Here is a 44,761-nt window from a genome sequence, read left to right as displayed (position 1 = left end):
GGGGCCTTAGCTCAGCTGGGAGAGCGCTTCCATGGCATGGAAGAGGTCATCGGTTCGATCCCGTTAGGCTCCACCAATCTCATTTCTCTACCACGTTATAATTCTACGATGGCCCGCTCGATGCGCTCGCGTCGTGCGGTTCTCCGCGTTTCGTCCTCTCCGTTGCTTCCGGGTCGCAATGGGGACGAAAACGCCGGAAGCGCGAAATAGGGGTTGAGGCGGCCGCCCGATCCCAGTATGCCACCGCCATCGCCGGTGCGGTTCAAGCCGCTCCGTTGCGAAAGACCACCCTGGGATTTCCAGAGACCGGGGTGTTGAAAGTGGGGCCTTAGCTCAGCTGGGAGAGCGCTTCCATGGCATGGAAGAGGTCATCGGTTCGATCCCGTTAGGCTCCACCAAAACTTCCCCGACGCTCCCCGACATCGACATGGACCTTTTCGCGTGTGCTGCGTATGGCGGTGCGGTGAGAGCCCATGCGCCGGCCACGATGGTTCGTGAGGCGGCTGAATTGGACGCGGTTCGGTGTTTCTGGCTTCGGTGTTCATGACGACGTCCCCCCCTGGCGACCCGGTCACGATCCCTGCTGCCGCGATCCTCCTGAAGGACCTCTGTGATCGCCTGCTGGCCGGCCCCAGCGCCACGGCGGTGTTGGAGCATTGGTGTCGCGGCCGCGGCCTCGCACAGGAGTCGGGTCTGCTCGCCCGGGCGATCCCGGCGCCCGAGCATCCCGCGAGCCCGGCACAGCGGGAGCGCCTCGCGGTCGCCCGGGAAGCGCCGCTACGCTACCGCCGGGTCCGCCTCACCTGTGGCGCCCTTGTCCTGTCGGAGGCGGAGAACTGGTACGTTCCGTCACGCCTGACGCCCGCGATGAACGCGCTCCTGGAAACCAGCGAGGTGCCGTTCGGCCGGGTCGTGCATGCGCTTTCGCCCTCGCGGCGGAATCTGTCCCTGCGCCTCCTCCCCGCGGCCGATGCCCCGGACAAGGCCGGCCTGATCGAACCGCTCTTCGCGATCGAGGCGCTGCTTCTTCGGGCGGATGGTCTGCCCCTGTGCGAGGTCGGTGAAGTCTATACCGGGGCCGTCCTGGCGGGCGCCTGAGTCCAATCCCGGCTACCACGGGCGTCGCGCGAGAGGTCTGGCCAGTGTCGGGGTTCCCGCGCTATGCCCCTCGCCCGGCAAGGGCTCGGGGCGAGGGATGAGGACATGGCGATCACCGGACGGGTGCTGCGGAATATGGGAGGCCTGGGAGCGCTCTGGCTCCTGCTCGGGAGCGCGGCGCTCGCCCAGCAGGGACGGGACGCCACGGGCCTGTGGCTGACCGAGACCGGCGCCTCAAAGGTGCGGATCAGCCGCTGCGGCGACGGCTATTGCGGCACGCTGGCGAGCGTCGCCGGCCCGGGCCTCGATGCCAAGAATCCCGATCCCGCACTCCGCTCCCGCAGTCTCGTCGGCGTGCAGATCATGAACACCCGCACCGCCGGCCCGAAGGGCTACGAGGGGACGCTGTACAATCCGAACGATGGCAAGACCTACGCGGGCACCATGACCCTCAAGGGACCCGACGTCGTCGAGGTGTCGGGGTGCGTGATGAGCGTGTTCTGCAAGAGCCAGTCCTGGAAGCGCGTGAACTGAGCGACGGCCGGCCTTTCCTGCTTCGAGCGGGGCAGGCCGGCATGTCGGGATCAGGGCGCGAGTGCAGCCCGGATCGCGTCGATGGCCGCCTGGGCGCCCGTGCCCTCAGGGCCGCCGGCCTGGGCCATGTCACGGCGCCCGCCGCCGCCCTTGCCGCCGAGATGCCCTGCGCCGGCCCGGACCAGGGCCACGGCGTCGTAGCGCTCCGTGAGGTCCGGGGTCACGCCGACGACGAGACCGGCCTTGCCGTCGGGGGCGACTCCCACGATGGCGACGATGCCGGAGCCGAGCCGGGTCTTGCCCTCGTCGGCGAGGCTCTTCAGGTCGCGCATCTCGACGCCTTCGACCACCCGGGCCATGACCTTCACGCCGGCGATCTCGGCGATGCCGTCGTCTCCGCCCGAGCCCGCGCCGCCCATGGCGATCTTCTTGCGCGCATCGGTGAGGTCGCGCTCCAGGCGCCGACGATCCTCGATCAGGGCCGCGAGCCGGTCCGGAACGTCGGCAGTCGGGGCTTTCAGCAGGCCGGCGATCTGTGCCAGCGTCCGGCTCTCCTCCGCGCGATGGCGCCGCGCCGCATCCGCGGTCAGCGCCTCGATGCGCCGCACGCCGGCGCCGACCGCGCTCTCGGCCACGACCGAGACCTGGCCGATCTCGCCGGTGCGCCGAGCATGGGTGCCGCCGCAGAGCTCCACGGAGAAGGCCTTGGTGCGGCCGCCCTCGCCGGCGACCGGCTCGCCCATGGAGACGACGCGGACCTCGTCGCCATACTTCTCGCCGAACAGGGCGCGAGCACCGGATTCGATCGCCTCGTCCACGGCCATCAGCTTGGTGATCACCGGCGTGTTCTGGAGAAGCACCGCATTGGCGATATCCTCGACGGCGCGGATCTCCGCCTCGTCCATCGGCTTCGGATGGCTGAAATCGAAGCGCAGGCGGTCGGGGGAGACCAGGGAGCCCTTCTGAGCGACGTGATCGCCGAGGACCTGGCGCAGGGCTTCGTGCAGCAGGTGGGTCGCCGAGTGATTGGCGCGGATCGCTGAGCGGCGCCCGTGGTCGACGGCGAGTTCCACGGCCTGGTTGAGCGACAGCGTGCCCTCCTCCACCGTGACGTGGTGGACGAAGAGATCGCCGAGCTTCTTCTCCGTGGCGGTGACGCGCGCCTTCAGGCCGGCCGCCGACAGGGTCCCGGTGTCGCCGACCTGTCCGCCGGATTCGCCGTAGAACGGCGTCTGGTTGACGAGGGCCAGACCGGTCTCGCCCGCCTTCAGGCTCTCGGTCTCGGCGCCGTCGTGCAGCAGGGCCGTGACGATGCCTTCGGCCCTCTCGGTCTCGTAGCCGAGGAATTCGGTGGCGCCGACGCGTTCCTTCAGGCCGTACCAGACCGTCTCGGTGGCGGCCTCGCCGGAGCCGGTCCAGGCGGCACGGGCGGCCTTGCGCTGACGCTCCATGGCCTGCCCGAACGCCTCCGTGTCGACGCCAATGCCGCGCGCCTTCAGGGCGTCCTGGGTCAGGTCGAGGGGGAAGCCGTAGGTGTCGTAGAGGGTGAAGGCCGTCTCGCCCGAGAGGTTCTGGCCGGAGCTCAGGTCGCGGCTCTCGGCATCGAGGATCGCGAGGCCGCGCTCCAGGGTGCGGCGGAAGCGGGTCTCCTCGAGGCGCAGGGTCTCGGCGATGAGTCCCTCCGCGCGGGTCAGTTCCGGATAGGCCTGGCCCATCTCGCGCAGGAGCGTCGGGACGAGGCGGTACATCATCGGCTCGCGCGAGCCGAGAAGCTCGGCGTGGCGCATGGCGCGGCGCATGATGCGGCGCAGGACGTAGCCGCGACCCTCGTTGCCCGGCAGCACACCGTCGGCCACGAGAAAGGAGGCGGCGCGCAGGTGATCGGCGATGACCCGATAGGAGGCGACGTTGCCGGGTTCCGGGGGGCGGCCGACTGCGTGGCTGACGGCGTCGATCAGGGCACGGAACAGGTCGGTCTCGTAGTTGCTCTTCACCCCCTGGAGGATCGCCGCCATGCGCTCCAAGCCCATGCCGGTGTCGATGGAGGGACGCGGCAGGGCGAGGCGGTTGCCCGGCTCGATCTGCTCGTACTGCATGAAGACGAGGTTCCAGAACTCCAGGAAGCGGTCGCCGTCCTCGTCCGGCGAGCCGGGCGGGCCACCCTGGAGCGTCGGCCCCTGATCGATGAAGATCTCGGAACAGGGGCCGCAGGGGCCGGTATCGCCCATCTGCCAGAAATTGTCGGAGGTCCCGATGCGGATGATGCGGTCGTCCGAGAAGCCCGCGATCTTGCGCCAGAGGCCGGCCGCCTCGTCGTCATCGGCATAGACCGTCACCAGCAGCCGGTCCTTGGAGAGGCCGAACTCCTTGGTGATCAGGTTCCAGGCCAGCTCGATCGCCCGCGGCTTGAAGTAGTCGCCGAAGGAGAAGTTGCCGAGCATCTCGAAGAAGGTGTGATGCCGGGCGGTGTAGCCGACGTTGTCGAGATCGTTGTGCTTGCCGCCGGCGCGGACGCATTTCTGGGCCGTGGTCGCCCGGTCGTAGGGCCGCTTCTCGACGCCGGTGAAGACGTTCTTGAACTGCACCATGCCGGCATTGGTGAACATCAGCGTCGGGTCGTTGCGGGGCACGAGCGAGGAGGACGGCACCACCTCGTGGCCCGCTGCTGCGAAGTAGTCGAGGAAGGTCGACCGGATCTCGTTGACGCCGCTCATCGCATCACAACTCTGTCGTAGGGTGCCGCCGGATGCGGACGCGCCGGGCTCGTCCGGCGCGCATGCATGCCGCGCGCGGAACGCCCCGCCAGTTTTCGGGTGTTCCGCGCTGGCGCACTCATAAGGAGCGTTCCGGCGCAAGTCACGGTCGTTTCGCTTTTGCTCACCGCCGAGCTAGGAACGCCTCTCCCCTCCTCAACACGGACACACCGCCATGCCGGTCGAAATCCGCCTCCTCGCCTGGTCCTGCCTGCTCGGCCTGGCCCACATCACGGCCGCCTCCGCCAGCGGCGTGCAGCAGCGGGGTGGTCTCGGCTGGGCCTCCAGCAACCGCGAGGGCTCGACGCCCGAGGTGACGGGCGCTGCGAGCCGGCTGGAGAAGGCATCGAAGAATTTCTTCGAGACCTTCCCGATCTTCGCCGCCCTCGTCCTCGCCTGCGTGGCGACAGGCCGGCACAATACGGCGGTGGTCCTCGGCGCCTACCTCTACTTCTTCGCCAGGCTGATCTACCTGCCCGTCTACGGTTTCGGCATTCCGAAGGTGCGGTCCCTGGTCTGGCTGGTCTCGGTCGCCGGCATCCTGTTCGTGCTGTGGGGCCTGTTCATCAAGCTTCTGCCCTACACGCCTTGAGGCACCGGCGGTGTGGCGACCGCGTTCCTCCCCTTGTCGGCGTGACTGGCAGGCGCATATCGTCGGGGCTCAACCGCCCCGATCATGCGGGCGGATTCCGGGAGACATCCATGCGATCGGTCCTCACCGCAACGCTTCTGGCCGGCTGCGCCGCGTTGGCGCTCTCTACAGGCGCCTTCGCGCAGGGTGCCGCCCCCGCCGAGACCAAGGCGAAGGCCGACGCTCTCGAGAAGCTCACGGGAATGCAGAGCACCGGCACCGTCGAGGCACCGGAGATTCCCCAGACCGGCCGGCGCGCCGATGCCCTGCGCAAGACGCTGTCCAAGATCAAGCTGCCCGAGGGCTTCAAGATCGACCTCTACGCCGTGGTGCCGGATGCGCGATCGATCGCGGTGGGGCCCAATGCCGGCGTGCTGTTCGTCGGAACGCGCAAGAGCAAGGTCTACGCCGTCACCGACCGAGACAAGGATCGGGTCGCCGACGAGGTCCGCGCCTTCGCCGCCAGCATCGACTTCAAGATTCCCAACGGCGTCTGCTTCTCGAAAGACGGGGTGCTGACCATCGTCGAGCAGAACCGGGTCCTGTCCTTCCCCGCCGCGGAGTTCTTCTACGAGAGCCCCGACGTCGCCGCCGGCGTCCTGGTGAAGCAGGGCGACCTGATTCCCGCCGCCGAGGAGAGCTACAATCACACCGCCCGGATGTGCCGGGTCGGCCCCGACGGCAAGACCTATATCTCCCTCGGGCAGCCCTACAACGTACCGCCAGCGGCCAAGCGCGATCTCTACGCCAGGACCGGGATCGGCGGCATCATCCGCATGGATGCCGACGGCAAGAACCGGGAGGTCTACGCGACCGGCATCCGCAATTCGGTGGGGATGGACTTCAACCCCGCCGACAAGGCGCTGTGGTTCACCGACAACCAGGTCGACGGCATGGGCGACGACATCCCGCCGGGCGAGCTGAACCGCATTGCGAAGGCCGGTGAGAACTTCGGATTCCCTTGGTTCGGCGGCGGCCATGTCCGCACCGTCGAATACAAGGACGAGGCGCCGCCGAAGGACGTGGTCTTCCCGCAGGCCGAACTGCCTCCGCACGCGGCCGATCTCGGAATGACCTTCTACAACGGGCGCATGTTCCCCGATTCGTATAAGGGCGGAATCTTCACCGCCGAGCACGGCTCCTGGAACCGGACCCAGCCGATCGGAGCGCGGATCATGTTCGTGCCCGTCGACAAGGACGGCAAGGCGGGCACGCCCAAGCCCTTCGCGGAAGGCTGGCTGACGCAGGACGGCGAGTATCTCGGCCGCCCGACCGATGTCGCTGTCCTATTGGACGGCTCGCTCCTCGTGGCCGACGACACGGCCGGTGCGATCTACCGCATCTCGTACGAGGGCAAGTGACGGTGGTGCGCGCTCCACTCGGCACGGCCCTGCTCTGCCTGCTCGCCTCTGTCATGAGTCCGGTGGAGGCGCATGCCGGCGACGCGAAGGCCGGGCGCAAGGTCGCCATCGCGTGCCAGACCTGCCACGGCCTCGACGGGGTCTCGAAACTGCCCGAGGCCCCGAATCTCTCGGGTCAGGTCGAGCCCTACCTGATCAAGGCGTTGACGGAGTATCGGGACGGCGTCCGCCGCAACGAGATCATGAACGTCGTTGCCAAGCCCCTGAGTGACGCGGAGATCGCCGACCTGGCCGCCTATTATTCGGCGATCCAGGTCGATGTCCTCCCGCCGGGATAGACATCAAGGCCTATCGCTGTCCGCGGAAACGAAGAGAGCCGCCGGGTGTGCCCCGGCGGCTCTCTTCGTTTCCGATCGGGCCGACTCCTCCGCCCGTTGGGCGGGGGGTACCGTCCTCAGGCCTCGCCCTCATCGAGCTCGTCCTCGGTCGGCTTGGCGTTCTCAAGAATCTTCTCCGCGACGAGACCGGAATTCTGCCGGATCGATGCTTCGATCTTGCCGGCGATCTCCGGGTTGTCGCGCAGGAAGCCCTTCGAGTTCTCGCGGCCCTGGCCGAGGCGCTGGCTGGCATAGGAGAACCAGGCGCCCGACTTCTCGACGATGCCGGCCTTGACCCCGAGGTCGATGAGCTCGCCCACCTTCGAGACGCCCTCGCCGAACATGATGTCGAACTCGACCTGCTTGAAAGGCGGCGCGACCTTGTTCTTGACGACCTTGACGCGGACCTGGTTGCCGATGGCCTCGTCGCGATCCTTGAGGGTCGAGACGCGGCGGATATCGAGGCGCACCGAGGCGTAGAACTTCAGCGCGTTGCCGCCCGTGGTGGTCTCGGGGCTGCCGTACATCACACCGATCTTCATGCGGATCTGGTTGATGAAGATGACCATGCACTTCGAGCGCGAGATCGAGCCGGTGAGCTTACGCAGGGCCTGACTCATCAGGCGGGCCTGAAGGCCCGGCTGCGAATCGCCCATCTCGCCCTCGATCTCGGCCCGCGGCGTCAGGGCCGCCACCGAATCGACCACCAGCACGTCGATGGCGCCCGAACGCACCAGGGTATCGGTGATCTCCAGAGCCTGCTCGCCGGTATCGGGCTGCGAAATCAGGAGGTCGTCGAGCTGCACGCCGAGCTTGCGCGCATAGACCGGGTCGAGGGCGTGCTCCGCGTCCACGAAGGCGCAGACGCCGCCCTTCTTCTGGGCCTCGGCGATGGTGTGCAGGGCCAGCGTGGTCTTGCCCGAGGATTCCGGGCCGTAGATCTCGATGACGCGGCCGCGGGGCAGGCCTCCGACGCCCAGCGCGATGTCGAGGCCCAACGAGCCGGTGGAGATGACCTCGACCTCCGCGACCTTGTCGTTCTTGCCCAGGCGCATGATCGAGCCTTTGCCGAAGGCCCGTTCGATCTGTGACAGTGCGGCGTCGATCGCCTTCGCCTTGTCCTTGTCCACCATCGGGGATTCCACAACTTTCAGCGCGGGCTGGGCCATTCGTCGGCATCCTTATGCATGGGGGAGAGGTAAGGCTCAATGCGCCTCGGTTGCCGATTGTGTACTTGTTTTGTTCTCGTCGCGCAAGGGCGGCGCGGGAGATTTCGCGCGCTGAACGCCGCGAATCCTCCCAGCTTTCCGCCTAGCGGGCGATGGTCTCCTTCACCGTCTCGACGAGCTGTTTCAGGCTAAACGGCTTGGGCAGGAAATTGAAATCCTCGCCGTCGGGAAGGTTCTTGCGGAACGCATCCTCGGCGTAGCCCGAGACGAAGATGACCTTGAGGTCGGGAGATTGCTTGCGCAGTTCACGCAGCAGGGTCGGCCCGTCCATCTCCGGCATCACAACATCGGAGACGACGAGGTCGATGGTCTCGGTGGTCTCGGCGATGATCCGTAGGGCGTCGAGCCCCGAAGCGGCCTCCAGCACGGTGTAGCCGCGGGCCGAGAGCGCGCGGCTGTTGACGGCGCGCACGGGGTCCTCGTCCTCCACCAGGAGGATGACCCCTTGGCCGGTATGGTCCGGCGCAGGTTTGCGGGGCGCGGGCTTCTCGCCGTCGGGCCGGGGGCGGTCCGACGTTCCCTTGAGCCGACTGGCCGCGATGGAGGCGGTCGTCTGCGGCGACGGGGGCGCGAGGGCGATCTCCGGCTCGTGGGCGGGTTCCGCGGCGGGTTCGTGGCGGGGGAAGTAGATCCGGAACGCGGTACCTTCCCCCACCGTGGAGTGTACGTCGATGGTTCCGCCGCTCTGCTTGACGATGCCGAACACGGTCGAGAGGCCGAGGCCGGTGCCCTTGCCGATCTCCTTAGTGGTAAAGAACGGCTCGAAGATCTTCTCCATGAGATCGGGCGGGATGCCCTGCCCGGTATCGAGAACCTCGATCAGCACATGGTCCCCGACCGGCATGCCGACCCGGCTCTCGCTCGGCACGGCGTCGTGCGCGACGTTGGCGGTGCGGATCAGCAGGCGACCGCCTTCCGGCATCGCGTCGCGCGCGTTGACCGCGAGATTGACGATCACCTGCTCGAATTGGTTCACGTCCGCCTTGATGGGCCAGATGTCGCGCCCGTGCTTGAGGTCGAGGTCGACCCGCTCGCCGAGCAGGCGCTTCAGCAGCAGGGTCAGGTCCGAGAGCGCCTCGCCGACATTCATCACCTCCGGGCGCAGGGTCTGGCGCCGCGAGAAGGCGAGCAGCTGACGCACCAGGCTGGCAGCCCGGTTGGCGTTCTGCTTGATCTGCATGATGTCCTGGAAGGCTGGGTCGGTCGGCCGATGGCTGGCCAGCAGCAGGTCCGAATAGCCGATGATCGCCTGCAGGACGTTGTTGAAGTCGTGTGCGATGCCGCCGGCGAGCTGGCCCACCGTGTCCATCTTCTGCGCCTGCGCCACCTGCTGTTCCAGCTGACGTTGGGCAGTGGTGTCGAGGGCGTAGAGGATGACCAACTCGCGGTCGCTCTGCTGTTCGGTCTCGTCCCGCCCCACTCCGGTCGCCTCGCCCCCCGCCGGGCTCAGCCAGACCCGGGCCGAGCGGTTGCCGGGACCCGAGAGCGCGATCTCGATCGGCTGGACCTCGACGAGGCCGGCAGCGGCCTTGCCCAGGGCCACCTCGAGGCCGGCGCGATCGCGCTCGGCGATCGCGTCCCACATGGTGGGCTCGCCCTGAAGGTCGTTGCGCCCGTCGGGCAACGCTTGGCGCGGAAGGCCGCCGAACAGCCGGGCGAAGGAGGCGTTGGCCCGCGCGATGTGGCCGCTCTGGTCCAGGGTCGCGATGGCGATCGGACTGTTGTTCAGGAAGCGTGCGAGCCGCACCTCGGCGACGCGCTGTGGCTCGTCGCTCTCCGCACCGGCGGAACGGTTGAGCACGAAGGTGCGTGACGGGCCCGGGCGGCCATCCTGACCGAAGGCGACCCGATGGTAGAGCCGCGCCGGCAGCGGATGGCCGTTGCGGCGGCGCAGGTCGAGGTCGAACCGGTCGGTCCGGACCTCGCCGGGCAGTCCCTCGGAAGCGGTGAGGACATCGGCGCCGGGGGCGATCTCGGGCAGGCGCAGGCCGCCGGAGCCGACGGTGGCGAGGTCGTAGCCGAGCCAGGCCGCCAGGGTCGCGTTCATGTAGACGATCGAGCCGGTCGGATCGATCGAGAGGAAGCCGGCGGGGGCGTGGTCGAGGTAGTCGATCGCGTGCTGGAGTTCCTGGAAGACGTTTTCCTGGCGCTCGCGCTCGTGGGTGATATCGCTCACCGTCCACAGGGTCGCGCCGCGCCGCGGCCGCTCGATCGGGCGCACGCTGATGCGGAACCACGCGAAGGCGCGCTCGGCGGTGCTGCCGGGCGGCGGCGCCATCCGGATTTCCTCAGCGTGGCCGAGGCCGTCGCGGGAGGCCTGGGCGAGGCGGTAGACCGCCTCGGAGACCTCCGGCGAACCGACGAAGACCCGTTCCACCGGCCGCAGGCTGGCGAAGGTCTCGCCGCCGGCGATGCGCAGATAGGATTCGTTCGCGTAGATGAGGCGTCCGCCCTCCTCGACCACGATGGCGCCGTCGGGTGCCGCGTCGACGATCGCCTTGGTGATGTCGTCCCGCGTGGTCTGGCCGGCCAGCTGGATGGCCCCGATGGCGAGGGCGAAGAGGCAGAACACGCCCGCCATCGCAAGGAGCGCCAGCAGCCCGAGGATCAGAGGCTGCGCCTGCTCGCTGGCCACGAAGGACAGGCCGACGGCCGCGCCGACGAGGAGGCCCGCCAGCACGAGGAGGAGCCCGACCCGTCCGGGCCGTTCGGAGCGATCGATCGCGTTCGACGCGGGCTTGCCGTGTCCGCTGAACTCAACCATCCGCCGCCGACCCACCCCTGAAGCCCATCCGGTTAGCGCCCCGCTTCCGCTCGCAGCAAGGGTAAACCGGCGTATGTCGCCGAGAATTCTCGCGAAAGAGGGTGCATAAAGCGTGGCGAGCGCAAGCGCGAATCCTCACGGCCGCTTCCTCACGCGGCCCGCCGGCGCAGACGCATGACGTAGCCGATGACCTCGGCCACCGCGCGGTAATGCTCAGCCGGGATTTCCTCGTCGATCTCCACGGTGGCGTGGAGCGCGCGCGCGAGCGGCGGGTTCTCGAGGATCGGCACATCGTGGTCCTTGGCCACCGCACGGATCTTGAGGGCGAGCGAGTCGACGCCCTTGGCGACGCAGACGGGCGCCGTCATGCCGGCCTCGTAGCGCAGGGCGACGGCGTAGTGGGTCGGGTTCGTCACGATGACAGTGGCGGTGGGCACGGCGGCCATCATGCGCTTCTTCACGCGCTGGGCGCGAATCTGCTTCAAGCGGCCCTTCACCTCGGGGCTGCCCTCGCTCTCCTTGTGTTCCTGCTTGATCTCTTCCTTGGACATGCGCAGGCGCTGGTGCCAGCGGAAGCGCTGATAGACGGCGTCGCCGAGCGCGATGGCCACGAACACACCGAGCATGCCCGCCATCAGCTTGAGGGCGAGGGTGAGGATCGCGGCGAGGACGGCGGTGGGGTCGAGGCGCGCGAACACCTCCATCCGATCGCGCTCGCCCCACAGGATGGTACCGGCCACGACGCCGACCATGCCGAGCTTGGCGAGACCTTTCAGGAACTGGAACAGGGCCTCCATCCCGAAGACCCGCTTGACACCGGCCATCGGCGAGATCCGGTCCCATTTGGGGCCGAGCGCCTCGGTGCTGAAGACGAAGGGGTGCTGGATCAGCCCGGCCGCCAGCCCGGCGACCACGACGAGGCCGACGGGAACCGCCAGTGCCTGGGCGCAGATGATGAGCATGCGCATGCCCATCTCGGTGTAGGCCGCCGGGTCCGACGGGACCATGTGGGCATTCATCAGGAAGCCGCGCAGGCTCGCCACGAGGTTCTTGGCGATCATGCCCGAAGCCATGAGCAGGGCCATGGTGAAGGCGGCCAGGATGAAGAAGGTGTTGATCTCGGGGCTGTTGGGGACGTTGCCCTGCTCGATCGCCTTCTCGATCCGCCGCGGGGTCGGGTCTTCGGTCTTGTCTTCCGGATCGGAATCGTCGGCCACCGCTCAGGCCTCCACGCGGGGGCTCAGCGTCCGGCAAGGTCCGCCAGGTAATGCCCGATATCGTCCAGGAAGACGCCCATCATGACGCCGAGGCTGCCGAGGAGCAGCAGCATGCCGATCAGGACCGAGGCCGGGACGGCCACGAAGAACACCTGCATCTGCGGCATCAGGCGGGCCAGCACGCCGAGCCCCACGTTGAACAGGATGCCGAAGGCGATGAACGGGGCCGAGATCTGGACGCCGAGGGAGAATCCCCGCGCGATGGCCTTCAGAGCGAGGCTCGCCGCCTCGCCCATGCCCGGCACGCCGTCCGGCGGAAGCAGGAGGTAGCTTCGCCCGATCGCTCCGAGGGCGACGTGATGAAGGTCGGTCGCCACGATCAGGGTGACGCCGAGCAGCGCCAGGAAGTTGCCGATCGCCGTCTGCTGCCCGCCCTGCGTCGGGTCCACCGTCATGGCATAGGACAGGCCGAGTTGCTGTGAAACGATCATGCCGGCGGTCTGCAGGGCGGCGAGCACCATCCGCACGGTGAGGCCGAGCACCAGGCCGATCAGCAACTCGCCGATGAGCAGTGCGATCAGCCCCGGCCCCGCGATGACGCCGCCCTGCATCGGCAGGAGCGGTCGCACGGTCGGGAACAGGATCAGCGTGAGCAGCAGCGCGAAGGCGAGACGCAGCCGCGGCGACACCAACTGCTCGCCCACGCCCGGCATCAGCATCACCAGGGTGCCGATCCGCGCGAAGGTGAGGAGGAAGGCCGCCGCGATGCCCGGCAGGAGGAGATTCATGCCCTCTCATAGCAGGCTTCAGCCGCCCGACACGATGCGCGCCGCGATGCGGGTCATGTAGCTGCCCAGCGCGTCGCCCATGAAGGGCAGCATGAGCAGCAGGGTCGCGAACACGGCCACGATCTTGGGCACGTAGATCAGGGTCTGTTCCTGGATCTGGGTCAGGGCCTGGAACAGCGAGACCACCAGGCCGACCACGAGGGCGACCAGCATGATCGGGCCCGCCACCTTGAGAAAGACGAAGATTCCGTCGCGGGCGACGTCGATGATGGCGAGACCGGTCATGAAAGGGATGTCAGCTCGCTGAGGGCACAGGTGTCGGGATCGGATATCTTCGGGGCCAGCGGCGCAACGCGGAGGCCGCGGCCTAGATCTGCATCCGCATGATTTCCTCGTAGGCGGAGATCACCCGGTCTCGGACGGCGACGAGCGTCTGGAGCGCGGTCTCGCTCTCGGCCACGGCCGTCACCACGTCGACCACGTTCGCCTTGCCGCCCGCCACGGCCAGCGCCTGGCTGTCGGCCTTGCGCCCGGCCTCGCCGACGCTGTCCAGGGTCGACGTCAGGAGCGAGGTGAAGTTCGAACCCGAGGCACCGGTGGCCGGCGCAATCTTCGGAGCACCCTTGGCGCCGATGTTCTGAATCGCCGCGTAGGCGCCGGCGGCGAAGGCGTTGGTCGTCATGGCGGCGGACTTTCAGGGGTCGGAAGCGAAAGGTCAGGCCTTGAGGATCTCGAGGGTCTTGGCGACCATGCGGCGGGTCGCCGTGACCATGTTGAGGTTGGCCTCGTAGGAGCGCTGGGCCTCGCGCATGTCCATGTTCTCGATCAGGCCGTTGACGTTGGGCATCGCCACCTCGCCCTTGGCGTTGGCGCTCGGATTGCCCGGGTCGTACTTGGTCCGGAACGGCGAGGTATCGCGGCGCACCCGTCCGGCCTCGATCAGCGACGCACCGGTCTCGCGGTCGACCTGTTGGGTGAAGGTCGGGATCTTTCGCCGGTAGGGCTGGCCGCCGACCGTGGTCGGCGCCGAATCCGCGTTGGCGATGTTCTCGGCGATGATCCGCATCCGGCTCGACTGGGCCTTCAGGCCCGAGGCGGCGGTGGTGAGGGATTTGAGGAAGTCCATGGCGCGCTCCGTCAGACGATGGATCGCCGCTCAGCGCTTGCCGATGGCGATTTTGATGGTCTCGAGGCTCTTCTGGTAGAGCGAGGCGGCCATCTGGTAATCCGCCTGATTGTCGCCGGCCTTCATCATCTCCTCTTCGAGATTGACGCCGTTGCCGCTCGGGCGGATCTCGAATCCCTTCACGCGGCGCGGATCGGCGCCCGGACCGTCCGGGCCTCCGCCCGGCGCGATATGGGACACGTTGGTGACCGCAAGGCTGCTGCTCGTGGTGGTGCCCATCGGCTGAGACAGGACCGGGCCGGAACGTCCGAGGTCCGGGCTCGCGAGATCCCGAGGCTTGAAGCCGGGCAGGTCGGCATTGGCCACGTTCTCGGCCAGGAGCTTCTGGCGGGTCTGGTGCCACTGCATCCGCGTGCGCAGCATCCCGAGAATGGGCAGGTCGGTGACGGACATGGGGTGGACCCTCGCCTCGCCCGGAAGAATCTGCCCGGTGGGACCGGCAAAATCTGCCGCCCCCATGGTTAACGCCCGGTTAAGGCTCCGGTGCGGGAGCCGAAACAGGAGCGATCTCAGGGGGACCGCTGGGTTGGGGGCCGAGCCTGGGGGCATTCGGACGGCGGCGGTCCGCTGGGATTGAGTGGCGCACAGGCGGCCGGTGCGCCCGCCGTTCGCGCGTCTTCGCTCGGATGCCGCAGGGCGCCGCGGCTCCAGAGCAGCCCGAGGGTGACGGTCGCCGCAATGAGGAGGGCGGCGGCGAGGAACGGGATCCAGCGCGGCACGGTCATCGCGTCAGCCTTTTCCGTGTGCGTTCTGGCGGTCGCGCCAGAGCGCATAGGGATGCTCGTCGACCTCCACGGGGTGATGCTCCACGTGCATCGGCTGTGCGCCCAGGGGCTGGCACAGTTCGGCGTAGATCCCGGCTCCGAGGAGGCCGTAGCGTTCGCCTTCTTCCGCACTGTAGGCGAAGTAGGCCTGCGTGATGCCGGCGAGGCGCATGGCCGCGTGGCACATCGGGCAAGGGCGCCCGCTGGCGTAGACGATGCAGCCGTCGAGCTTCGGACGGCCGAGGCGACGGCTGACCTCGCGGATCGCCACCATCTCGGCATGGTCGGTCGGATCATGGGTAACCGCGATGGTGTTGACGGCGCGCGACAGGACCTCACCGTCGCGCACGATCACTGCGCCGTAGGGTCGCCCGCCCTGGAGAACGTTGTCGCTGGCCAGCGCGATCGCGTCGCGCAGGTGAGCCTGATGCTGATCTTCCACGGGTTTCACCTCGGTCTCACCGGCTGCGTCATCGATCAAACGCGCCGAGCCCGCCGCCGGGTCCCGTTTCGAGACCCGCTGCGACTTGGGGCTTGAGGCGCTGCTAACCGCGTGTGGGGCACGGTCGCCCCAGGCCGCGTTGCGTATCGGCTCCGCCGTGGACACACGGCACCCCGCCGTCCCGGAATCGGGCGGCGGGGTACCACGCAATCTCCTAAATGTCCTCCAGCGTTGGTGAACCCGCTTCGGGCAAAGGACCTGTTAACGAAGTCTTAACGTTGTTGCCCGCGCCGACGCCGGACATGATACTGGGTTCTCGAGTGTTGCGTCGGGCCACGAGCCCCAAAAGCGAGAGACCCCGGTCTTGTCATCGTTCTTCAGCTCGGATGGCTCCTTTCCCCTCCAGTTCGCCATCATCTTCGTCGTCATCTTTCTCGTGCTCGCGACCGGCGTCTTTCTGGTCCGCCGCCTCGGCGGCAAGGATTCGCCGCTCTCCGGCAAGAATTCTCCCCGCGGCCGCCAGCCACGGCTCGGCATCGTCGATATCTACGAGCTCGACCGTCAGCGGCAGCTGATCCTGCTCCGGCGCGACAATGTCGAGCATCTGCTCCTCGTCGGCGGTCCCAACGACGTGGTGATCGAGCGCAACATCCTTCGCGGCATGAGCGCCCGCCTGGCGACGGAGGAGCCCACCTTCGACGAGGCGCCCGAGCCCGTGCTGAACACGATGCCGGAAGCGCCGGTGCCCCAGCAGGCCCCTGTTCCGAGCCTCGCGCCGATGGCCCAGCCCGTCGCCCCCTACCGCGAGCCATCGTTCGAAATGCCGGCGCCCGTGCCTGCCGCCGATCAGGTGTTTGTCCCTCCCGCGCCCGAGCGTATGCGGGCTCCGGTTCCCGGCGGCCCGCCGGCGGCCGCGCCGCGCCCGCGCGACTCGCAACTCGCCCGCGTCATCCGTCGTACGCCGCCATCACTGACGAACCTCGTCCCGGCTGCGATTGCGGAGCGCGTCGGTCTGCCGGAGCGGGGCGCAGATTCGGAGGCAGATCGCGACCCGCCCGCTCCGGTTCCAGCAGCGCCCATCGTCCCGGCGCCGGCGACCCGGGCCATCGACGCCGCGATCCTGTCCGACATGGCGCGCCAGTTGGAGGAGGCCCTGCGTCGACCCTCGGCGGCGGTCCGTCCGGCGATCCCGGCGCAAGCGGCGGCAAGCGAACCGGCCCCGTCGGACTCTGTCCCGGCTGCAGCCGAACTCTCGGAAGGTTCGGAGCCGGAGGTGCGATCCGAGCCGCCCCGGGCGCCTCTCGGCGCATCCTCGGCCATCGATCCGATCGCTGCGGCGATGGCCGCCACGGCGCAGGCGCCGGCCGTCGAGGACCGGGGGATTTCCGAGCCCGAGCCGGCGGCCGTCGACGATGCTCTGTTCACGGAGCGCGCCGAGGATGAGGAGCCGGTGGCCGTTCCTCCGGAGACGCCGACTCCCGCCGTTGCGGAGTCTCGGTCCGATCCGGTGACCCACGAAGCCGTCGCCGATGCGCCGAAGTCCGAGGGGCATGCGCCTGCAGAGACGTCGCCGGCCGTCATCACGCCGCCGCCCGCGCCCGCTCCAGCTGCGCCCGCGAAGCCTCCAGCCAGTCCGAATCCCTTCTCCGTGGAAGAGATCGAGGCGGAGTTCGCGCGCCTGCTCGGCCGTCCCCTCGACCGCAAACAGTAGGTCGTTCCGGCGGATGCCCTGCATCCGCTCGCGACACGGCGGTCTATGCCGGCGCGCCTCCGGTTCATCCGAGGATGCGTCCCGGTGCGCCGGTGGTATGAGGAGCGCGCGGCCGCGTCGCGCCGCCCCGGCCGGAACCCGTATGCCCGAATCCAGCCCCTCCCTGCTGAGACGCCTGCGCCTGCCGATCTGGGCCGGTCTGGCGTTGGCCTGCACCACGGCGGCGGTACGCGCCCAGAGCCTGTCGGTCGATCTCGGGACTGGCGGCGTCACCGAGCGGGCGCTGCAACTCGTCGCGCTCCTCACTGTCCTGGCTCTCGCTCCGTCGGTGCTGGTGATGGCCACATCCTTCACCCGGATCGTGGTGGTGCTGTCGATCCTGCGCTCGGCGCTGGGGACGCAGAGTGCACCGCCGAACGCCGTGGTCACCAGCCTCGCCCTGTTTCTGACGGCCTTCGTCATGGCACCCGTGGGCCGGGAGGCCTACCGCAACGGCATCGAGCCGCTGATCGCCGGGCAGATCACGCAGAGCGTCGCCTTCGAGCGCGCCTCGGCGCCGTTCAAGACCTTCATGCTGAAGAACGTCCGCGAGAAGGACCTGAAGCTCTTCCTCGACATGGCGAAGGCGCCCGTGCCGGCGGGTCCCGAAGCGGTCGGACTCGAAGTGGTCACGCCCGCCTTCATGATCTCCGAACTGCGCCGCGCCTTCGAGATCGGCTTTCTGCTGTTCATCCCCTTCCTGATCATCGACCTCGTGGTCGCTTCGATTCTCATGGCCGTCGGCATGATGATGGTGCCCCCCGCCACTGTGGCCCTCCCCTTCAAGCTGATCTTCTTCGTCCTGGTCGATGGCTGGACCCTCGTGGCCGGCTCCCTGGTTCAGAGCTACGGCACCTGAGCGGTCGCGACGGGACGGCCGGCGCGCACGAAAAAAGGGCGCCCGAGAGCGCCCTTCACCACCATCCACCCGATCTCGGGCGCGATCAGCGCTCGAGGTAGCTCTTCAGGGTCGAGATGCGGTTGCCGACGAGGCGCACGGCGCGCTTCAGGCGGTCCTCGGACACGCCGAGACGCGTGGCCATCGCGGTGCGCTGCTGGCTGTCGAAGATGTCGAGGTGGCTCTTTTCGGTCTTGGTGTCGAGCGAATCCGTGAGCATGGGGAGGCCTTTGCTGTGCCGGCTGGAGCGTGGGGCGCTCGGATGATAGCGATTGAGGGCAGAACGTGGCCGGCGTCCGTTTGTTGCGCCCGGCCGAGCAGAATTCGCCGAATCGCATCAGGCTTTTACGCCGCATGGCGGAGCCGCGCGCGCAGCCCGCTTTCGGCGTGTTCGACCGTCGTCGGCGCGGCTCAGCCCGGGGGCGTCCCGCCGGCCCGCGCATCGGCCCGTGCATCCGCCTCGCGCTTGACCGGGGCCGGTACGGCACTGTCGGGATAGCGCTTGCGGTATTCCGAGAGGAAGGCCTGGAGCGTCTCGGCGCTGGTGGCCTTCTGGGCGATCTCGCGGAATCCGGCGGTGCGCACGGCATTGGCCTGCGTGAGCAGCGCGAAGGTACGGGCATCGGCGCTCTCGGCCATCGGACCCGCGAACTTCGCGCGCAGGCGTTCCATCCCGAGGGTCTCGCCGGCGAGTCCATAAGCGATGGCTGCACGCAGGATGTCGGTCCGGGCACTGTCGTCGAGGGGCGCGCGCCGGCGCCAGGCATCGCCGACCAGCGCCTCATGGGCCTCGCCGGCCTCGCGCCAGCGGCGGCCGGTCCAGAGGATGTCGGCCCGAAGCCGCTCCGCGTCTGAACCGGGCTCGCCCTCGATGGTCTCCAGGGCGAGGTCCGTGCGGGACAGGTCCGAGAGGGCACGGGCGCGCAGCAGGGCACGCGCACGGCGCAGGTCCTCGGGCAGTTCCGGCAGGTAGGTCGTCTCGAGGGTCTGGAGCGCCTGCAACGGCTTCTCGTCCATCAGGCGGATCGCCGCGAGACGCGCCGCGACGCCCGCGCGGCTGGCGCCGGTCAGGCGGTGATCGACCTGATGCTGAAGCAGCTCTCCCGCCGAATCGAGAAGGTCCAGCTCGACCAGCCGATCGGACAGGCGCCGCACGATCTCGTCGCCCCGGCGCCCCAGCGGCGCGAAGTCCTTGAAGTCGAAGTACAACGCCAGGGCCTCGACGCCCGAAAGCTTGTGGCTGCGCTCGCCCAGATAGAGGTCGTCGAACAGGGCCTGGGCCATGTCGTGCACCTCGCGGATCACGGGCGTATCGGCACCGGTGGCATCGGCGCGGCGGCCGGTCAGCAAGGCCTGGCGCCAGCGCCCCGCCTCGACGTAGAGCTTGGCCAGACCCGCGATCGTTCGCGGTTCGATGTCGCCGCCATGCCAAGCCAGGGCGAGCACCTCGAGGCGCTCGATGGCATCCGCCACCGGGATCTTGCCCGCGGCGTGACCCAGCAGGGTCCCCCGCAGCCGTGCCGAGGCGGCGACCTCCGCTTCGCTGCTCTCGGCGAGGCGCTCATAGGCATCGAGGGCCGCCACGGTCTGGCCCGTCACCTCGTCGATCCGGGCGCGCAGCAGCGCGAGACGCTCCTGGGTCGGCCGGTCGGCGGACCGGGTCGCCGCGGTGATCTGGCGGTTCGCCGCGTCCCAGTCGCCGGTCTCGATCGCGGCCTCGGCGGCAGCGGTGCGCAACAGGGCCTGGAGGTCGTCGGGGTAGCGGTCGAGCACGCTCGCCGTAGCGCGGAAGGACCCGTCCGCAGCACTCCAGCGGCCTTCCAGGGCTTCGAGGTATGCCTGCCAAAGCCGTGCCTCGGGATCGTTCTTGAGGATGTCGACGGCGAGCCGCGCGCGCATGTCGCCGGTCCGTCCCATCAGGGCGGTTCCGATCACCGTCAGAACGGGGATATCGCGTTGTCCGGCCAGGACTGGATCATCGGCGAAAGCCGCCTTCAACACTCCGAGCGCTTCGAGGGACAGGCGGTTCGCGAGCATGGTGCGGGCAAGGACCATCCGAAGGGGCCCACGCGCCGCGCGCGGCGCCTCGGCGACCGCCTGCAACTGGTCGCGCATCAACTCGCGGACGTCGCCGCGCTGGGACGCCTCCCAGGGGCCTCGATCCGCCGCCAGATCGCTCAGGGCCGTCAACGGAAGATCGGCCGCACGCGCCACGCCGGAGACGGCCATGCCGGCCTCGCGGCTGATCGCGACGCCGTCGAGGTCCGGTCGGACTAGGAGATCATCGGCCTGCGCCAGGACCGCGACGCCTTGGCGGCTCGGCAGAAGCTCGAAATCGACGAAGGCCTGTCGCTTGGGGATGCCCGCCGGCTTCGGGCCGCGACCGGTGACGACGGCGATGCGCTCCCCGTCGAGGCTGAGCCAGGATGCCGCTCCGGGGTTCGGCAGGCGTATACCGACGCCGATCCGGCCGGCGGGATCGGTGACCCGGACCGCCGCGAGGGCGTCGCTCGCGGAGAGGTTCTCGCCGGCGACGAGTTCCCACCCCGTCGGCGCCTCCGCCGGGCCGACCGGCACCAGATCGAACAGCCGGTCGCGCGGAACCGGGAAACGCAGGGTGACGATGCGGCCGGTCCGCTGCGGTGGGTCGAGGGGCGTCAGCATCGCGTCGCCCGGCGGCACGGTGACGGTATCCGCCGTCTCGAACACGAGATTGGCGATGCCCGCCCGCTCGAACAAGGCGGCGGGCGGCAGGGTTTTGAAGGGGAAGACGAGGCCCGGTCCGCTCGGGCGCAGGACGACCACCGGCGCGGGCGCCGAAGGCTGCGACCCGGTGGCGTCGGCGGCTTGAACCGGGGGCCGCGGCGCTGTCCTGTCGGGTTTGGTGTCCGCTGTCTTGGTGTCAGCCGCCTTGGTCTCTCCCGTCCTGGTTTGTGCCGGCTTGGCCTCGCCGCCGGTCGTCCCCTCCCCGGCCTTCGTGTCAGTCGCGCCGACGGCCTTCGTCTCGACCGGCTTGCGGACCACGTCGATCGTGGCACCGTCCTCGTCGTGGAAGGTCCTGATCTCGTAGCCGGACGCGGGGGTGACGAGGAGGCGGGCGCCGGTCTCGTCGCCCTCGATCACCAGGGTCTCGATCGCCGGCTTCAGGCGCCCGCGGGTGGCGACATCGTCGATTCGCCAGGCGCCGGGGAGCGAGAGGCGGGTGGCGGGGCCCACCGTGTCGAAGAGTGGCATAGTCGAGTCGGGTGCGCGCAGGCTGAGACGGGTCAGCGTGGGAAGGCGCGCCAGGTCCAGGCGCAGAGTTTTCGGCTCAGCGGGCGGTCTGGCCGCGCGCAGGGCCGCTTCCGCCGCCTGGGTGCGCCGGAACAGCTCGGCCACCACCTCCGGCGGCAGGGCCGGCGGCAGACCGCTCCAATCCTGCGGCAGGAGGTCGACGAACACCGTCTCTCCGGCCTCCTGGACGTTGACGCGGTAGGGGCGTTGCAGAGCGAGGCGCAGACCCATGCCGTCGGGATCGCGCCGGACGGCTGAGACGTAGTCCGGCATCTCGGTGGCGACCCGCTCCGGTCCAGCACTCGCCTTTTCCGAGAAGCCGAGGACGAGCACCGACCCGGAGATGCGCGCCTTGACCGAGACCGCAGCATCGAAGGTCAGGACCAGGCGGCCGTAGCGCTCGATCTGGGCGCCCTTGATTCCGGTGAGGCGTGCGGCGCTCGCGCCCGTCCCCCCGCAGAAGGTCGCGGCCACGATCGAGATCGCGGCGAGGCCAGCTCGAAGCCGACGCCGTCGTGTCGCGATACCGGCACCGAGAGCCATCGCAGGATACGCCAAACCCATGGGGCGGACCGGCTCGCACCCGAGTCGCTCCGCCTTACGCCGCACTGTCCGGGCACTCTCGCCCGTCGAGGCTAACGGGCGCTTAAGACGCCGTGCGGCTTTGTCGGGACCGCTAACGTCTGAGGATCAGGCCCGGAATCGTGTGGCCTGACTCGCCGAAATTCTCGGCGGCGCGAGCGCAATTGGCTGGAATGTCCTTGGCGTAGATCTCGGTATAGGCGCGGCTGCGCAGGTTCAGGTCACCCTGGGCCAGATCGTCGGGTGCGATACCGAGCCCGGCCACGACGGAGGTCATCCGCTCGGTGTTCGGCTTGAGGTCGCGGCAATGGGTCTCCACGAAGGCGAGCAGTCCCGAGAGCTTGGCCGCACTGTTCCTCTGGCGCTCGACCTTGGCTTCGGCCGCCGTCGGCGGTGGGCCGGGCGGCTTCTCGGGCGGCGCCTCCTCCTGGGCGCATACGGGGTGAACCAGCGATCCGGCCATCACCAGGGCGGTCAGGCTTCGGGTCAGCAGGGCCGTTCTCTTCATCGGATTTCTCCTCGGGTTCGACCCCGTCACGCGAAGGCTCAGCTCGTCAGGGCGATGGCGCGGGCGAGCGCATTGGCGAACCCGTCGAGCGGCACCGTGATGGTGACCGGGTCCTTGGCCTCCGGCTTCGTGCCGGACACCAGCAGGTTCTTGGCGGTCTTCATCGTGTCGGTCGCCAGGGTGGGCAGGCTGACCGGGACGAGGCAGCCCTCCTGGCTGCAGGACAGATAGGGCGCCCCCTTGCCGAGCACGGCGTCGTCGAGCTTGAACGAGATGCCGGGCTCGATGGCGAGGCCGAGCGGCATCAGGATGAACCCCTGCGCGCGGCCGTCGCTCGGCGGCCGGATCTCCAGGGCGAATTCTCGACGGCCCTTGGCGCCCTGCGCCTGCATGATCGCGCACTCGGCCTTCGCCTCGGGCTTGGCCTCCTTGGCGCAGGTCACGGTCCAGTCGCCGTAGACCTCGCTGAGCGAGGTCGCGCCCGCAGGCCAAATGGCGGCCGGTGCCGGGGTGGCTGCTGCCGGGGTGGGTGCCGCAGGCTTGGCGGCCGCCGGCTTCGGCGGTGCGGGCTTGCGCGGCTTCGGCTTGGCCGGTGCCTCCACGGCGGCCGGCTCCTCGGCATCCTGCGCGCAGGCGGGCGCCGTCGCGAGCAGTGCAAGGCCCGTAGCGGCGAGGAATCGAATCAGGCTGGTGGACGGCACGTGCTTGGCTCCCCGAAATCCGTATGGCGGGGACCTGACCCGCCCGGGATGCCTGCCCCTAGTCGCGCGCGGCCGAACGCGCAATGGAGGGCCGCACAACCCGGTGGACGAGCGTTCGCGTCAGCGCCGCGGCGCGGGCTGCATCGGCGCGTCGATCGCCGGCAACTCGTTGGGACCGAGGCCGGCCGCGACCGTGGCGGATGGGCCGCCGCCCTGGCCCCGGGCCCGGTTGGCGAGCGCGACGGTCAGCTTCTCGGCGGGCTCGGACTGCATCAGCGCCAGAACCTCGGCCATCTTGCGGGGATTCATCGCCAGGACGATGGGCACCAGCACGTCGAGGGTGAGCCGGTCGAACACCCGCGCGGCGTCCTTCGGCTTCATGGTCTCGTACATGGTGACGATGTTCTTCAACGCGGTCCGCTCGGCTTCCGCGCGCTGAGACCCGCTGCCATCGGCCTTGTCTTCGCCCTGCTTCAGGGTGTCGACGCCCTCCTCGAGCTTGCGCTCGGCGGTGCCGAGGAGCTGCTCGCGCAGATCCAGCGCTTCGCTGCGCTGCTTCAGGGTGTCCCGGCGGGCGGCGAGTCGCTCCAGGATCGCACGCTCGGAGGCCGGCATCGGCTCCGGCGGAGGCGGCGGGCGGGGCACCGGCTTCTCGGGTTCCGGCGCCGGCTTCTCGGGTTCCTTCGGCGTCACCGAACCGGTGGTCGATGGGTCGGCGGGCTCGTAGTTGCTGCGGGCCTTGGCGAGCACGCGCGCGAATTCCGGCAGCGGCGCCCCGGGCGGCGGAGCGGTCTCCTCGACCGCGATCGCGGCGACCTTCAGCACCAGAAGTCCGGCCGCAGCCAGGGTCACGGCATCGATCAGGCGCAGCTTCAGCGGCCGGGTTTGACGAAACCGGACGAAGGTGCCCGGCCGCTTCGCGGGCGTCGGCTTCGTCACGCGGCCTTGCTCCGCAGGCGGCCGAGGGCGCGCTCGGACATGGCGAGGGCGGCCGCGGCGGCCACGCCGAGGCGCTCGCCGTTGGGGCTCGCCGCCGCGGACGGCGCGACGCGGACGGGCGGGACCACCCGCTCGAGATCGCGCGGCTCCGGAGCCGGCGCCGGGCTCGCCGCACGGGCGATCTCGCGGGCGGGGGTGGCCTGGGCGACGATGGAGGCGATACGGGCGATCACCGTCTCACCGGCCTCGACATGGGCCGCCAGATCGGTGGCGTAGCGCTCGGCGGTGCCGAGGCGGTCGGCCAGGGTCCGGTCGCACTCGTCGAGGGTGGCGCGCAGGCCGACGATGGCCCGCTCGGCGGTGGAACTCGCCATGACGAGATCGCCGATGGTCTGGCGCAGGGCCGCCTCGTCGGCCTTCAGCTTGGTGATGCGGCCGCTCAGCCGCATCGAGGAGACGATGCTGGCGACGAGCAGGACGGCGACGAGGACATCGGCGAGAAGGGTGACGAGAAGGCTCATGGCTGGTCGCGTCACCCGTCGTTGCGGTTGTTCATGGAGGCCTCGAAGGCCTGGAGCGTGGTGCGCGACCGGCGCAGGGGCCGGGTGAGCTGCACCGCGATGTTGTCGTCGATCCGGCCGATCCGTCCCTGGGTCAGGGCCCAGTCGCCGCAGCGGACCGCGATGAGATCCGATGGCTTGGTATCGAACATCAGGGTGTCGCCGACCTTGAGCGACAGCACCTTCTTGAGCGGCAGCATCATCTCGTGCAGCACCGCTTCCATGGTCGCGTCGGCCTGCCAGATCTCGGTGGCGAGGTGGCTTTCCCAGACGTGGTCTCGGCCGAGCTTCTCGCCCATGAAGCTCTGCATGAGCAGTTCACGGATCGGCTCGATGGTGGCGTAGGGAAACAGGATCTGCAGCAGGCCGCCGCGCCCGTCCATGTCGAGCTTGAGGCTGATCAGGATGGCGGCGTTGGCGGGTCGGGTGATGGTGGCGAAGCGCGGGTTCGTCTCGATCCGGTCGATGGCGAAGCGCACCGGCGAGAGCGGCTGGAACGAGAGCTCGAGATCCGTGAGGATGATCTCCACGAGCCGCCGCACCAGCTGCATCTCGATGGTGGTGAAGGGGCGCCCGTCGAGACGGGTCGACGAGCCGCCGCGCTTGCCCCCGAGGAGTAGGTCGAGGGTCGAGTAGGCGAGGTTGGATTCGACGGTGACGAGGCCGGAATTCTCCCAGGCATCGGCCCGGAAGACGCCGAGCAGGGTCGGCAGCGGGATTGCGTTGAGGTAGTCGCCGAAGCGCACCGAGGTGATGTTGTCGAGGGTCACCTCGACGTTGTCCTGGAAGAAGTTGCGCAGGCTGGTCGACAACAACCGGATCATCCGGTCGAAGACGATTTCCAGCATCGGCAGGCGTTCGTACTGGACGACGCCGGAATCGACGATGGCGCGGACGCCGCCGGCCCCGGAGGCCGAGAGCTCGCGCAGGGAGAAACCCAGGACGCCGTCGATCTCGTCCTGGTTCAGGATGCGGTCGTTGCCGGCGAGCTCGGGGAGGTTGTCGGTCTCCCCATCCTCGATCATCGTCGCCCACTCGGCGGCGACGTCGCTGGCATGGGTGGTGGTGCCCTGCTCGGCCAGGGCGGCGCCCCATTCGTCGGCGAGCGAGGCTTCGCCGCCCTCGCCGTTCTGGGCGATGAGTGCGGCGGCCCAATCGTCCTCGTCGATCTCGTCTTCCGGTCCGGCCATCAGACTCTCGTCACCTGCGATACATCATGAACATCCCGGCGTGAGGCGGCGGCCCTCTACTGGATCACCACGTCCTTGAACAGGACCGCCTCCGCCCGTGCCGGGTGGATGGCGACGTTGACCCGGCGCAGCAATTCCTCGCGCATGCGATAGATGCCGGCCGAACCGGCGAGGTCGCTCGCGCGCAGCTCGCGCAGGTAGACCTGGAAGGCGTCCTCGATGCGCGGCATCAGAGGCTTCACCTCGCCTTCGACCTTGGCGTCCTTGAGTTCGATCGCGACCTTGATCTTGGCGAAGCGCGTCCGGTCCTGGCCCGGTTCGTTGGCGAGATTGACCATCATCTCGCGGACATCGAGGAACACGACCGGCTTCTTGACCTCGGCGGCGGCCTCGGCATGCCCGTCGGCGGCCTTCTTCTTTACGAAGAAGAAACCGCCGCCGCCGGCGAGGGCCAGCACCACGGCGGCGATGATGACGAGCTTCTTCTTGCCGGCCTTCGGGGCTTCGCCCTCGGCCCCCTCCTCACCCTCGGCGGCGGCCTTCTTCGGCTTCTTGGCCATCGGTGGACCTCGGGGCTTTTCGGTGGAGTGAGCGACGGCCGCTCGACGGTGTCGACACCATCGGACGTCGGCACTCAGAGAGGTATCGGGCGAACAAGGTTAACGCGTCGTTAAGGCGGCAAAAGCTGCCGGGTCAGACTTGCCGCGCGGGCAGGACCGGCAAGCGCTGCCTGGGGACGCTGTCGTGCCTAAGTCTCTCAACAAAATTGATAATTCTAGGAACATCGGAGTGGCACGGGCCGTGCGGATGTCGGGGTGTCGTCGCGTGTCGGGGCTGAGAGTGTCATGCAGAACGCATTGTTCGTGGGGGTTTCGAGCCAGGTCGCGCTTCAGCGTGAACTGGACGTCATCGCCAACAACATGGCCAACATCTCCACCAACGGCTTCAAGGGCCGCAACAGCCGCTTCCAGGAGTACCTGATGCCGGTGGCGAGTGCGGATTCATTCCAGAAGCCGGACCGGCGCGTCTCCTACGTGATCGACCAGGGCACCGCCCTCGACCTGGCCCAGGGGCCGATCGAGCAGACCGGCAATCCGCTGCACGTGGCCGTGCGCGGCGAAGCCTTCCTGGTGGTGCGTACGCCCAGCGGCGATCGCTACACCCGCAACGGCGCCTTCGAGACCGATGCCCAGGGCACCCTAGTGACCAGCGACGGCTACCCGGTTCAGGGCGAGGCCGGCCCGATCCAGATCGGCCAGCAGGAGACCGGCGTCTCGATCGGCCCCGACGGGACGGTCTCGACCAACCTCGGCATCCGCGGGCGCGTCCGCCTCGTGACCTTTCCCAATCCGCAGACCCTGACCAACGAGGGCGCGAACCTATACGCCTCCGCCACGCCGCCCCAGGCCGCCGGCCTCGCCGGGCGGGTGGAGGCCGGCGCCCTCGAACGCTCCAACGTGAAGCCGGTCCTCGAGATGACCCGGCTCATGGACGTGAACCGCACCTACACCATGGTCTCGGGCGTGATCTCGCGCCTCGACGACCTGCGCGGCACGGCGATCCGCCGTCTCGCTGACGTCGCGTAAGGATTTCCGCAGATGCGTGCCCTCTACGCCGCCGCCACCGGCATGGCGGCCCAGGAACTCAACGTCCAGGTCATCTCGAACAACATCGCGAACCTGCGCACCACCGGCTACAAGCGCCAGCAGCCGCATTTCCAGGATCTGCTCTACCAGAACCTGCGCCGGGCCGGCTCCTCGACCTCCGATCAGAACACGCAGCTCCCCGCCGGCCTCGCCATCGGATCGGGCGTGAAGACGACGTCGACCGCCCGCGTGATGTCGCAGGGAACGCTGACGAGCACCGAGAAGGAATACGACGTCGCCATCCGGGGCGAGGGCCTGTTCCGGGTGACGCTGCCGGACGGGCGCACCGCCTATACCCGCGACGGCTCGTTCGATCTCTCGGCCCAGGGCCAGCTCGTCACCCGCGACGGCTATCTCGTCGATCCCGGCGTCACGGTGCCGAACAACGCCACCTCCGTGACCATCAGCGCCCAGGGTGCGGTCCAGGCCACCGTACCGGGGCAGACGGCGCCCCAGGCCCTCGGCCAGTTCCAGCTTGCCCGCTTCGTCAACAAGGTCGGCCTCGAATCCATCGGCGACAACCTGTTCATCGAGACCGCCGGATCGGGGCCGGCCATCAACGGTCTCCCGGGCTCGGAGGGCTTCGGCAACCTCCAGCAGAGCTACCTCGAGGAGGCGAACGTCAACGCCGTCACCGAGATCTCGTCGCTGATCGCGGCGCAGCGCGCCTACGAGATGAACTCCAAGGTGGTGACCGCCGCCGACCAGATGCTCTCTACCACCTCCCAGATGTTCCGCAGCTGATCGAGGTCATGACCATGCACGCCCTCCGACAGATCACTTCCCGCCGCCGGACCCAGGCCGCTACCCTGAGCGTCGCCATCGTGGGCCGGACCCTGCTGGCCGTCCTGGCCTTCTCCATCCTCACATTTCAGGTCCTGGCGCAGGAAGTCCGCCCCGGTGCCGCGACTCTGCGCCTGCGCGGCGACGTCACCGCCCGCGGCGACGTCCTCACCCTCGGCGACCTCGTCGAAGGGGTCGCGCCCGAAGCGGCTCAGCGCGCGCTGTTCCGCGCGCCGGCCCTCGGGGCGACCGGCACGATCCAGGCGCGACGCATCGCCGATGCGGTCGCCGGCCTCGGGCTCGGGCCGGTGGAGACCGGCGGCCGGATACAGGTCTCCGTTCAGCGCGCCGCGCGCCGCGTGACCCAGCCGGAGATCGAGGCCGCCCTGAAGCGCGCCCTGGAATCCGGCTACGGCGTCGATGGGCGCAACCTCGCCATCCGGCTCGACGGCGAGGCCCCGACCCTGCTGGCGCCCCTGGAGCTGAACGGACAGGCGGTCGCCCTCGACCTCAGCTACGACCCGCGTTCGCGCCGGATCGCCGGGCTGATCACCCTGGGTGAGCGCCAGGCCTCGCTCCGGGTCTCGGGCCAGGTGGTGGAGATCCGGGAGGTCGCCATCCTCGGCCGCAGCCTGAATCGCGGCGAGACGATCAACGCCGCCGACCTCACTCTGGAGCGCCGCCCCCGCGAGGCGACGCCGTCGGACGCGCAGGGGGCGATCGGCGATCTTGCCGGCCAAGTGGCGCAGCGCGGTCTCAGCGCCGGCGCGATCCTGCGCTCGGGCGATCTCGCGCCGCCGGACCTCGTGGCGCGGGGCGAGGCCGTGACCATCGTGTTCGATTCTCCCGGCCTCAACCTCTCCCTGAGGGGCCAGGCCAACGAGAGCGGCCGCCTCGGCGCCATGATCACCGTCACCAACCCCGTCTCGAAGAAGATCCTCTCCGCCACCGTCACCGGACCGGGGCGCGTCTCCGTCGGCCCCGCGCCCCTGGTGCGCCAGGCCAGCGCCGCCCTCGACGGCCCCGCGCTGCAGCGCTGATCCGCCCCGTCCGCGTCCCCTTCCGGTCTGCCAAAGGTTCGGTCCCGATGACCCACCGCGTCTCTCCCGCCCTCGCCGTCGCGCTGCTCTGCACCGGCCTCGGCGCCTGCAACACCGTCGATCGCCTGTCCCAGATCGGTGCGACGCCGGCGCTGTCGGCCATCGAGGACCCGACCGCCCAGGCCGGCTACAAGCCGGTGCGCCTGCCGATGCCGGAGATCCAGCCGGTCTCCTACGCCCCGAACTCACTCTGGCGGACCGGCTCGCGCGCTTTCTTCAAGGATCAGCGGGCCGCCCGGATCGGTGACCTCGTCACCGTGAAGGTGAACGTCACCGACAAGGCGAACCTCAACAACGAGACCAAGCGCTCGCGCTCGAACGCCGAGGGCTTCGGCCTGCCCAACGCCTTCGGCCTGGAGAGCAGCAAGGGCCTCACGGAGGCGGGCATCAGCGCCGACAAGCTCCTCAACGCCACCTCGACCACGTCGAGCGACGGCGCCGGGTCGGTTCAGCGCAACGAAACCGTGACCACCAGCGTCGCGGCCATCGTCACGCAGATCCTGCCGAACGGAAACCTCGTGGTGGAGGGCAAGCAGGAGATCCGCATCAACTTCGAGGTGCGCGAACTCATCGTCGCCGGCGTGGTCCGGCCCGAGGACATCGAATCCGACAATACGATCGACTCGAGCAAGATCGCCCAGGCCCGGATCGCCTATGGCGGACGCGGTCAGATCACCGACGTGCAGCAGCCGCGCTATGGCCAGCAGCTGGTCGACGTCCTGCTGCCGTTCTGAGGTTGGGGAGGGCGGGTCCGAGCCCCGAGGGTCACGCCTCGGGGCCGGTCTTCTCAGTCGTCGCGGTAGACGCGCTCGCGGCGCTCGTGGCGCTCCTGCGCTTCCAGGGACAGGGTCGCGATCGGGCGGGCATCCAGGCGCTTGAGCGAGATCGGTTCGCCGGTCTCCTCGCAGTAGCCGTACGATCCGTCCTCCAGCCGCGCCAGGGCCGCATCGATCTTGCCGGTGAGCTTGCGCTGCCGGTCGCGCGCCCGAAGCTCGATCGCCCGGTCGGTCTCCGAGGAGGCCCGATCGGCGAGATCGGGATGATTTTCATTCTCGGTCTGTAAGGCGACCAGCGTATCCTGAGCTTCACGCAGAATATCAGACTTCCAACCGAGCAGTTTGCGACGGAAATACTCCCGCTGCCGATCATTCATGAACGGCTCGCTCTCACTCGGTACGTACCCGTCCTCGATCGTGACCTTCGCCATTCGCGCCTCTTGCAGCCGGTCCGCGGCGATCATTTTGCGTGGCTATAATGCAGGGGGCAGGCCACGACAACGCATCGTGAACACTGCGCACCGCAATCCTCTCGGATGTTTTGCGCGCTGCGGCAAACACGCAACGGCTGTAAAGGGGCCTTCGGAGGCTGTGCGCCGCAACACAGTTCGGGCTTTGTCACCCAATCCCTATCCTGCGGTAAAGTGCATGCAGCCGAGCGTTAGGCGACGGACCGGTGTCGTCCCTCGGCCCGACCCGGCTCCCATCGCACGCAACTCCGTGGAGCCGGTCACGTCGAGTGCGGCGGAAATGCAAGCACGCACCATTTCCCGAATAGGCGGTTGCGAAATTCTAAATAGGACTTCCATGATTCTTTTCGACGGAATCGATCGAGTCTAATTTTCTTCGAGTTCGACCATCAAGACTTGTCCGCTCCAGGGTTTTTAGGAACCCGCCGCGGTTCGTGTGGTTCTCACGAGGCGCCGACCGCTCGATCCTTCGGGATCGCCGACTCGCTCTCCCTCGCGGTCGCGCCCCTTTCACATCGTTTCCACTCGGGAGACCACCCCCATGGCAGCCAAGACCAAGACCCTGCACGACGCGTTCTACGAGACGCTCAAGGACGTCTATTACGCCGAGAAGCAATCCGTGCGCGCCCTGAAGAAGTCGGCCAAGGCGGCCGAGCACGAGGAACTGCGCAGCGCGTTCGAGACCCATGCGGAGGAAAGCGCCGAGCAGGTCGAGCGCCTGCAGCAGGTGTTCGAGATCATCGGCAAGCCGGCTCGCGCCAAGACCTGCGAGGCGATGCAGGGGATCACCTCCGAGATGGAGGAGGATCTCGAGGACTTCGCCGACAGCCCCGCCGCCGACGCGGTGCTTGCCGCCTGCGCCCAGGCCGTCGAGCATTACGAGATCGCCCGTTACGGCACCCTGAAGACCTGGGCGCGCCAGCTCGGCTACGAGGACGCCGCCAAGCTGCTGGAGCAGACCCTCGAGGAGGAAAAGAAGACCGACGCGCTGCTGAGCGAGATCGCCGAGCGGATCAACACCGAGGGCAGCGAGGCCGCCGAGGAGGCGGATGCGGCGCCGCGCGGCAAGGTGAAGAAGGGCTGAGGCCGGCCTGAGCCCGGTTCGTCTCCCGCGCCTCAGGCGGCGCGGGCGGCGGAGAGCTTCGCGAGCTCGACCGCGGCCCGCAACTCGATCTCGGCGATCAGGGCGTCGAGGCGCGGATCCCCGCTGGTGCCGCTGCGGTCGGCCAGGCGCGCGGCGATGGCCTGCAATTCGCCGGTCGAGACGCGGCCCATGATCAGGGACGCCTTGAGCCGGTCGAGCCCGTCGAGCAGGTCGTTGCCGCGTCGGGTCGAGCGGCGCCGGCGCTCCTCCGGCGTATCGCTGTTGCTCTGGAGCGTCAGGATCGCATCGAGACCGGCCAGAGAGGTCGCCGCCGTGGTGCCCGCGCCGTTGGTGCTCGCCGCCGGTGTGGCGACGGCGAAGGCGGGAGCGCCTTCGCTCCGGCGCGGCCCCGCGCTCGGACCGGTGCTGGCAGTGACGAAGCGGGTGTCGACGCGCATGAGGTGAAACCGATCGGGGCGGAGATCCGCCCGGCCCCGGCAGAATCGGGCAGCCGTGGTTAACCACGCGTAAACGACCCGGCAGAACGTGCCGGGTGGGCACGAAGCGTCCGTGCCACGTGAGCGGCCAAGCCCGGCGCAATCGAAAAAGATCGTTCAAAAACAAAGAATTGGCGAAAGCATCCGCTTGGCATGGTCCTGGCAGACTGCCGAGGACCTTCCCGCCGCAAAGTGCGCCATGACCGACACTCCGAACGGCCCCACGCGAATCCGGCACCTCGCCCTCTGCATCCTGGCAGGGTGGGCGATGCTGGTCGGCCAGGCGGCCCCTGCCCTTGCCCTGTCGCGGGTCAAGGACCTCGCCAGCGTCGAGGGCGTGCGCCAGAACCAGCTCGTGGGTTATGGCATCGTGGTCGGCCTCAACGGCACCGGCGACACCCTGAACAACATCCCGTTCACGAAGCAGTCCCTGCAGGCGATGCTGGAACGCCTCGGCGTGAACACCCGCGGCGCCACTATGCGCACCCAGAACCTCGCGGCCGTGATGGTGACGGCGAGCCTGCCGCCCTTCGCCACCCAGGGCAACCGCATCGACATCACCGTCTCCTCCCTCGGCGATGCGAAGTCGCTCCAGGGCGGCACCCTGCTGGTGACCCCGCTGCTCGGCGCCGACGGCGAGGTCTATGCCCTGGCGCAGGGTTCGGTCGCCATCGCGGGCTTCTCGGCCGAGGGCGACGCCGCCAAGATCACCCGCGGCGTTCCCACCAACGGGCGCGTGCCGAACGGTGCGATGATCGAGCGCGAGATGGCGTTCAAGATGAACGACATGCGGTCGCTGCGCCTGTCCCTTCGCAACCCGGACTTCACCACCTCGAAGCGCATCGCGGCGGCGATCAACGACTTCATGGGCGCCGACACTGCCGAGCCGACCGACCCGGCCACGGTGACGCTCCAGATCCCCGCCAAGTACAGCGGCAATATGATCCGCCTCGTCACCGAGATCGAGCAGCTCAAGGTCGAGCCCGACCAGACCGCGCGGGTCATCGTCGACGAGCGCTCGGGCATCATCGTCATGGGCCGCGACGTGCGGGTGTCCACGGTGGCGATCGCCCAGGGCAACCTGACGGTGACCATCACCGAGCAGCCGCAGGTGAGCCAGCCGGCCCCGTTCTCCAACGGCGCCACCACGGTGGTGCCGCGCACCGGCGTCAAGGTCGATACCGGCGACGGCAACAAGCTCGCCCTGGTCAAGGAGGGCGTGACCCTGCGCGAGCTGGTCGACGGACTGAACGCCCTCGGCATCGGCCCGCGCGACCTCATCTCGATCCTTCAGGCGATCAAGGCCGCCGGTGCCCTCCAGGCCGATATCGAGGTGATGTGATGACCGCCTCCACCCTTTCCCTCCCCCAGTCGGAGAGCTGATCCCATGCTGTTCGCACCCCTCGCTGCCAGCGCCGCCCTCGGGGTTGGCAAGGCCATCGTCGGCGATATCGCCAAGACCGTGCAGGGCGCGGTCGGTTCCAACGCCGGCTCCGCGGCGAAATCCGCAGCCGAGGCCAAGGCGAAGAAGGCCTCGACCGATTTCGAATCCATGTTTCTGGAGCAGTCCCTCGACCGCCTCTCGCAATCCGAGGGCACCGACGGCCCGCTCGGCGAGAACGGCACGGGCGGCGGCGTCTACCGGTCGATGCTCACCAAGGAATATGCCGGCCAGATCGTGAAGAGCGGCGGCGTCGGCATCGCCGATCAGGTCTTCCGCGAGATGATGAAGATGCAGGAGGGCACCGGTGCAAAGGTCAGCTGACGCCCAGCCGCTCCGCGTGTCCGACCGGGCCGGGGCGACGGCCCTGGTCGCTGGGGTGATCGCAAGCCTCGAGGCCCTCGAATCCGTGATGGCGCGCGAGAGCGACCATGTCCGGGTCGGCCGCCTGCGGGAGGGTCTCGCCGATACCGAGCGGAAATCCGCCCTGGCGGCCGCCTATTTCCAGGGGCTCGAGGCCACCAAGGCCAACGCCATCGCCCTCGCGCGCTTCGCGCCGGAGGGGATCGCAACCCTTAAGGCCGCCCATGCCCGCTTCACCCAGGCCCTGGAGACCAACCAGGCGGTGCTGGCGACGGCCCGGACCGTGTCAGAAGGGCTCGTGAAGACCCTGGCCGACGAGATCGGTCGCTCCCGAACCCCGACCGTCTACGGCCGCCCGTCTCAGGCACCGTCCCCCTACGCCCGCAGCGGAACTGCGCAGAGCCAGCCGCTGATCCTGTCGCGCAGCCTCTGAAGGGGATCGCCGGTCTGAAGAGAACCGGTATACCAAGAGAGCGGTCCAGGCGGAGGGTCAGGGCCGCCCGTGACCCATGCGCACGAAGGCGCGCACTGGCCCGAACTCGGATTCGCTGCGGGTGTCGATGGACAACTGTCCAGCGGTGACGGGGGCGGCGGCGTGGCTGCCGACATCGATGCCGCCCACCGCGCGGCCGCTCAGACGGATGCAGGTGGGCGAACCCGGGACGCGGACGAAGCCGGCGCCCTGCTTCGGGCAGGGCAGCAGTTTCTCGCCCTGCATCTGGGGCTGAGGCCGCTCCACAGCGCCGGCCTGACTCGCGAGGCCCGACACGGCGATCACGGCTACGGCCTGTCCGGTGCACATCCTGCGAATCATGGCCGGGCTCCCGCGTTCGAACCGGGTCTCGGCTTAATCGATCCCGACCGCTGGACCAACGCCCGCAACCGCGCCGCTCAGCTGAGATAATTCACCAGATTGAGCTTCGAGAGCATCGAGGTGACCTGATAGCTTGCCTGGAGCTGCGTCTGGAGTTGCAGCAACTGGGCGGTCACGCTCTCGGCCGAGATGTTCTCGACCCCGTCGAGCGATCCCTGCAGAGCTGCACGGCTGGTCCTGTTGTCCGTTTTCGTCTCGGAGAGCGTGCTGGCGGCGAGGCTGAGATCGCTGGAGATGCCGGGCACGCCGCCCGTCGTGCTGTTCGCGGTGAGGAGGGTGCGGGCGTGATCGGCGACGGCGCTGAAACGCTGAGCCTCCGGTGTCCCACTGACGGCGGTCGTCCCGGGATCCGCCGCGACCATGGCGAGCCCGGCGAGCACGGCGCGGATCGGGGCCTCGTTCGCCTGGACGCCGATGCTCAGGACCCGGTTCGCGCTGATCTGCGCCGTCGCCGTGCCGCGGGGATCGGATGAGGTGTCGTCGCCCGTATACCAGATCACGGTCTTGGTGCTGGCCGCTTCGGCGTAACCAGTCGCTTCGCCATTGACGAAGGTGATACGTCGCGGGGCGAGGCCTGCGGATTGCGACCCTGCGAAGAAGTCTTGCGATGCCCGCGAGGCCGAACTCGCAGCGAGGCTGGTGGAGGCAGCCCCCTTGAGGGCGTTGGTCACGGCGTTCGAGAGACTGTTCGCGATCGCCTCAGGGGTGCCTGCCAGGGAGAACTCCGTGGTGGAGGCGGGATCGGCGCTGGCTCTGGCCGTCAGGGTGAGTGTCTGGGTGGTGCCGTCGCGCAGGGCGACGCTCACCGTCACGGTGTCGCCCGCCACCGGCATTCCCTTCACGTTGAGGTCGAGGGTTGCGGGAGTCCCCGTCCCGAAGTCGGCCTGCACCCCGAGGCTCGTAGGCCCTTGGATGCTCGCGACCTTGGCGGTGTTGAACCGGGTGTTGAGGTAGTCCTGCGCCTCGGTCGCCGTGGCGAAGACCGGCATGGTGTCGAGGTCGCCCGTCGGCGATGTCGCCGTCGCGGTGAGATCGATCAAGCTCTGCGTTCCGTCCGGCTGATTGACCGCAATTCGGAGCCGATCCCCCTCCGCCGGCGGCTTCGTCAGGGTGAAGGTCACCGGTGGAGTGGTCGCGATCTTGGTGTCGTTCGCCAGGATCGCCGCCGGGTTGGAGCTCGTGGCCGAGAGCAGCCGGAACCCGAAATTGGCGCGCGCCTCGGTTCCGGCGGGACCGGTGCCGTCCTCGCCGATCGTCACGGTCCGAGCAGGCGTTCCGGTCACGGTGGCGCTGACGCGGCCCGTCCCCGTGCCGAGATCGGCCGTCTTCTGTTCCGCGATGAGGGTCTTCAGCCCGTCGAGGTCCTTGGCGACGTCGCCGTTCAGGATCGTGTCGACGGCGACGACCGGCGGCGAATCGGTCGCGCGGCCGCCGAAGATGTACTGTCCCCCGAGGTCGACATTCAGGGCGTCGACCGCCGCATCGAGGCTGTTGCGCGCGACCTGCGGCGTATTGGCGATCGTCGAGTAGTTGCTGGCCGTCAGCGAGCGCCTGAGCCCGTCGCCGAGGGTGTTGATCTGGGTCACGCTGGCGTTGGCGAGGGTGACGCGCGTGGTGGCGGTCGTGATCGCCGCGTCGTAGCCGTCGAGGGCGCTGAGCGCGGCGTGCGCGCTGAGGCTGGTCGTCCGCCCGGCGCCGAGGCCGCCATAGGTCGGCGCGACCTTGCCGCTGGAGAGCTGGTTCGTGAGCGTGTCGAGGCGGCCCTTCAATCCGACGAGGTTGGCCGTGTTGCGGTCGCTCAGATAGGTGCTGGCATTGAAGGGAGCGATGCTCATCGGTGCCTCGGAAGTGTCGGGGATCCCGGTCGGGCTCGGCGCATGGCGGGCGCGTCCTTAGATCCGCAGAAGGGTGTCGAGGAGGTCGCGGGCGGCCGTGAGCACCCGCGCGTTGGCGCTGTAGGCGGTCTGGAGCTGCACGAGCTTCGACATCTCCTCGTCGATGCTCACGCCCGAGACGGAGGCGACCCGGGCCTGCGCGGTGGCCAGCGCGATGCCCTGGCCCTCGTCGAGGTCCTGCGCTGAGGCGGCCCCCGCCCCCTGCGCGTCGATGATGCGCTGCGCGAAATCCTGCACGCTCGCCGAGTAGGGTGCGGCGACGCCGCCGATGCCGCTCGCGGCTCCGAAGGTCCGGTTCGCGCCGGTGAGGGCCTGGTAGAGGTACTGCGGCCGCGACGCGTCGGAAGCCAGGGTCTTGGCCGAGACGTTCACGAGGTTGGCGGTGTTGCCGACCACTGCCGGGTTCACGCTGATGCGTTGCGCGAAGCCCGTCAACTGCGAGCCGCCGTCGAAGGAGCCGGTGTAGAGCGTCCCCTTCTTGTTCCCGTCGAGGAAGAGCGGGATCTGTGTCAGGCCGCTCTGGACATCGTCCGGGCCGTCGAGTTGCGTGACGCTGGCGCTGATGCCGAGAAGCGTCGGAGCCCCCTGCGCGGGCTTGACGGAGATGCGCAGTCCGCCCTCCCCGGCGCTGGGCTGATTGGCGACGCTGAATTCCGGGCCGAGTGCCGTCTCGAGGGCGGCCCGGAGGTCCGTCGTATCCGTCACCTGGATCAGGCTGACGTTGGTCGTCGTGGGATCGTCCCGATCGGACGGGTCGACGGTCGGTGCCGTTGCGGAGCTGTAGGGGATCAGGACCCGGTTGAACGAGGCGCCGTTCGCGTCCTTGAGGGTCACCGTGATGACGTTTCCGGCCTTCAGTCCGGCGAGATCGATATCCAGGACTCCCGTGGTGTCGTTGGCGGGCCGGGTCCCGACGGCGGCGCGATCCGACAGGGAGCGCGAGAGGCCGGCCGCGAGTTCGTCGAGCTGCCGCTGCGCCTGCGGCAGGACCGTGTCGCGCAGCTCGATCCCCGCCGCGAGCGAGCCCGAGCGGATCGCCTTGGCGGCGATGAGGTCGATCTTGGAGCCGCCGGGCGTGGTCGCGGTGATCGTCCCGACCCCGCGCGTCGCCGCGTTCTCGCTGTATTCCGCATCCGGCGTCAGGGTGCCGCGTCCGTCGAAGCTGAGGATGGCCGCCGCACCGCGGTCGACCAGGGTCATGCCCGAGGTCGTGATGACCGAGACGGTGCCGTCCCGCTGGTCGACGGTCTGGATGTCGAGGTAGGCGGATAGGCCGGTCACGGCCTGATCGCGCTGGTCGAGCAGGCTGGCGCGGGCGCCCTCCTCCGTGGTGCCGGTGATCTGCGTGTTCAGCTTGGCGATCGAGGCGAGATACGCGCTCGCCTTGGCGGTATCGCCGCCGAGCTGGCTCTCGGTCGCCGAGCGCAGGTCCTGCACGCCCTGCGCGATGGAGCCGATGGTGGAGGCCAGGTTCGCGGCCTTCGACACCACCGTGGCACGGGCCGGTGCCGAGGTCGGGTCGCTGGCGAGGGCTTGTAGCGACTGCGCGAAATCATTCATCACGCCGTCGAGGGCGGTGGACGTGCCGGGCGTCCCGTAGAGCTGGTCGAGCTGCGTCCGGACCGCCGAGAGGAAGCCCGTATAGGCGCCGCCGGAGGTCTCCATCCGCAGCTGCTTGAGCGAGGCCGCATCGAGGGCCCGGCCGATCGTGCCCACCGCCACGCCGGAATTGCCGACGCCCGTCGAGACGGTGTCGAGGGTGCGCTTCGTATACCCGACGGTGCCGACATTGCCGATGTTCTGCGAGACGACCCCGATCGCGGCCTGGGTCGCCTTCAGCCCGGCGGAGGCTGTGTTGATGGCGTTGAAGCTCACGAAGCCCCTCCCCTCGGTGTCGAATCGCGTGCGGCGTCAGGCTTCCTCAGCGGATGATGTTGATCAGCGCCGACATCATGTCCTGCGCGGTCGAAATGACCTTCGTGTTGGCGGAATACGCCTGTTGCGTTACGATCATCTTAGAGAATTCGCTCGCGATGTCGGTATTGGACTGCTCCACGTTGCTGCCGACGACGGTGGTGCCGTTCAGGCCGACCAGGGCGGTGCCGGACTCGAGGGTCTGCTGGTAGGTGCCGTTCGAGTTCGCCTTCAGGCCGTCGGAATTGGTGAACTGGACCACCTTGATGTTGGCCAGTGCGATCGTGTTGCCGTTGCTGTAGGTGCCCGAGACCTTGCCGTCCGTAGTGATGCTGAGGCCGTTCAGCGTCCCCGAGGTGTAGCCGTCCTGGGTCAGCGTGTTGGTCGTCACCGTGCCGGCTGCCGCGGTGAAGGCGGTCAGGCCGCCGCTGCCGTAGCTGAGCTGGATATTGCCGAGATTGACGCCGTCCACGGTCAGGGCCGGGATGGTCACGGCGCTCGCGGCGGGTGACGTCAATTGTCCGCTGCTGTTGAATTGGAACGCGGTGCCGGCATTGGTCCAGGCGGTCGCGGTGCTCGTGACCGTGCTCTGATTGGCGTAGAACAGGTTCCAGACGTCGTTGGTGCCGGCATTCGCGTTGCCGTTCTGCACCTTCGCCCAGCGGGTCTGCACCCCGACGGGGCCGCCGCTCGCCGTATAGGCGGTCAGCGATGGGCCGGCGACACTGCCGTTGATGAAGCTCGACGCATCGGCGGCCGAGACCGTCGCACTGCCGGTGCCGGAGAGGATCGCGGGATTGGCGCCGGAGGCCAGGGTGCCGAGGAGCTCGGAGCCGGGCACGTTCGCCTTCGCATTGGTGGTGGCGGGCGTCTTGGGCAGGTTGGCCGAGTAGGTGATGGTCGAGGTCGGGTGGGCCGGCAGAATCGAGTTCGAGACCCGGATCGGGCCCTCGCTCGTCGCCTGTCCGGTGACGGGATCGAGGCTGGTCCCCTTCAGGAAGGAGCCCCCGCCGTTGACGAGATAGCCGTCCTTGTCGAGGGCGAAGTCGCCCCGTCGCGTGTAGGAATCGCCGGTGGCGAAGCTCGCCTGGCCGTTGGCGTCGCCGGACTTGGAGGTGACGGCGAAGAAACCCTCGCCGTTCAAGGCCATGTTCGTGCCGATGTCGGTGGCGTTCAGGCTGCCCTGCACGGTCGTGGTCTGGCGCGAATTGGCCGCGACCGTCCCGGCGACCTGCCGGCTCGGCGTCTGCTGCTCCGCCACGAGGTCGACGAAGTTCGTGTCGACCCGCTTGAAGCCGGTCGTCTGCGAATTGGCGATGTTGCCCGAGATGTTGTCCAGGGAGAACGACTGCGCCTTCAGGCCCGAGACGGCCGTCTGCATCGCGGTGAAGACATCCATGGCCGAAAACCTTGCGTCACGGTGGCGGTGCCGGCGCGTCTGCGCACAGGCTTCGGCTCAATTGAGCAACAGCCGTGCCATCGGCAAGTACCTGAAAACGCAAGATCTTCTGGATCGTGCGCCCGGCAGGAAGCGCCGCTTCCGTCGAAAACCGGCAGCTTTTGCCGGGTCGGTCCGCGCGGGCTGGGTCGTTTACGTAGCGTTATCGTCGTTCCGCCTATGGTCCCGGTATCAAGGTGTTGGATCGCGATCATGAGAGCCAAACGGTCGACCCTCGTCCATCTGATCTACTTTTCGCGATTGACCCTCGCGGCGGATGCGCCCACGCGCACCCGGCAGATCGGCGAGATCACGCGGCAGGCGCAGAAGAAGAACGAATTCTCGGTGATCACCAGCTTCCTGGTCATCGAGCAGAACTTCGCCGCTCAGGTCATTGAGGGTGAACGCGCTTCGGTCAGCGAGACCTTCGCGCGCATCAGCAACGATTCGCGGCATCGCGACGTGCAGATCGTCGAGTGGCGCGAGATCGTGAAGCGCGAGTTCGTGAATTCCTTCACCACGGGAATTCGGAGCCCGCTGAACGACGCGACTTTCCAGAAGGCGAACCTGCTCCCGATGTTCCAGCGCGGAACCCCCAAGGGCATGGCGATCCACGCCCTCGCGGCGACACTCCAGGCTGAATCGATGACGAAACAGGGCATCGACCATCTCTTCGTCTGAGCCTGCTGTTGCGTGGCGCGCCGTCGTCGCCCCGTCCTCGAACGCGTGAAAATCCATGAGCGATACGCCCGCGATCCTCATCGTCGATGACCAGGAGAAGTTGCTGAAGCTGGTCATCCTGCTGATGAACCGGCTCGGCTTTCCCGATGTCGAGGGTGTGACCGACGCGGTCACGGCCCTCGAACGGCTGCGTCAGAAGCGCTATTCGCTCGTGATCTCGGACCTCGACATGGAGCCGATGGACGGCCTCTCGTTCCTGCGCGAGATCCGGGCGGACGATGCCCTCATGAACACCCCCTTCCTGCTGACCGAGGCGTCGTTCGACTTCGAGGACATCAATCTCGCCCACCAGGCCGGCGCCGATGCCTTCATCCTGAAGCCCTTCGACATGTCGGTGCTGAAGGCCAAGCTGAAGCAGGTCATCAATCGCAAGCCGCGCCGGCGCGAGGCGCCGCTGGCCACCGAATCGGCCCTGAGCATCGACTTCCCGATGCTAGGCAAGTTCTGAACCGCCTCCTCTCGCGGCGAATGGTCGCCGGACCGGCGATGAGCTTCCGGACCCATGCAGGCCGTCGCGCAGGCACCTGTCCCCGCCCGTGAGGTCGCTCGCCGCCACCGCCGTCATGCCCGGCGCCGCCGAAATCCCGCTCCGACCGGCGTGGTCGCCCTGCTTCGGTGGTGGTGGAGGAGAGATCTGAATCGGGGCACGGCGGGCCGGTACCAGGCGCTCGCCCAGGCGCAGCTCACGCCGGACCAGAGGGGTCCCCGCTCCGGACCGGGATCTCGTCAGGCGGGGATGATCCGCCTGTAGAGATGCCAGGTCGCGTGACCGAGAATCGGCATCACCACCGCGAGCCCGACGAAGAGCGGCAGGGAACCGAGAATCAGCAGACCGGCGACGACGAAGCCCCAGGCCGTCAGGGTTCGCGGATTGCGCCGGAAGGCGGCCAGCGACGTCTCGATCGCGGTCAGCATGCCGACGTCCCGGTCCACCAGCATCGGCACCGAGACCACGCTGATCGCAAGCACAACGAGAGAAAACGCGAAGCCGACGAGATTTCCGATGACGATCAGGGCCCAGCCGCGCGGCGTCGTCAGGACATCCTCGGCGAAGGCGAAAATCGACTCCGGCACGCTCGTTCCGTACAGCGCCCAGTAGATTCCCTGCGCCGCCACGAGCCAGCAGGCGAAAACCGCCGCCAGCACCAGCCCGAGCCCGGCGAGCGCGCCTGCTGCCGGCCGGGTCAGGTTGGCGAAGGCGTAGGCCCAGTCGGTGGACAGGCCCTGCTCGCGGCGCCGGCTCAGCTCGTAGAGGCCGATCGCCGCGAAGGGGCCGATCAGGGCGAAGCCCGCCGCCAGCGGGAAGACCAGAGGCAGGACCTCGGTGCCGAAGGCGACGGTCGCGAGCACGATGCCGATGAGGGGGTAGATCAGCCCGATGAACAGGGCATGGGTCGGCATCGCCAGGAAGTCGTCGACGCCGCGGCGCAAGGCCGTGGAGAGATCGTGCCCATCGATGGCGTTCACCGCCGGACGGGCCATACTGTGGCTGAAATGATGGACGGGAAGGGTCGTCATGGCGCAAGCCCTCACGCGGCGTGAAGCTCACGACGTCGACGCCCAAGCCCGTTCCGACAAGTCCCGGCCGCTCCGGCAACGCTTGCCGCGCATGCTCGTGCGTGATGGCGCCGAGAGCGAATAGTCTCGACGCTAATCCCTTTCGGTGGCCCTGTCTTCAGCTATGCAGCGTGGCTGACAGATATTTTCAGAGACTGTCTTGTGCGACGCGAAAGCTTGACGTCGGAGGGCTGGGATCAGGCTGCCCGTTTCTGATAGTCTTTGATGTCGCTGAAGCGGACCTCCGGCGCCCGCTCCTCCTCGTAGCGCAGGGAGAACGCCGTGGTTGCCATGAAGACCGGGGCGCCGTCGAGGTCGCTCGCCATGGCCGAGCCGTGGCTGCCGATGAACTTGTCGAGCTCTGTTTCCTTCTCGGCGGTGATCCAGCGGCAGATCGAGAACCGGGTCGGCTCGTAGTCGATCGGCAGGCCGTACTCGGCCTGCAGGCGCTCCTTGAGCACGTCGAGCTGCAGGGCGCCCACGACGCCGACGATGGCCTGGGAGCCGTCATGTGGCCGGAAGACCTGCACGACGCCCTCCTCGCCCATCTGCTGCAGGGCCTCCTTCAGCTTCTTGGCCTTCATGGCGTCGGTGAGCTTGATCCGGCGCAGGATCTCCGGCGCGAAGCTCGGCACGCCGCGGAACACGATCTCCTCGCCCTCCGTCAGGGTGTCGCCGATGCGCAGCGTGCCGTGGTTCGGGATTCCGACGACGTCGCCCGCGAAGGCCTCGTCCGCGATGGCCCGGTCCTGGGCGAAGAAGAATTGCGGTGCCGAGAGTGACATCGGCTTGCCCGTGCGCACCAGCTTGGCCTTCATGCCCCGGTTCAGCCGCCCGGAGCAGACCCGCATGAAGGCGATGCGGTCCCGGTGATTCGGGTCCATGTTCGCCTGGATCTTGAAGACGAAGCCGGTCATCTTCGGCTCGGTCGGTTCCACGAGGCGCTTGTCGGCATCCTGGCCGCGCGGCGGCGGCGCGAAGCGGGCGAGCCCGTCGATGAGGTCGCGCACGCCGAAATTGCGCAGGGCCGAGCCGAAGAACACCGGCGTGAGATGCCCCTCGCGGAAGGCCGCGAGGTCGAAGCGCTTCAGGCCGGTCTCGGCGAGTTCCGCCTCCTCGCGCCAGGTCGCCGCCTCGCCGTCCTCGGTGAGCAGTTGGTCGAAGAGCGGGTCGTTCACGCCCGTCACCGCCACGGTGCCGGCGTCGTCGGCGGCATCCAGGCGGCGCACCCGGCCGTTGCCGAGGTCGTAGGTGCCGGCGAAGCTCCGGCCGCGGCCGATCGGCCAGGTCACCGGTGCCACGTCGAGGGCCAGCACCTTCTCGATCTCATCGAGGAGCTCGAAGGGGTCGCGCGCCTCGCGGTCGAGCTTGTTGATGAATGTCACGATGGGGATGTCGCGCAGGCGGCAGACCTCGAACAGCTTGCGGGTGCGCGCCTCGATGCCCTTGGCCGCGTCGATCACCATCACGGCCGAATCGACCGCCGTCAGGGTGCGGTAGGTGTCCTCGGAGAAGTCCTCGTGGCCCGGGGTGTCGAGGAGGTTGAAGACGCAGTCGCCGTACTCGAAGGTCATCACCGAGGTGACCACGGAGATGCCGCGCTCCTTCTCGATGCCCATCCAGTCCGAGCGGGTCGACACCCGGTTGCGCTTGGCCTTGACCTCGCCGGCGAGCTGGATCGCGCCGCCGAACAGCAGCAGCTTCTCGGTCAGCGTGGTCTTGCCGGCATCCGGGTGCGAGATGATCGCGAAGGTGCGGCGACGGGCGACGGGGTCGGCCTTCGCCTCCGGCGGCTTGATCTCAGACTGCATCAGCATGGCGGGCAAATATTTCCGGGTCCGCGCCTGGCGGCTTTGCGTTCGCGACGGGTAAGCGACGAAGGGCTGTTCTGTAGGCGTTTCGGGCGCGATGCGCAAAACTCAGCCGCGTCCGAGATAGGGCATGGCGGTGGCGACCACGGTGAGGAACTGGACGTTGGCCGAGAGCGGTAGGCTTGCCATGTAGACCACAGCGTCGGCCACGTGCCGCGCATCCATCACGGGCTCGGGGCGGATGCTGCCATCCGCCTGCCGGGCGCCCTTGGCGATGCCGGCCGTCATCTCCGTCTCGGCATTGCCGACGTCGATCTGCCCGCAGGCGATGTCGTAGGGACGGCCGTCCAGGGAAGTCGCCTTGGTCAGTCCGGTGATCGCGTGCTTGGTGGCCGCGTAGGGGGCCGAGTGCGGCCGCGGCGCCTGCGCGGCGATGGAGCCGTTGTTGATGATGCGCCCGCCGCGCGGATCCTGCGCCTTCATCATCCGGAAGGCGCCCTGCGTGCACAGGAACGCACCGGTGAGGTTCACGTCGACCGAGCGCCGCCAGTCCTCGAGGGCGACCGCGTCGATCGCCGCCGCAGGCGTGAACACGCCCGCGTTGTTGAACAGGAGGTCGAGCCGCCCGAACCGCTCGGCGACCCGGGCGAACAGCCGCGCCACCGAGTCCGCATCCGCCACGTCGGTCTCCACGGCTTCCGCTGTAACACCCGCAGCCCCGGCCAGCCCGGCCACCGCCTCGAGGGGCGCGAGGCGCCGCCCCGCCAGAACGATGTCATAGCCCGCCGCGGCGAGCGCCAGGGCGACGCCCCGCCCGATCCCCGAC

At 68.6% G+C, this 44,761-nt stretch carries 45 protein-coding genes and 2 tRNA genes; 19 read left to right on the top strand and 28 right to left on the bottom strand.

Annotated elements, in window-relative coordinates; all coding sequences use genetic code 11:
* The 4 genes from AC3WLN_RS03615 to AC3WLN_RS03600 all read left to right on the top strand — a co-directional run bounded on the left by AC3WLN_RS03615 (position 1) and on the right by AC3WLN_RS03600 (position 1,632).
* A tRNA-Ala gene (locus AC3WLN_RS03615) sits at positions 1 to 76 on the top strand.
* A 246-nt stretch (positions 77 to 322) separates the two neighbouring features.
* A tRNA-Ala gene (locus AC3WLN_RS03610) sits at positions 323 to 398 on the top strand.
* 145 nt (positions 399 to 543) lie between these two features.
* Positions 544 to 1,098, top strand: coding sequence for a hypothetical protein (locus AC3WLN_RS03605; RefSeq protein WP_492479596.1), 555 nt, complete (start codon positions 544 to 546; stop codon positions 1,096 to 1,098).
* 135 nt (positions 1,099 to 1,233) lie between these two features.
* Positions 1,234 to 1,632, top strand: coding sequence for a DUF2147 domain-containing protein (locus tag AC3WLN_RS03600; protein WP_492479696.1), 399 nt, complete (start codon positions 1,234 to 1,236; stop codon positions 1,630 to 1,632).
* Between the two features lie 50 nt (positions 1,633 to 1,682).
* On the opposite strand, the gene alaS is transcribed toward AC3WLN_RS03600, so the two are convergent.
* Positions 1,683 to 4,346: an alanine--tRNA ligase gene (alaS, locus tag AC3WLN_RS03595; RefSeq protein ID WP_492479594.1), complete on the bottom strand. Its 2,664-nt coding sequence runs from the start codon at positions 4,344 to 4,346 to the stop codon at positions 1,683 to 1,685.
* 214 nt (positions 4,347 to 4,560) lie between these two features.
* On the opposite strand from alaS, the gene AC3WLN_RS03590 reads away from it, so the two are divergent.
* The 3 genes from AC3WLN_RS03590 to AC3WLN_RS03580 all read left to right on the top strand — a co-directional run bounded on the left by AC3WLN_RS03590 (position 4,561) and on the right by AC3WLN_RS03580 (position 6,715).
* Positions 4,561 to 4,977, top strand: coding sequence for an MAPEG family protein (locus tag AC3WLN_RS03590; protein WP_492479592.1), 417 nt, complete (start codon positions 4,561 to 4,563; stop codon positions 4,975 to 4,977).
* A gap of 110 nt (positions 4,978 to 5,087) precedes the next feature.
* Positions 5,088 to 6,377, top strand: a complete 1,290-nt coding sequence (locus AC3WLN_RS03585; RefSeq protein ID WP_492479590.1) for a PQQ-dependent sugar dehydrogenase — start codon at positions 5,088 to 5,090, stop codon at positions 6,375 to 6,377.
* 53 nt (positions 6,378 to 6,430) lie between these two features.
* Complete coding sequence (locus AC3WLN_RS03580) at positions 6,431 to 6,715, top strand: c-type cytochrome (protein ID WP_492479694.1); 285 nt, start codon at positions 6,431 to 6,433, stop codon at positions 6,713 to 6,715.
* 116 nt (positions 6,716 to 6,831) lie between these two features.
* Here AC3WLN_RS03580 and recA read toward each other — a convergent pair whose 3' ends face one another.
* From recA to AC3WLN_RS03530, 10 genes are all read right to left on the bottom strand, one after another.
* Complete coding sequence (recA, locus tag AC3WLN_RS03575) at positions 6,832 to 7,923, bottom strand: recombinase RecA (RefSeq protein WP_463780131.1); 1,092 nt, start codon at positions 7,921 to 7,923, stop codon at positions 6,832 to 6,834.
* 142 nt (positions 7,924 to 8,065) lie between these two features.
* A complete protein-coding gene (gene cckA / locus AC3WLN_RS03570; RefSeq protein ID WP_492479588.1) occupies positions 8,066 to 10,747 on the bottom strand; it encodes a cell cycle histidine kinase CckA in 2,682 nt (893 codons plus the stop codon).
* 149 nt (positions 10,748 to 10,896) lie between these two features.
* Entirely contained in the window at positions 10,897 to 11,964 is a 1,068-nt protein-coding gene (flhB, locus tag AC3WLN_RS03565) for a flagellar biosynthesis protein FlhB (protein ID WP_492479586.1), read from the bottom strand.
* A gap of 23 nt (positions 11,965 to 11,987) precedes the next feature.
* Positions 11,988 to 12,752 carry a flagellar biosynthetic protein FliR gene (fliR, locus tag AC3WLN_RS03560; RefSeq protein WP_463780140.1) on the bottom strand — a complete coding sequence of 255 codons (765 nt, stop codon included), beginning with the start codon at positions 12,750 to 12,752 and terminating at the stop codon, positions 11,988 to 11,990.
* Positions 12,753 to 12,770: 18 nt separating this feature from the next.
* Positions 12,771 to 13,037 (bottom strand): flagellar biosynthesis protein FliQ, encoded by a 267-nt coding sequence (fliQ, locus tag AC3WLN_RS03555; protein ID WP_056470232.1) that lies wholly within the window; start codon positions 13,035 to 13,037, stop codon positions 12,771 to 12,773.
* An 82-nt stretch (positions 13,038 to 13,119) separates the two neighbouring features.
* On the bottom strand, positions 13,120 to 13,434 hold the full coding sequence (gene fliE / locus AC3WLN_RS03550; protein ID WP_463780145.1) for a flagellar hook-basal body complex protein FliE: 315 nt from the start codon (positions 13,432 to 13,434) through the stop codon (positions 13,120 to 13,122).
* A gap of 33 nt (positions 13,435 to 13,467) precedes the next feature.
* Positions 13,468 to 13,878 carry a flagellar basal body rod protein FlgC gene (gene flgC / locus AC3WLN_RS03545; RefSeq protein ID WP_463780148.1) on the bottom strand — a complete coding sequence of 137 codons (411 nt, stop codon included), beginning with the start codon at positions 13,876 to 13,878 and terminating at the stop codon, positions 13,468 to 13,470.
* 30 nt (positions 13,879 to 13,908) lie between these two features.
* Positions 13,909 to 14,331: a flagellar basal body rod protein FlgB gene (gene flgB / locus AC3WLN_RS03540; protein WP_492479582.1), complete on the bottom strand. Its 423-nt coding sequence runs from the start codon at positions 14,329 to 14,331 to the stop codon at positions 13,909 to 13,911.
* A 336-nt stretch (positions 14,332 to 14,667) separates the two neighbouring features.
* Positions 14,668 to 15,144: a nucleoside deaminase gene (locus tag AC3WLN_RS03535; protein WP_492479580.1), complete on the bottom strand. Its 477-nt coding sequence runs from the start codon at positions 15,142 to 15,144 to the stop codon at positions 14,668 to 14,670.
* A 367-nt stretch (positions 15,145 to 15,511) separates the two neighbouring features.
* The gene (locus AC3WLN_RS03530) at positions 15,512 to 15,748 is read right to left on the bottom strand and encodes a hypothetical protein (protein WP_492479578.1); all 237 of its coding nucleotides are present in this window, start codon (positions 15,746 to 15,748) and stop codon (positions 15,512 to 15,514) included.
* A 174-nt stretch (positions 15,749 to 15,922) separates the two neighbouring features.
* On the opposite strand from AC3WLN_RS03530, the gene AC3WLN_RS03525 reads away from it, so the two are divergent.
* Positions 15,923 to 16,855, top strand: a complete 933-nt coding sequence (locus AC3WLN_RS03525; RefSeq protein ID WP_492479576.1) for a hypothetical protein — start codon at positions 15,923 to 15,925, stop codon at positions 16,853 to 16,855.
* A gap of 142 nt (positions 16,856 to 16,997) precedes the next feature.
* On the top strand, positions 16,998 to 17,753 hold the full coding sequence (gene fliP, locus AC3WLN_RS03520) for a flagellar type III secretion system pore protein FliP (RefSeq protein ID WP_463780160.1): 756 nt from the start codon (positions 16,998 to 17,000) through the stop codon (positions 17,751 to 17,753).
* 85 nt (positions 17,754 to 17,838) lie between these two features.
* Here fliP and AC3WLN_RS03515 read toward each other — a convergent pair whose 3' ends face one another.
* The 8 genes from AC3WLN_RS03515 to fliL form a co-directional block, all read right to left on the bottom strand.
* Positions 17,839 to 18,012, bottom strand: coding sequence for a DUF3606 domain-containing protein (locus tag AC3WLN_RS03515; protein WP_492479574.1), 174 nt, complete (start codon positions 18,010 to 18,012; stop codon positions 17,839 to 17,841).
* A 191-nt stretch (positions 18,013 to 18,203) separates the two neighbouring features.
* Complete coding sequence (locus AC3WLN_RS03510; protein ID WP_492479572.1) at positions 18,204 to 21,608, bottom strand: hypothetical protein; 3,405 nt, start codon at positions 21,606 to 21,608, stop codon at positions 18,204 to 18,206.
* Positions 21,609 to 21,741: 133 nt separating this feature from the next.
* Positions 21,742 to 22,155 (bottom strand): hypothetical protein, encoded by a 414-nt coding sequence (locus AC3WLN_RS03505; RefSeq protein WP_492479570.1) that lies wholly within the window; start codon positions 22,153 to 22,155, stop codon positions 21,742 to 21,744.
* Between the two features lie 38 nt (positions 22,156 to 22,193).
* Complete coding sequence (locus AC3WLN_RS03500) at positions 22,194 to 22,856, bottom strand: invasion associated locus B family protein (protein ID WP_492479568.1); 663 nt, start codon at positions 22,854 to 22,856, stop codon at positions 22,194 to 22,196.
* Between the two features lie 120 nt (positions 22,857 to 22,976).
* Positions 22,977 to 23,795 (bottom strand): MotE family protein, encoded by an 819-nt coding sequence (locus AC3WLN_RS03495; RefSeq protein ID WP_492479566.1) that lies wholly within the window; start codon positions 23,793 to 23,795, stop codon positions 22,977 to 22,979.
* Positions 23,792 to 24,316: a DUF6468 domain-containing protein gene (locus tag AC3WLN_RS03490; RefSeq protein ID WP_492479564.1), complete on the bottom strand. Its 525-nt coding sequence runs from the start codon at positions 24,314 to 24,316 to the stop codon at positions 23,792 to 23,794. The genes AC3WLN_RS03495 and AC3WLN_RS03490 overlap by 4 nt, the downstream gene beginning before the upstream one ends.
* Before the next feature lie 11 nt (positions 24,317 to 24,327).
* Entirely contained in the window at positions 24,328 to 25,545 is a 1,218-nt protein-coding gene (gene fliM / locus AC3WLN_RS03485) for a flagellar motor switch protein FliM (protein ID WP_055951326.1), read from the bottom strand.
* A 56-nt stretch (positions 25,546 to 25,601) separates the two neighbouring features.
* Positions 25,602 to 26,105 carry a flagellar basal body-associated protein FliL gene (gene fliL, locus AC3WLN_RS03480; RefSeq protein WP_492479561.1) on the bottom strand — a complete coding sequence of 168 codons (504 nt, stop codon included), beginning with the start codon at positions 26,103 to 26,105 and terminating at the stop codon, positions 25,602 to 25,604.
* A 285-nt stretch (positions 26,106 to 26,390) separates the two neighbouring features.
* On the opposite strand from fliL, the gene flgF reads away from it, so the two are divergent.
* Genes flgF through flgH form a run of 4 tightly spaced genes read left to right on the top strand, consistent with a single transcriptional unit; the run spans position 26,391 to position 29,808 of the window.
* On the top strand, positions 26,391 to 27,131 hold the full coding sequence (gene flgF / locus AC3WLN_RS03475) for a flagellar basal-body rod protein FlgF (RefSeq protein WP_463780183.1): 741 nt from the start codon (positions 26,391 to 26,393) through the stop codon (positions 27,129 to 27,131).
* Between the two features lie 12 nt (positions 27,132 to 27,143).
* Positions 27,144 to 27,935 (top strand): flagellar basal-body rod protein FlgG, encoded by a 792-nt coding sequence (gene flgG, locus AC3WLN_RS03470; RefSeq protein WP_055951334.1) that lies wholly within the window; start codon positions 27,144 to 27,146, stop codon positions 27,933 to 27,935.
* A gap of 14 nt (positions 27,936 to 27,949) precedes the next feature.
* Complete coding sequence (flgA, locus tag AC3WLN_RS03465) at positions 27,950 to 29,014, top strand: flagellar basal body P-ring formation chaperone FlgA (RefSeq protein WP_492479559.1); 1,065 nt, start codon at positions 27,950 to 27,952, stop codon at positions 29,012 to 29,014.
* A 47-nt stretch (positions 29,015 to 29,061) separates the two neighbouring features.
* Positions 29,062 to 29,808 carry a flagellar basal body L-ring protein FlgH gene (gene flgH, locus AC3WLN_RS03460; RefSeq protein ID WP_463780191.1) on the top strand — a complete coding sequence of 249 codons (747 nt, stop codon included), beginning with the start codon at positions 29,062 to 29,064 and terminating at the stop codon, positions 29,806 to 29,808.
* Between the two features lie 53 nt (positions 29,809 to 29,861).
* On the opposite strand, the gene dksA is transcribed toward flgH, so the two are convergent.
* Positions 29,862 to 30,281, bottom strand: coding sequence for an RNA polymerase-binding protein DksA (gene dksA, locus AC3WLN_RS03455; RefSeq protein WP_055951344.1), 420 nt, complete (start codon positions 30,279 to 30,281; stop codon positions 29,862 to 29,864).
* A gap of 580 nt (positions 30,282 to 30,861) precedes the next feature.
* Here dksA and AC3WLN_RS03450 point away from each other — a divergent pair.
* Positions 30,862 to 31,404: a YciE/YciF ferroxidase family protein gene (locus AC3WLN_RS03450; RefSeq protein WP_492479556.1), complete on the top strand. Its 543-nt coding sequence runs from the start codon at positions 30,862 to 30,864 to the stop codon at positions 31,402 to 31,404.
* A gap of 32 nt (positions 31,405 to 31,436) precedes the next feature.
* On the opposite strand, the gene AC3WLN_RS03445 is transcribed toward AC3WLN_RS03450, so the two are convergent.
* The gene (locus tag AC3WLN_RS03445; protein ID WP_492479554.1) at positions 31,437 to 31,862 is read right to left on the bottom strand and encodes a flagellar assembly protein FliX; all 426 of its coding nucleotides are present in this window, start codon (positions 31,860 to 31,862) and stop codon (positions 31,437 to 31,439) included.
* A 307-nt stretch (positions 31,863 to 32,169) separates the two neighbouring features.
* On the opposite strand from AC3WLN_RS03445, the gene AC3WLN_RS03440 reads away from it, so the two are divergent.
* From AC3WLN_RS03440 to AC3WLN_RS03430, 3 genes are read left to right on the top strand one after another with little or no spacing between them, the layout of a single operon-like run.
* Entirely contained in the window at positions 32,170 to 33,243 is a 1,074-nt protein-coding gene (locus AC3WLN_RS03440) for a flagellar basal body P-ring protein FlgI (protein WP_492479692.1), read from the top strand.
* 45 nt (positions 33,244 to 33,288) lie between these two features.
* Entirely contained in the window at positions 33,289 to 33,666 is a 378-nt protein-coding gene (locus AC3WLN_RS03435) for a rod-binding protein (protein ID WP_492479552.1), read from the top strand.
* Complete coding sequence (locus AC3WLN_RS03430; protein WP_492479550.1) at positions 33,650 to 34,138, top strand: hypothetical protein; 489 nt, start codon at positions 33,650 to 33,652, stop codon at positions 34,136 to 34,138. The genes AC3WLN_RS03435 and AC3WLN_RS03430 overlap by 17 nt, the downstream gene beginning before the upstream one ends.
* 57 nt (positions 34,139 to 34,195) lie before the next feature.
* Here the strand turns inward: AC3WLN_RS03430 and AC3WLN_RS03425 are convergent, their stop codons facing one another.
* The 4 genes from AC3WLN_RS03425 to AC3WLN_RS03410 all read right to left on the bottom strand — a co-directional run bounded on the left by AC3WLN_RS03425 (position 34,196) and on the right by AC3WLN_RS03410 (position 39,787).
* On the bottom strand, positions 34,196 to 34,519 hold the full coding sequence (locus AC3WLN_RS03425) for a porin (protein WP_492479548.1): 324 nt from the start codon (positions 34,517 to 34,519) through the stop codon (positions 34,196 to 34,198).
* Positions 34,520 to 34,596: 77 nt separating this feature from the next.
* Positions 34,597 to 36,414: a hypothetical protein gene (locus tag AC3WLN_RS03420; RefSeq protein WP_492479547.1), complete on the bottom strand. Its 1,818-nt coding sequence runs from the start codon at positions 36,412 to 36,414 to the stop codon at positions 34,597 to 34,599.
* A gap of 57 nt (positions 36,415 to 36,471) precedes the next feature.
* Positions 36,472 to 38,349, bottom strand: a complete 1,878-nt coding sequence (flgK, locus tag AC3WLN_RS03415; RefSeq protein WP_492479545.1) for a flagellar hook-associated protein FlgK — start codon at positions 38,347 to 38,349, stop codon at positions 36,472 to 36,474.
* A 46-nt stretch (positions 38,350 to 38,395) separates the two neighbouring features.
* Positions 38,396 to 39,787, bottom strand: a complete 1,392-nt coding sequence (locus AC3WLN_RS03410) for a flagellar hook protein FlgE (RefSeq protein ID WP_492479543.1) — start codon at positions 39,785 to 39,787, stop codon at positions 38,396 to 38,398.
* A 252-nt stretch (positions 39,788 to 40,039) separates the two neighbouring features.
* On the opposite strand from AC3WLN_RS03410, the gene AC3WLN_RS03405 reads away from it, so the two are divergent.
* Both AC3WLN_RS03405 and AC3WLN_RS03400 read left to right on the top strand, forming a co-directional pair.
* Positions 40,040 to 40,507 (top strand): BLUF domain-containing protein, encoded by a 468-nt coding sequence (locus AC3WLN_RS03405; protein ID WP_463780222.1) that lies wholly within the window; start codon positions 40,040 to 40,042, stop codon positions 40,505 to 40,507.
* A 55-nt stretch (positions 40,508 to 40,562) separates the two neighbouring features.
* A complete protein-coding gene (locus tag AC3WLN_RS03400; protein WP_492479541.1) occupies positions 40,563 to 41,015 on the top strand; it encodes a response regulator in 453 nt (150 codons plus the stop codon).
* A 278-nt stretch (positions 41,016 to 41,293) separates the two neighbouring features.
* Here the strand turns inward: AC3WLN_RS03400 and AC3WLN_RS03395 are convergent, their stop codons facing one another.
* The 3 genes from AC3WLN_RS03395 to AC3WLN_RS03385 all read right to left on the bottom strand — a co-directional run.
* A complete protein-coding gene (locus AC3WLN_RS03395) occupies positions 41,294 to 42,085 on the bottom strand; it encodes a DUF2189 domain-containing protein (RefSeq protein ID WP_492479539.1) in 792 nt (263 codons plus the stop codon).
* Between the two features lie 236 nt (positions 42,086 to 42,321).
* Complete coding sequence (locus tag AC3WLN_RS03390; protein ID WP_492479537.1) at positions 42,322 to 43,941, bottom strand: peptide chain release factor 3; 1,620 nt, start codon at positions 43,939 to 43,941, stop codon at positions 42,322 to 42,324.
* Positions 43,942 to 44,043: 102 nt separating this feature from the next.
* Positions 44,044 to 44,761 (bottom strand): SDR family oxidoreductase (locus AC3WLN_RS03385; RefSeq protein ID WP_492479536.1); only part of this gene is annotated, 718 nt, incomplete at its 5' end.

This window comes from Methylobacterium sp. FW306-05-D (genome assembly GCF_058782155.1).
The sequence above is the reverse complement of the archived record's forward strand: the minus strand, read 5'-3'. Positions and strand labels throughout refer to the sequence as shown.

What these genes read in the sequence shown, in the direction of transcription:
- AC3WLN_RS03435 (WP_492479552.1), top strand. Translation starts at nt 33,289, where the DNA reads ATGCTGTTCGCACCCCTCGCTGCCAGCGCCGCCCTCGGGGTTGGCAAG.
- fliQ (WP_056470232.1), bottom strand. Translation starts at nt 13,037, where the DNA reads ATGACCGGTCTCGCCATCATCGACGTCGCCCGCGACGGAATCTTCGTC.
- flgB (WP_492479582.1), bottom strand. Translation starts at nt 14,331, where the DNA reads ATGTCCGTCACCGACCTGCCCATTCTCGGGATGCTGCGCACGCGGATG.
- AC3WLN_RS03490 (WP_492479564.1), bottom strand. Translation starts at nt 24,316, where the DNA reads ATGAGCCTTCTCGTCACCCTTCTCGCCGATGTCCTCGTCGCCGTCCTG.
- AC3WLN_RS03505 (WP_492479570.1), bottom strand. Translation starts at nt 22,155, where the DNA reads ATGAAGAGAACGGCCCTGCTGACCCGAAGCCTGACCGCCCTGGTGATG.
- AC3WLN_RS03530 (WP_492479578.1), bottom strand. Translation starts at nt 15,748, where the DNA reads ATGCTCGACATTGTCGCGCCGGAGCAGGATCAGCTGCCGCTGACGGTC.
- dksA (WP_055951344.1), bottom strand. Translation starts at nt 30,281, where the DNA reads ATGGCGAAGGTCACGATCGAGGACGGGTACGTACCGAGTGAGAGCGAG.
- AC3WLN_RS03425 (WP_492479548.1), bottom strand. Translation starts at nt 34,519, where the DNA reads ATGATTCGCAGGATGTGCACCGGACAGGCCGTAGCCGTGATCGCCGTG.
- fliM (WP_055951326.1), bottom strand. Translation starts at nt 25,545, where the DNA reads ATGGCCGGACCGGAAGACGAGATCGACGAGGACGATTGGGCCGCCGCA.
- AC3WLN_RS03510 (WP_492479572.1), bottom strand. Translation starts at nt 21,608, where the DNA reads ATGGCTCTCGGTGCCGGTATCGCGACACGACGGCGTCGGCTTCGAGCT.
- fliP (WP_463780160.1), top strand. Translation starts at nt 16,998, where the DNA reads ATGCCCGAATCCAGCCCCTCCCTGCTGAGACGCCTGCGCCTGCCGATC.
- alaS (WP_492479594.1), bottom strand. Translation starts at nt 4,346, where the DNA reads ATGAGCGGCGTCAACGAGATCCGGTCGACCTTCCTCGACTACTTCGCA.
- flgH (WP_463780191.1), top strand. Translation starts at nt 29,062, where the DNA reads ATGACCCACCGCGTCTCTCCCGCCCTCGCCGTCGCGCTGCTCTGCACC.
- AC3WLN_RS03515 (WP_492479574.1), bottom strand. Translation starts at nt 18,012, where the DNA reads ATGCTCACGGATTCGCTCGACACCAAGACCGAAAAGAGCCACCTCGAC.
- AC3WLN_RS03605 (WP_492479596.1), top strand. Translation starts at nt 544, where the DNA reads ATGACGACGTCCCCCCCTGGCGACCCGGTCACGATCCCTGCTGCCGCG.
- AC3WLN_RS03450 (WP_492479556.1), top strand. Translation starts at nt 30,862, where the DNA reads ATGGCAGCCAAGACCAAGACCCTGCACGACGCGTTCTACGAGACGCTC.
- flgF (WP_463780183.1), top strand. Translation starts at nt 26,391, where the DNA reads ATGCAGAACGCATTGTTCGTGGGGGTTTCGAGCCAGGTCGCGCTTCAG.
- cckA (WP_492479588.1), bottom strand. Translation starts at nt 10,747, where the DNA reads ATGGTTGAGTTCAGCGGACACGGCAAGCCCGCGTCGAACGCGATCGAT.
- AC3WLN_RS03390 (WP_492479537.1), bottom strand. Translation starts at nt 43,941, where the DNA reads ATGCTGATGCAGTCTGAGATCAAGCCGCCGGAGGCGAAGGCCGACCCC.
- AC3WLN_RS03410 (WP_492479543.1), bottom strand. Translation starts at nt 39,787, where the DNA reads ATGGATGTCTTCACCGCGATGCAGACGGCCGTCTCGGGCCTGAAGGCG.
- fliR (WP_463780140.1), bottom strand. Translation starts at nt 12,752, where the DNA reads ATGAATCTCCTCCTGCCGGGCATCGCGGCGGCCTTCCTCCTCACCTTC.
- flgA (WP_492479559.1), top strand. Translation starts at nt 27,950, where the DNA reads ATGCACGCCCTCCGACAGATCACTTCCCGCCGCCGGACCCAGGCCGCT.
- recA (WP_463780131.1), bottom strand. Translation starts at nt 7,923, where the DNA reads ATGGCCCAGCCCGCGCTGAAAGTTGTGGAATCCCCGATGGTGGACAAG.
- AC3WLN_RS03405 (WP_463780222.1), top strand. Translation starts at nt 40,040, where the DNA reads ATGAGAGCCAAACGGTCGACCCTCGTCCATCTGATCTACTTTTCGCGA.
- flgC (WP_463780148.1), bottom strand. Translation starts at nt 13,878, where the DNA reads ATGGACTTCCTCAAATCCCTCACCACCGCCGCCTCGGGCCTGAAGGCC.
- AC3WLN_RS03400 (WP_492479541.1), top strand. Translation starts at nt 40,563, where the DNA reads ATGAGCGATACGCCCGCGATCCTCATCGTCGATGACCAGGAGAAGTTG.
- flgG (WP_055951334.1), top strand. Translation starts at nt 27,144, where the DNA reads ATGCGTGCCCTCTACGCCGCCGCCACCGGCATGGCGGCCCAGGAACTC.
- fliL (WP_492479561.1), bottom strand. Translation starts at nt 26,105, where the DNA reads ATGGCCAAGAAGCCGAAGAAGGCCGCCGCCGAGGGTGAGGAGGGGGCC.
- AC3WLN_RS03420 (WP_492479547.1), bottom strand. Translation starts at nt 36,414, where the DNA reads ATGAGCATCGCTCCCTTCAATGCCAGCACCTATCTGAGCGACCGCAAC.
- AC3WLN_RS03395 (WP_492479539.1), bottom strand. Translation starts at nt 42,085, where the DNA reads ATGACGACCCTTCCCGTCCATCATTTCAGCCACAGTATGGCCCGTCCG.
- AC3WLN_RS03585 (WP_492479590.1), top strand. Translation starts at nt 5,088, where the DNA reads ATGCGATCGGTCCTCACCGCAACGCTTCTGGCCGGCTGCGCCGCGTTG.
- AC3WLN_RS03525 (WP_492479576.1), top strand. Translation starts at nt 15,923, where the DNA reads ATGGCCCAGCCCGTCGCCCCCTACCGCGAGCCATCGTTCGAAATGCCG.
- AC3WLN_RS03600 (WP_492479696.1), top strand. Translation starts at nt 1,234, where the DNA reads ATGGGAGGCCTGGGAGCGCTCTGGCTCCTGCTCGGGAGCGCGGCGCTC.
- AC3WLN_RS03590 (WP_492479592.1), top strand. Translation starts at nt 4,561, where the DNA reads ATGCCGGTCGAAATCCGCCTCCTCGCCTGGTCCTGCCTGCTCGGCCTG.
- fliE (WP_463780145.1), bottom strand. Translation starts at nt 13,434, where the DNA reads ATGACGACCAACGCCTTCGCCGCCGGCGCCTACGCGGCGATTCAGAAC.
- AC3WLN_RS03580 (WP_492479694.1), top strand. Translation starts at nt 6,431, where the DNA reads ATGAGTCCGGTGGAGGCGCATGCCGGCGACGCGAAGGCCGGGCGCAAG.
- AC3WLN_RS03440 (WP_492479692.1), top strand. Translation starts at nt 32,170, where the DNA reads ATGCTGGTCGGCCAGGCGGCCCCTGCCCTTGCCCTGTCGCGGGTCAAG.
- AC3WLN_RS03445 (WP_492479554.1), bottom strand. Translation starts at nt 31,862, where the DNA reads ATGCGCGTCGACACCCGCTTCGTCACTGCCAGCACCGGTCCGAGCGCG.